The following is a 57,671-nucleotide window of genomic DNA, read 5'->3' as shown; positions in this document are numbered from 1 at the left end:
CGAGGGCCTGCCCGACGGGACGATCGACCTGACGTTCACCGGCTCGGCGGGGCAGTCGTTCGGTGCGTTCGTGCCGCGCGGCATCACCCTGCGGCTGTTCGGCGACGCCAACGACTACGTCGGTAAGGGCCTCTCCGGCGGGCGGATCGTCGTGCGCCCGGCGCCCGAGGCGCCGTTCGTGCCGCAGGAGAACGTCATCGCCGGCAACACGATCCTCTACGGCGCCACCTCGGGCGAGGTCTTCCTCCGCGGCCGGGTCGGCGAGCGGTTCTGCGTCCGGAACTCCGGTGCGACCGCGATCGTCGAGGGCGTCGGCGACCACGGGTGCGAGTACATGACCGGTGGCACGGTCGTGGTGCTCGGCCCGACCGGAAGGAACTTCGCGGCCGGCATGTCCGGCGGCATCGCGTACGTGCTCGACCTGGACCCGGTGCTGGTCAACACCGGGATGGTCGATCTCGAGACGCTCTCGACCGACGACGCCGCGACGCTGCGCGCGCTGATCGGACGGCACCTGGACGAGACCGGGTCGACGGTGGCCGAGGGGCTGCTGTCCGACTGGAACCGGCACGTCCGGTCGTTCACGAAGATCATGCCCCGCGACTACAAGCGGGTCCTGGAAGCGACTCGTCAGGCCCAGGCCGCCGGCCGTCCGGTGGACGAGGCGATCATGGAGGCGGCACGTGGTTGATCCCAGCGGATTCCTCAAGCACGGGCGGGAGTTGCCCGCCCGGCGTCCGGTCGACATCCGGATCCGGGACTGGAAAGAGGTCTACGAGGAGTTCCCCGAGAACAACCTGCGCACGCAGGCTTCCCGGTGCATGGACTGCGGCATCCCGTTCTGCCACAACGGCTGCCCGCTCGGAAACCTCATCCCGGAGTGGAACGACCTGGCCCGCACCGGGCAGTGGTCGCTCGCGATCGACCGGCTGCACGCGACGAACAACTTCCCGGAGTTCACCGGCAAGCTCTGTCCGGCGCCCTGTGAGGCGGCGTGCGTCCTCGGTATCGCCGACGACCCGGTGACGATCAAGCAGATCGAGGTCGAGACGATCCTCACCGCGTTCGATCGGGGCCTGGTCGCGCCGCAGCTGCCGGAGAAGCTGTCCGGCAAGAAGGTCGCGGTGATCGGCTCCGGACCGGCCGGGCTGGCGGCTGCTCAGCAGCTGACCCGGGCCGGGCACGAGGTGACCGTTTACGAGCGCGCCGACAAGATCGGTGGTCTGCTCCGCTACGGGATCCCCGAGTTCAAGATGGAGAAGTGGCACATCGACCGGCGCCTGGAGCAGATGGAGGCGGAGGGCACTCGCTTCGTCACCGGCGTCTCGGTGGGGACCGATCTCTCCGTCGCGGACCTGAAGGCCGAGTTCGACGCGATCGTGCTGGCCACCGGCTCGACGGTGCCGCGTGACCTGCCGGCTACCGGCCGGGAGCTCAAGGGCATCTACGCGGCGATGGAGTACCTGGTGCCGGCCAACCGGGTGGCGCTCGGGGCCTCGCCGGCTGACGTGCCCGGCCACGTCGACGTCCGCGGTAAGCACGTCGTGATCATCGGCGGCGGTGACACGGGGGCGGACTGCCTCGGCACCGCCCACCGGCAAGGCGCGAAGAGCGTCACCCAGCTGGAGATCATGCCGCAGCCGCCGGCGTCGCGGGCCGGCTCGATGCCGTGGCCGACCTACCCGATGCTGTACCGGATCACCTCCGCCCACGAGGAGGGTGGCGACCGCGTCTACGCGGTCAACACCGAGAAGTTCGTCGGGGACGCCGAGGGCAACGTGACGGGGCTCGTCCTGCACGAGGTCGTGTCCGAGGGCGGGCGGTTCGTGCCGGTCGAGGGCAGCACCCGGGAGATCCCGGCCGAGGCCGTGTTCCTCGCGATGGGGTTCGTCGGCGTCGAGAAGGGGCCGCTCTACGACGAGCTCGGCGTCGAGATCGACGAGCGGGGTCGTGTGGTGCGGGACGCGAACTGGAAGACGACGGCGGACGGTGTGTACGTCACCGGCGACGCCGGCCGGGGACAGTCGCTGATCGTCTGGGCGATCGCGGAGGGTCGCGCCGCGGCCGCCGCGGTCGACAAGCACCTGGCCGGAGAGACGTTCCTCCCGGCTCCCATCGCTCCCACCACGATGGCGCTCACCGCACGGTAACTCGCACTACCGCCGAGGGCCGCTCCCGCGAGGGGCGGCCCTTCGCGTGGTCGGCGCGATGGTCCCGGCGTGACCGGTGACCGTAGGCTCTGACCATGGCCGGGTTGTCGTCCTATGTCGTCGGGCTCTGGGATGCGGCGGTCCGCGCACCGATCAAGCCGGTGCAGGCCCGGCCGTGGTGGCCCGGCCACGGCTGGCGTCGCTGGGCACTGATCGCCTTCTGGGTGCTCGCGTCCGTCGGGTTGACCGCCGGGACGATCGCCGAGCTGGTGCTGGCGCTACGGGTGCCTGCGCTGGTCGCACCGTTCCTCGCCCTGGCGCTCGCGCTCCCGGTGGTGGTCGCGCCGCTGCGTCCGCTGCTCGCCTGGCGGATCATGGTCGTCGGAGTCCTGCTGACCCCGCTGGCGGTGGTGCTCGGCCCTCGGTCGGACGCGGTCTGGCCCTGGCCGGTGAACGCCTGCGTGGCGATGCTGCTGACGCTCGTCATGGTCGGGGCGTCGTCGCCGCGCCCGGTCTGGGTGGGCGCCGGTCTGCTCACCACCGGCGCGGTGTTCGCGTTCGGCGCGGTGGCCGGGATGCCGTTCTGGATGGGCTACATCCTCACCGCCGCCGCGTTCGCCGGGCTGCTGTTCGGCGACGCCACCGGCGGCCGTCGCAGCGTCCAGGCCCGCCTGGACGAGCAGCGTGCCCTGCGGCGGCAGGACCTGGCCCGCCAAGCCGTTCTCGAAGAGCGTGGCCGGATCGCCCGTGAGCTGCACGACGTCGTCGCGCACCACATGACGATGATCGCGATCCAGGCCGAAGCCGCGCCGCTGAAGGTGCCCGACGTGCCGCCCGCGGCCGCGGAGATCTTCGCCGCGATCAACCGCGCCGCGCGCGAGGCCCTGACCGAGACCCGCACGGTCGTCGGCCTCCTGCGCTCCGACGACGACACGGCCGAGCGTGCGCCGGCGCCCGGTCTGGAGCTGCTCGACGACCTGGTGGAGCGGGCTCGTTCCACCGGCCTCACGGTGCGATCCGACGTGGTGGGGGTACCGCGGCCGCTCTCGGCCGCCGTCGACGTCTCCGCCTACCGGATCGTCCAGGAGGCGCTCAGCAACGCCTCGCGCTACGCGCCCGGTAGCGCCGTGCGGGTCGAGGTCCGCTACGGGCCGCAGGCCCTGCACCTCGCCGTCACCAACACCGCGGCGGACGCCCGGCAGCAGGCCGAAGCCCGGAGCGCCGTCGCCGACCGCGCCTCGCTCGGCGGTGGACACGGGCTGGTGGGCATTCGAGAGCGGGCCACGATGCTCGGTGGCCAGATGAGCGCGGGCCCGCTCCCGGACGGCGGGTTCGCGGTGACCGCCGTACTCCCGACCGGGGACACCCCGGTGACGGCGGCCGAGCCGGGCACGGTGGGGTCAGCCGCGGGCTGAGGAACCGGTCAGCGCACCCCCGTCGCGCCTACGGGGTGGGAGGGGCTCGGCGGGCAGCTGCGACCGGGGTGGCTAGGGTTTCGGCCATGACGATCCGGGTGGTGGTCGCCGACGACCAGGTGATGATTCGCGACGGCCTCGCAACCCTGCTCACCGCCGCCGGCGACATCGAGGTGGTGGGCCAGGCCGGCAACGGGCGGGAAGCGGTCGAGCTGGCCCGGAGCCTCGCGCCGGACGTCATCGTCATGGACGTGCGGATGCCGGTGCTCGACGGCATCGCGGCGACCGCCGAGATCCTCGGCGAGAACCCTGCTGACGACGCACCCAAGGTGCTCGTCCTGACCACGTTCGACCTCGACGAGTACGTCTACGACGCGCTCTCCGCCGGGGCCAGCGGCTTCCTCCTCAAGGACGCTCCCGGCGCCGACCTGGTCGCCGCGGTCCGGATCGTCGCCCGGGGGGACGCGCTGCTCGCGCCGTCCATCACCCGGCGGCTGATCGGCGATTTCGCCCGCCGCAAGAAGCGTGACCTGCCCGGCGGAGCGGTCACCGAGCTGACGCCGCGCGAGCGGGAGGTGCTCGGGCTGATCGCTCGTGGCCTGTCCAATGCGGAGATCGCGGCGGAGCTGTTCCTCGCCGAACAGACCATCAAGACGCACGTGGGGCACATCCTCACGAAACTCAACCTGCGCGACCGCACCCAGGCCGTCGTCTTCGCCTACCAGCGCGGTCTGGTGAGCTGAGCCCGGCTCGGGGGCCGCTTCCGGGTGTTCCCCGAGGTCGCAGGTATCGGCGTCGGCTCACGCGACCGATACCTGAGAGGGAGCCGTAGTCGACTCCGTAGCGTGACGATTCGGACGGCGGAAATTCCTACCGTCTGAGGCTATGAAGGCCAGCATCGTCATGCTTCTCAGCGGATTGATCCTCGTCGGGTCGGTGGCGGCCACCGGGTGGTGGGCGACCGACCATTCGAGCGCGCAGGCACCGGAGCCGCTGGGTCTCCACGCCTGGACCAGGATCGTCGCCACGATCGCCCCCGAACTCGACACGGCAGACGTGCCGAATCCGGCCACCGCCTCGCCCGCGGAGGTGGCGACGTTCGTCGGTCGCCTGACGCCGGGCCAGCGGGCTGACCTGGTGCGGCTCGCGCCGACCACGATCGGCAACCTCGACGGGGTTCCGCTCACTCTGCGTTACCAGGCGAACGAGAGTGTGCTCGCGGCGGCGACCACTCCGACCGTCGAGGCCGCGCTCGCCATGGACGACGGCACGGCGGCCCGCGCCGCTTCCGCGGCTGACGCGGGTTCCGTGGCCGACCCCGCCCCCGCGCGGGGCGTCCGCGCGGCCGATGTGGCGGCGACCAGCGTCCGGACCGACACGACCGCGGGAGGAGGCGGCAGCACGCCGCAATCCCGCCCAGGCCGCACCCTGGCGTACGACCCGCGCGGCGACGGCCGCGTGGTCCAGGTCATCGGCGATCTGGAGCGGGCGGAGCACATCGCGGTGCTGGTCCCCGGCAGCAGCTGGCGGCTCGACAACGTGCTGCGCTGGCCGTCCGGCAGACGGGTCTCGCCGCTGGTCAACGCGGTCCGCTTACGCGAGGTGGTCGGTGCGGACGTCGCCGTTGTCGTCTGGCTGGGCTACGACGCGCCGGAGCGGGTCGATCTGGCCGCGGTGGGCTCGGCCCGGGCGATCGCCGGTGCCGTCGCGCTGCGGCGGTTCCTGCACAGCCTCCCCCCGGCCCACGTCAGCCTGCTCTGCCACAGCTACGGCACGGTGGTGTGCGGACGGGCGGTGCCGGGCTCCCCGGTCGACGAGGTGGTCGCGCTCGCGTCCCCCGGAATGGACGTCGACCGGGCCTCCGACCTGCGCACCACCGCACGCGTCTGGGCGGCACGTACGGCGGACGACCCGATCCGGATCACCCCACCGGTCCGCGTGTTCGGGCTGGGACACAGCACCTCGCCGGTCGACCCGGCGTTCGGTGCGCAGATATTCCGCACCGGCACCGCGAAGGGCCACGATCAGTACTACACCGACGGCACGGAGTCGCTGGCGAACCTCGCCCGCATCGTCCTCGGCCGCGCGGCGGAGGTGACGCTGCGATGACGCTGGCCACTCGGATCGAGGCCGCGACACCGGCCGACCGGGACCGCGCGCTCGACGGTCTCCGTGCACTCGCCGTGATCGGCGTCGTAATCGGTCACTACCTGGTGATGGCGCTGGTCCCGGACGCGGAAGGCGCGCTCCGGGTCCGGAGCCCGCTCACCGCGCTGCCGGACTTCGCGCCGCTCAGCTGGGTGTTCCAGCTACTCGCGCTGTTCTTCCTGGTCGGTGGCTACTCCGCGGCGCAGGGCCTGGGCACGCGGGAGTACGGTCGGTGGATCCGTCGCCGCCTGATCCGGCTGACCCGCCCGGTCGTTGCGGTGACCGCCGTCCTCGCGTTGACGTTCCCGCTGCTCGCCGCCGCCGGGGTACCGGCCGGGACGCTGCGCACGACGACCGCCCTGGTCGTGCAGCCGCTCTGGTTCATCGCGGTCTACGGGGTCGTCACCGCGCTCACGCCGGTGGTGGTCGCGCTGGTCCGCCGTCTGGGGGCGTGGGCGGCGTTGCCGCTCGTCGTCACGGTCGCGGTCGTCGACGCGCTGCGGTACGGGCCGTGGGCCGACGGCGTCCCGGGCTGGGTCGGCCTGGTGAACGTCCTGCCGGGGTGGGCGTTCGCATACGTGCTCGGCGTCGCCTGGGCACAGGGGCGGCTGCCGCGCCGGGCAGCGGCGGCGGTGGCCGCCGTCGGTGCGGTGCTGCTGGTGTCGCTGGTGCTGTGGTTCGAGTACCCGGCCAGCGTCGTCGGGGTGCCGGGAGCCGGGCGGGTGAACTCGCACCCGCCGTCGTTGCTGGTCGTGGCGCTGGCGATGGCGCAGTGCGGCCTCGCGGTGCTCGGGCGGGACCGGCTCGCCGCCGCACTGCGGGTGCCGGGCCGGTGGGCGGCGGTGGCGATGCTCAACCTCGTCGCGATGACCGTGTTCTGCTGGCACCAGATCGCGCTGGTGCTGCTCACCGTGGGAACGCTGCCTGCCGATCTGCCCGGGCTGCACCAGCTGCCGGACGGGCTCGGCTGGGCCGGGTGGCGGCTGGTCTGGCTGCCGGTGCACTGCGTGGTGCTCGCGGCCCTGGTCTGGGGCGCGCGCCGGTTCGAGGCGCCGTGGAGCGGGACGTTGCGCCGGGTCGGCCCGGCGGCGGTGGTCGCTGCGATCGGCTTCGGTGGGTACGCCGTGGCGGTGCTCTGATCCGACGACGTGCGACGCCCGCCCGCGGCGCTCTGACTCGGCGGGGTGCCGCGCCCGCCTGCGGTGACCGACCGCCGGGCAGGCGTCGCGGTCAGGCGGGGGTGGGGCGCACGTCGCGCGCGGTGACTGGCACGCCGCACGTCCCGCAGGCCAGCGTGGGCGAGAGCGGGCCGGCGCAGTCCAGGTGGGTCAGCCGCAGCGGCGGACCGCTGCCGTCGTCCATCCAGCGGTCGCCCCAGCTCATCAGCGACACGATCACCGGATACAGATCAAGGCCCTTCGCGGTGAGGCGGTACTCGTACCGGTCCGGCTTCTCGGCGTACCGATGCCGGCCCAACACCTCGTCGGCGGTGAGGTGCCGGAGCCGATCGGCCAGCACCGGACGGGACGCCCCGGTCCGCTGCTGGAAGTCCTCGAACCGCCGCACGCCGAGGAACGCCTCGCGCAGCACGAGCATCGTCCAGCGCTCCCCGATCACGGACAGCGTGCGGGCGACCGAGCACCGCTCGGCGCCGATCTCCGACCACCTCATGTTCCGGGATCCTACTCGAACTGGCGGTTCTGCCTGCTACGTTCTGAAACAGAACTTACTTCGAGCAGGGGAGAGACCGTGACGACGACCGAGCCATCGCCGCCCCGCCCGGGCCAGGCGGACCCGTCCGCGCTGCACGGCCTGGCCGGCTACTCCGGGCTCGAGCTGATCCGGGCGATCAGCGACCGCAAGGCCCCGCCGCCGAACATCGCCACCCTGCTCGGCATGAACCTCACCGAGGTCGACGAAGGCCGGGTGGTCTTCACCCTCGACGCGAAGCCCGAGTTCTCCAACCCGCTCGGCACCGTGCACGGCGGCATCCACGCCACGCTGCTCGACTCGGCGATGGGCTGCGCGGTGCACACCACGCTGCCCGCCGGCGTCGGCTACACCACGCTGGAGTTGAAGGTGAACTACGTGCGCGCGGTGAGCCTGGACGCCGGGACGCTGACCTGCGTCGGCGAGGTGATCCACGTCGGCGGCCGGGTGGCCACGGCGGAAGGCCGGGTCACCGACGCGGCCGGGCGGCTGCTGGCCCACGCAACCACCACCTGCATGCTTTTTCGTTGAGGGCGGCCCGCCCAGAACGACGCTGACCGGCGAGCGCGCCTCATGGCGGAAACCCTGAGGCCACGGCGTCGGCGCGCTCGACTGCCAGCGCCGCTCTGGACGGGCTCCAGGTCAACACAGCGGGTGCGCTCGGTCAGTTGATACACATCGGGTTCTTCACGGCGTCTCAGCTCGGCGTCAGGTTCGCCGTCGATCGTCGGGCGCGTGCTGGAGACAACTACCGACCGAGTTCCTCGCCCGCCGTCGGCCACGGCGGCACCGGTCCGGCGCCGGATCGTCCGCGGACGTACTGACGACCCTGCCTGGGTCCGGCCGGTGCTCGTCCTCGTCCTGGCGGCCTCCGCGGTCCTCTACCTCTCCGACCTCGGTGCCTCGGGCTGGGCCAACGACTTCTACGCCGCCGCGGTCCAGTCCGGGACGAAGAGCTGGACCGCGTTCTTCTTCGGCTCGTCCGAGTGGGGCAACGTCATCACGGTCGACAAGCCGCCGGCCGCGCTCTGGGTGATGGCGCTCTCCGGGCGGATCTTCGGCTTCTCCAGCTGGAGCATGCTGGCGCCGCAGGCACTGATGGGCGTGGCGTCGGTCTGGTTGCTCTACGCGGCCGTCCGCCGCTGGTCGGGCCCGGCGGCGGGCCTCGCCGCGGCGGCCCTGCTCGCGGTCACGCCGGTCGCCGTCCTGATGTTCCGGTTCAACAACCCGGACGCCCTGCTCGTGTTGCTGATGATCGCCGCGGCGTACTGCGTGGTCCGAGCGCTGGACGCCGCGGCGAGCAGGGCGGGTACCGGGTGGCTGGCGCTGGCCGGCGTCGCGCTGGGGTTCGCGTTCCTCACCAAGACACTCCAGTCGTTCCTCGTGCTCCCGGCGCTCGCCCTGGTCTACCTGGTGTGCGCGCCGACCGGCGTCCGGCGGAGGATCGGTCAGCTGCTGGTGGGCGGTCTCGCGCTGGTGATCTCCGCCGGCTGGTACATCGTCGCCACGATGCTCTGGCCGGCGGACAGCCGTCCGTACATCGGTGGGTCCGGTGACAACACCGAGCTCGGGCTCGCGTTCGGCTACAACGGCCTCGACCGGGTCGTCTCCGGCGGAGGCAACGGTCCCGGTGTAGGCATGGGCGGTGGTGGCTTCGGCGGTGAGGCAGGCCTCACCCGGTTGTTCAACGACCAGATGGGGACGCAGATCGCTTGGTTCCTCCCGGCGGCCCTGATCGCGCTGGTCGCGGGCGTCTGGATCACTCGACGCGCGCCGCGGACCGACCGCACCCGGGCGGCGCTGATCCTCTGGGGCGGCTGGCTGCTGGTGACCGCGGGCGTCTTCAGCTACATGGAAGGCATCTTCCACTCGTACTACAACGTCGCGTTGGCGCCGGGCGTGGCCGCGGTGCTGGCGGTCGGCGGGCGGGAGCTCTGGCGCGTCCGGGATCAGCTCGTGGCGCGGGTGGTTCTGGCGGGGCTGGTGACCGTGACCGCCGCGGTGGCGTGGAACCTGCTCGGCCGCGCGGCCGACTGGAACGCGTGGCTGCGGTGGGCCGTGCTGGGCGCGGCCGCGCTGTCGGTGCTCGTCCTCCTCGTCGGCGTGCGGCTGACGCGGCGGGTCGCGGTGGTCGGGGCCGCGGTCGGTGCGGTCGCGGTACTGGCCGGACCGGCGGCCTACGCGGCGTCGACGGCGGGTACGCCGCACAACGGCTCCACCCCGACCGCGGGGCCGGCGGGCAGCAGCGGATTCGGCGGTCCGGGTGGTGGGTTCCTGCGGCGTGGCGAGGGCTCCTTCCCCGGAGGCGCCGCGCCCGGCGGAACCCAGGCGCCCGGCGGAACCCAGGCGCCCGGCGGAACCCAGGCGCCCGGCGGAACCCAGGCGCCCGGCGGAACCCAGGCGCCCGGCAGGGCGCCGCAAGCCCCGGGAGGAGCGACGCAGCAGCCCGGTCAGGGCAGCGGCCCGACGTTCACCCGGCAGGGCGGCGGCACGAACGCCGCGCTGGTGGCGCTGCTCGCGAAGACCACGACGAAGTGGGCCGCGGCCGCGAACGGCTCGCAGAGCGCGGCCGGCCTCCAGTTGGAGAGCGACCGGGCGGTCATCCCGATCGGCGGGTTCAGCGGCGGCGACCCGGCGCCGACGCTCGCCCAGTTCACGGAGTGGGTCGAGCAGGGCAAGATCCACTACTTCATCGGCGGCGGCACGGGCGACCAGGGCGGTCCTGGCGGCAACCGACGGGGCGGGAGCGAGATCAGCGCCTGGGTCGCGGAGCACTTCACCGCGACCACGGTGGGGAACCAGACGGTCTACGACCTGACGAACCCCAAGGCGTGACCGGGGCGCAAGGACGTGATTGTCGCGCTGTCGGGGTGGCGCGTGCGGTGGTTGTCGCGCTGTCGGGGTGGCGCTGGGATTGGTTGTCGCGCTGTCCGTGTCATGGCACGGCAGGCACGACAACCATCTCGGCGGTCACCCGAAACGGCGACAACCATTCATGCCAGCAGCGGCGGTGCAGTGCGCGCGCTAGCCGCAGCAGCCGCCGCCGCAGCAGCCCCCACCGGCCGGGGCGGAGGCTGCCGGAAGGGCGGTGGAGCCGCCGACGCCGGTCACCGCGACGGCCGAGAACACCCGGCTCGTGTCGAGATGCCCGCTCGGACAGGGCACGGCGGACGGGGCGCTCTCGTGCATCGAGCGCCGGACCTCGAAGACGGTCTGGCACTCGCGACACCGGTACTCGTAGGCGGCCACGGGCTCAGGATATCCGCCACCCGGCCATGCGGCCCGGCCCCGGCCGGCCCGCCCACGCCGGCTCGCCGCTCGCGCTCGGAACTGCCCCGACTTCCCACGTGCCGATCGGGAGAAAACCGGGCATCACTAGAAGGATGACCCTAAACCGGTTCACAAGCGCGGCGTAAAGCTATAGCACCGTAGCTGCCACCCCTCGTCCACGGGAGGGATGTGAATCGGTTCACTACGAGGGCTAGGTTGACCTCATGACGCGTCGAGCCAAAATTGTTTGCACCATCGGACCGGCGACAGCGTCGGCGGAGCGCCTCCGGGCGCTGGTCGACGCCGGTATGAATGTCGCCAGGCTGAACTTCAGTCACGGCGACCACGCCGACCACGAAGGGGTTTATCAGCGGGTCCGCGAGGCCGCTGAGGAGACCGGCCGGGCCATCGGCATTCTCGCTGACCTGCAGGGCCCCAAGATCCGTCTGGGACGGTTCGCCGAGGACTCCACCGAGTGGAAGACCGGCGAGGTCGTCTCGATCACCACCGACGAGATCGTCGGCGACCACGACCGGGTCTCCACCACGTACCGCAAGCTGGCCGCCGAGGTCTCGGTCGGCGACCGGCTGCTGATCGACGACGGCAAGCTGGCGCTGGAGGTCACCGGCGTCGAGGGCAACGACATCCGGTGTCTGGTCCTCGAAGGCGGCCCGGTCAGCAACAACAAGGGCCTCTCGCTGCCCAACGTCAAGATCAGCGTCCCGGCGCTCTCCGAGAAGGACGCCGAGGACCTGCGCTTCGCGCTCCGGCTCGGCGTCGACCTGGTAGCGCTGTCGTTCGTCCGCTCGCCGGACGACATCAAGCTCGTACACGCGATCATGGACGAGGAGGGCCGGCGGGTGCCGGTCGTCGCCAAGATCGAGAAGCCGGAGGCGGTCGACCACCTCGAGCAGATCGTGCTGGCGTTCGACGGGCTGATGGTCGCCCGCGGTGACCTCGGCGTCGAGCTGCCGCTCGAGCAGGTTCCCCTGGTCCAGAAGCGGGCCGTGCAGATGGCCCGGGAGAACGCGAAGCCGGTCATCGTCGCCACCCAGATGCTCGACTCGATGATCGAGAACTCCCGGCCGACCCGCGCGGAAGCGTCGGACGTCGCGAACGCGGTTCTCGACGGTGCGGACGCCGTGATGCTCTCCGGCGAGACCAGCGTCGGCCGCTACCCGGTGCTGACCGTGCGCACGATGGCCAAGATCATCGAGACGGTCGAGGAGTCCAAGACCCCGGTGCCTGCTCTGCAGCACGCGCCGAAGACGCAGGGCGGTGCGATCGCCGCGGCGGCCCGGCAGATCGGCGAGGTGATCGAGGCGAAGGCGCTGGTCGCGTTCACGCTGACCGGTGACACCGTCCGCCGGGTGGCCCGGCTGCACACCGCGCTACCGCTGCTCGCGTTCACCCCGCTGCCGAGCGTGCGGAACCAGCTCGCGCTGTCCTGGGGCGTCGAGACGTTTCTCTCACCGTCGGTCGAGCACACCGACGACATGGTCGAGCAGGTCGACTCGCTGCTGCAGGAAGCGGCGTGGGCCCACCCGGGCGACAGCGTCGTGATCGTGGCGGGCACGCCGCCGAACACCGCAGGCGCCACGAACACCGTTCGGGTCCACCGCATCGGTTCGCCGGCCTGACGCCGCCGACGCGGGCGAAAGCCACGTGGCCTGGTCGCACGAGCGACCAGGCCACTGGTGTGTCGGTGCCGGGAGCGGGATTCGAACCCGCACGCCCTTTCGGGCAGACGCTTTTGAGGCGTCCGAGTCTGCCATTCCTCCATCCCGGCGCTTCCGGGGAATGAGTTACCACCGGTAGCGCGCTTTCGGCAACTGACACACGCTGACCAGGGCAGCCGGAAGTACCGGCGACCGTTCAGGTGGACCCGCATACGAAAGCCCTGACAGCTTAGCCCGGTACGCTGCTCGCCAGCAGGCACCATCAGCCGTAGGTATTCGTCGCACGGTCCCAGACCGTGTTCGCACGCGCGCCCGGCTCCACGTCAACCCAAGGGAGGCCCCATGGCTGAGTCTCCAGCGTCTGACCCGGCTGCGGCCGAAGCCGCTGCCCCGACGCGACGCGTCCTCATCGCCGAGGACGAGGCACTGATTCGCCTCGATCTGAAGGAGATGTTGATCGAAGAGGGTTACGAGGTGGTCGGCGAGGCAGGCGACGGTCAGAAGGCCATCGAGCTGGCCGAGGAACTCCGTCCCGACCTGGTGATCCTGGACGTCAAGATGCCGGTGCTCGACGGCCTGGCCGCCGCGGAGCGAATCGCCGGCGACCGGATCGCCCCGGTGGTGATTCTCACCGCGTTCAGCCAGCGTGACCTGGTCGAGCGGGCTCGCAGCGCCGGCGCGATGGCGTACCTGGTCAAGCCGTTCCAGAAGAAGGACCTGCTGCCGACCATCGAGATGGCGGTCTCCCGGTTCGCGGAGATCACCGCGCTCGAGCAGGAGGTCACCGACCTCACCGAGCGGCTGGCCACCCGGAAGGTCATCGAGCGCGCCAAGGGCCTGCTCCAGGAGCAGGGCATGACCGAGCCGGAGGCGTTCCGGTGGATCCAGCGGACCGCGATGGACCGCCGGACGACGATGAAGCTCGTCGCCGAGACGATCGTCGAGACGCAGACCCAGCGCGCCAACGGCTAGCGAAGCATCGCCGTCCGGGGTCCGGAACGCCGGACCTCGGACGTCCCGATACGGTAACGACGGGACGGTTACTCAGGGCCACGATCTACGCTCTGAGGTGCGAGAAGGGGCAGTTCGCCCCCCTCCGTAGGTTTCTTCGGGTCACTTTGGTGTTACGACGCCCGGCAAGGCTGGTCTCAGGCATCGCGGCACTCCTATAGTCCCTCCCACACAGGGGGATGCGGATCCGTGCCAGCAGCGGTGGCGGATCGCGTGCCCACGTTTAGGTGGAGGTTTACCCGTGCGTCTTCGCAACCTCGCGCGCGTTGCGGCGGTCAGCGCCGCTATCGCGCTCGCCGCAACCGGCTGCAGCAGCGGCGGTGATGACGATGGCGACGCGACCGCCAGCGGCGACAAGGCCTGCGGCCTGACGGTCGCGTTCGTGGGCCCGCAGACCGGCGACAACGCCGCGCTCGGCATCAACATTTCGAACGGTGCGCAGCTGGCCGTCGACCAGTACAACGAAGAGAACGCGGACTGCAAGGTCACGCTGAAGAAGTACGACTCCGAGGGCAAGCCGGAGAAGGCCTCGACGGTCGTCCCGGAGATCGTCCAGGACGAGAAGATCATCGGCGTCATCGGCCCGGCGTTCTCGGGCGAGACGAAGGCCACCGGCCCGACGTTCGAAGAGGCCGGCCTCCCGATCGTCTCCGCCTCGGCGACCAACCCGCTGCTGTCGGAGAACGGCTGGAAGACCTTCCACCGCGTTCTGGGCAACGACAACGCCCAGGGCCCGCAGGCCGTCAAGTACATCAAGGAAGACCTGAAGGCGCAGAAGGTCTACGTCGTCGACGACGCCTCCGAGTACGGCAAGGGCCTCTCGGACATCGTCAAGAAGGACCTCGGCAGCGTCGTGGTCGGGTCGGACACGGTCCAGGACGGCCAGACCGACTTCTCCGCGGTCGTCACGAAGATCAAGTCGTCCGGTGCCACCGCGCTCTACTACGGCGGTTACTACGACGAGGCCGGTCTGCTCCGCAAGCAGCTGACCCAGGCCGGTGGCCAGGCCATCACGATGATCTCCGGTGACGGCACCAAGGACGTCAAGTTCGTCGACAGCGCCGGTACCGCCGCTGCCGAGGGCACGATCGTGACCTGCCCGTGCCTCCCGCCGGAGAAGGCCCCGGGCACGTTCTTCGAGGACTACAAGAAGAAGTTCAACGCGGACCCGTCGACCTACTCGGCCGAGGCGTTCGACGCGGCGACGATCTTCCTCGACGGCATCAAGGACGGTAAGGCGACCCGCGCGGACATGCTCGCGTTCGTGGCGGCCTACGACAAGCCGGGCATCACGAAGCAGCTCAAGTTCGACGACAAGGGTGAGGTCGCCGACAAGGGCGTCTGGGCCTACAAGTTCGAGGGCGGCAAGATCGTCGCGCTGAAGGAGATCAAGTAAGACTCGGTGGACGGTCCGCTGAGACCGTCCCCATGAGCTCCTCCTGATCAAACGACGAGGCCGGGTGCCGGCACCTCCGGCACCCGGCCTTCGTCGTGCGAGTCCGACCGCCGCCGCCACGAACGGCGGCGTCGCCCCGTCCCCGAACCCACCGGTTGGAACTCTGGCAGATGAACTTCTCTGCACTGATCGATAATTTCGGTGAACTCACAGTCACCGGCTTCACCCAGGGAGCGATCTATGCGCTCGTTGCCCTGGGGTACACCCTTGTCTACGGCGTTCTGCGCCTGATCAACTTCGCGCACTCCGAGGTGTTCGTCACCGGCACCTTCGCGGCGATCCTCACCTTTCGACTGGTGGGTGTCGGCGCGGACGAGGCGGTGCCGAGCGCTGCGATCGTCATAGCGGCGATCGCCGCGGCGACCGTGGCCGCCATGGCCGCATCCGGCGCCACCGCGCTCGTCGTCGAGCGCGTCGCCTATCGGCCGCTGCGCAAGCGGAACGCACCGCCGCTGGTCTTCCTGATCAGCGCGATCGGCGCGTCGATCGCGATCTCGGAGGCGTTCGGCGTCTTCTACAGCCGCGACAACGTCCCGGTCGGCAACCTGATCGATCCGTCGACGCAGTTCGAGATCTTCGGTGCGTCGATCACGAACCTGCAGATCCTGATCGTGGTCGTGGCATTCGGCATGATGATCCTGCTCGACACGATCATCAATCGGACCCGGCTCGGCCGCGGCATCCGCGCCGTCGCGCAGGACCCGGACGCCGCCGCGCTGATGGGTGTGAACAAGGACCGCGTCATCGCGTGGACGTTCGTACTCGGTGGCCTGATGGCCGGCGTCGCCGCGGTGCTCTACGACCTGCGGTTCGGCGCCACGAAGTTCAACGCCGGGTTCCTGCTCGGGCTCAAGGCCTTCACGGCCGCCGTGCTCGGCGGTATCGGTAACCTGCGCGGCGCGCTGCTCGGTGGGCTGCTGCTCGGCTTGATCGAGAACTGGGGCCAGGCGGTGATCGGCTCGAGCTGGCGTGACGTCATCGCGTTCGTCTTCCTCATCCTGGTGCTGATGTTCCGTCCGACCGGTCTGCTCGGCGAGTCGCTGGGGAGGGCACGGGCATGACTCAGGACACCCTCACGACGACGACGGCGCCCCGCCCCGGGTCGCCGTTGCTCCGGGTCGCCGACGGCATCGCCGGTCGGCGCGAAGCGGCGATGGGAGCGTTCCGCCGCGGCTGGGGCGGGCTTCCGCAGCCGGCCCGGTACGTACCGCCCGCGCTGCTGCTGCTCGTGTTGATCTTCCTGCCGGTCTTGGACACGAACCTGCGGGAGTCGACCGGCTCCGGTATTCCGGTGATCGGCACGCCGAACACCAGCTTCTCCGGCGTGTTGTTCCTGGTCGGCGTGTACGCGCTGTGCGCGATCGGGCTGAACGTGGTGGTCGGGTTCGCAGGCCTGCTCGACCTCGGGTACGTCGGATTCTTCGCGATCGGGGCGTACACGGTCGCGGTCTTCGGCTCGCCGTCCAGCGACCTTGCTACCGCGTATCCGTGGCTGATCTGTGTGCCGATCGGTATCGCGCTCACGATGGTCGCCGGCGTGATCCTCGGCGGTCCGACGCTGCGTCTGCGCGGCGACTACCTGGCGATCGTGACGCTCGGCTTCGGTGAGATCGTCCGATTGACGATCGTGAACTCGGGCCCGCTCGGCAACCGGTCGGGAGTCTCGAACATCCCGAAGCCGCCGGGGGAGAGGGCCGACGGCTCGAAGCTGTTCGGCGTCGTCGACATCACGCCGTTCTACTGGCTGATCCTCGCGGTCATCATCCTCGTCCTGCTGCTCGTCTCGAACCTCGAGCGCAGCCGGGTGGGCCGGGCCTGGCTCGCGATCCGGGAGGACGAGGACGCGGCCGAGCTGATGGGCGTTCCGACGTTCCGCTTCAAGCTCTGGGCGTTCGCGATCGGTGCCGCGGTCGGCGGATTGTCCGGCGGCATCTTCGCCAGCCGGCAGGGCTTCGTGAACCCGGACACGTTCGACGTCCTGACGTCGATCTTGTTCTTGGCTGCGGTCGTCATCGGCGGGTCGGGTAACAAGTTCGGCGTCATCCTCGGCGCGGTGATCGTGGTCTACGTGCCCGAGCGCCTGCGTGGCTTCGACGAGTCGCTGTTCGGTGCCTGGTTCGTCGTGCTGGTGATCGCGCTGGCCGTCACATTGATCTCGCGTCGCCGGACGCTGTTCGCCACCAGCCTCCGGGCCGCGGCGACGTTCGGCGGCGGCGTCCTCGGGCTCGCCGTCGCGATCGGCGTCGGCACGCAGCTGCACTCGATCGTGACCGACGTCGGTAGCGAGAACCCGACGCGGCTCCTGGTCGGCTCGGTGGTCGTCGTCCTGATCGTGGGGATCGTGCTGATCCGCCTCATCGGTACGGCGCAGGCCGAGGGGGCCCGCGTGGCGGGGATCTTCGTCGGTGCGCTCCTCACCGTGCTGGTCGGAGCGATCGCTCCGTACGTGTTCGACGAGATCGGGGATGGCATCCAGGCGCTGCGGTACTTCGCGTTCGGCATCGCCTTGATCGTCATGAGCGTGTTCCGTCCGCAGGGCCTGCTGCCCAGCCGACGCCGCGCGACCGAGCTTGCTGACCGGAAGAAGGAGGTGGCCGTCGGTGTCAACGCCTGACCACCCCGAGCTGACGCCCGACGCCGCGGAGGCGCCCGACGGGATCCTGCCGGACGCCCCGCCCCCGGCCATCGACGAGAGTGTCGATCTGCCGGAGCCGGAGGCGCACGTCAGCGTCGGTGAGAAGCTCCTCGAGATGCGGAACGTCACGCTGCGGTTCGGCGGTGTCACCGCGCTCGACGGCGTCGACTTCGCGATCAACCGGGGCGAGATCCTCGGTCTGATCGGGCCGAACGGTGCCGGGAAGACCACGTGCTTCAACGTGATGACCGGCGTCTACCAGCCCACCGACGGGACGGTCTGGTTCGACGGGAAGAAGCTCGGCCGGCGGAAGAAGTACCAGATCACCCGGCTCGGCATCGCCCGGACGTTCCAGAACATCCGGCTGTTCCCGGAGATGAGCGCGCTGGAGAACGTCATGGTGGGCGCGGACGCCCGCCACAAGACGAGCGTTCCCGGTGCGATCTTCCGGCTCAGCCCTCGGCACTTCCGCGAGGAGCGGGACGGCCGGGAGCGGGCGATGGAGTTGCTGCGGTTCGTCGGCATCGCCGACCTGGCGCACGCCGCGGCCCGGAACCTGCCGTACGGGTACCAGCGTCGACTGGAGATCGCCCGGGCGCTGGCCACCGAGCCGACGCTGCTCTGCCTGGACGAGCCGGCCGCCGGCTTCAACCCGGCGGAGAAGGCCGAGCTGATGGACCTGATCCGGGCCATCCGCGACCAGGGCTACACGGTCCTGCTGATCGAGCACGACATGCGCCTGGTGATGGGCGTGACCGACCGGATCGTCGTCCTCGAGTTCGGCAAGAAGATCGCCGAGGGGACCCCGGCCGAGGTCCGGGACAACCCAGCGGTCATCGCCGCCTACCTCGGGGTGCCGGAAGGAGAGCCGACCGATGTTGCTTGAGATCGACGACCTCGCGGTCGCCTACGGCCGGATCGAGGCGCTGCACGGCATCAGCATCCAGGTCGACGACGGCGAGATCGTGACGCTGATCGGCGCCAACGGCGCCGGTAAGAGCACGACGATGCGGGCGATCTCCGGTCTCCGGCCGGCCAGCCGCGGCCGGATCACCTTCGACGGCGAGGACATCACCAACCTGCGCGCGGACCTCCGCGTGACCCGGGGCATCTCGCAGGCGCCCGAGGGCCGGGGGATCTTCCCCGGAATGTCGGTGATGGAGAACCTGGACATGGGCACGTACGCGCGCAAGGACCGGCGCAGCCCTGCCAGGGACGCCGACCTGGAGCGGGTGTTCACGCTGTTCCCCCGGCTGAAGGAACGGCGGACGCAGACCGCGGGAACGATGTCCGGCGGTGAGCAGCAGATGCTGACGATCGGCCGGGCTCTGATGGCCCGGCCGCGACTGCTGCTGCTCGACGAACCGTCGATGGGTCTGGCTCCGATGCTGATCCAGCAGATCTTCTCGATCATCAAGGAGATCAACGCGCAGGGCACCACGGTGTTGGTCGTGGAGCAGAACGCGCAGCAGGCGCTCTCGATCGCCGACCGCGCGTACATCCTCGAGACCGGCTCGATCGTCAAGTCCGGGCGCGGTCGTGAGATGCTCGGCGACCCGGCGATCAAGGCCGCCTATCTCGGCGTGGCTTAGCAACACCGCAGTACCCCGCGGGCCGGCTCAGTGCCGAGGCCGGCTCGCGGGCCGCACGATCACCAGTCACCGCAGCTGGTGGCAGTAGGACCGTCGGCCTCTCGGTCGGCGGCGGTTCCGTCGGTTCCCCTGACCCGGCGGCAGTTCCCCTCCGGGAGGTAACACCAATGCGCTCGCTCCCCGTCGGTCGTGGCCGTCGAATGTTCGCCACCGTCGCCGTGCTCGCCGCCGTCGCGGCCGGTCTAGCCGGCTGTGGTGACGACCCCAGTGACACGGCTGAATCCTCGCCGGCACCGACCGCCTCGGCGGACACGGACCTGGCCGCGAAGGTGCCGGACGCGATCAAGGCGGACGGCAAGATCCTGGTCGGAACGGACTCGTCGTACGCACCCAGTGAGTTCCTCGCCGAGGACGGCAAGACGATCCAGGGCTTCGACGTCGACCTGTTCACCGCGGTCGCCCAGAAGCTCGGTCTGAAGGCGGAGTTCCAGACCGCCGACTTCGACGCGATCATCCCCGGCATCGGCTCGGGCAAGTACGAGATCGGTGTCTCGTCGTTCACGATCAACGACGAGCGCAAGCAGGCCGCCGACATGATCAGCTACTTCAACGCCGGGACCCAGTGGGCGACCAAGAAGGGCAACCCGGAGAAGCTCACGATCGACAACGCCTGCGGCAAGAAGATCGCGGTGCAGCAGGGCACCGTCCAGGTCGACGACATCACCGCCCGGTCGAAGAAGTGCACCGACGCGGGCAAGCCGGCGATCTCGATCAACCAGTACGAAGGCCAGGACGAGGCCACCGCGGCCGTCGTGTCCGGTAAGAACGCCGCGACCCTCGCCGACTCCCCGGTCGCCGCGTACGCGGTCGAGCAGACCAACGGCCAGCTGGAGCTGCTCGGCGACATCTACGAGGCGGCGCCGTACGGCTTCGTGGTCAAGAAGGGCCAGGACGAGTTCAGCCAGGCGCTGGCGGACGCCGTCAAGGCGCTGATCGCCGACGGTAGCTACAAGACGATCCTGGAGAAGTGGGGCGTCGAGGCCGGCGCGATCACCGACCCGGCTGTCAACCCCTGATCCGGCCGTGACGTCCCCGAAGGAGAGCTCCTCGGCGGACGACACCTCGGCGGGCGCCACGACGGCGTCCGCCGAGCGGGTCCGTCCGGAGCCGATCAAGGCGGTACCCGTCCGGCATCCCGGACGCTGGGTCGCGGTCGCGGTGATCGTGGTGCTGGCCGCGATGTTCGTCAACATGTTGCTGACGAACCCGGCATTCAACTGGTCTTTCATGTTCGACCACATGTTCCGGGACCCGATCCTCGAGGGTGCCTGGACGTCGATCAAGATGACCGTCCTCGCGATGATCGTCGGTGTCGGGCTCGGCATCGTGGCCGCGGTGATGCGCCTCTCGGCGAACCCGGTGCTCTCCACGGTGGCGTGGCTCTACACCTGGTTCTTCCGCGCGATTCCCCGGTTCGTGCTGCTGATCCTCTGCGGCAACCTCGGCATCCTGTACGCGCAGTTCGAGATCGGGCTGCCGTTCGACCGGCAGATCGGGGACCTGCTCGGCATCGACCTGAACGGCCGGATCTTCGGTGTCGACGCCAACGACTTCCTCACCGCCTTCGTCGCCGGCCTGATCGGGCTGGCGCTCTCCGAGGGTGCCTACATGGCCGAGATCGTGCGGGCGGGCATCCAGTCCGTCGACCCGGGCCAGGCGGAGGCCGCGCAGGCTCTGGGCATGTCCCGGGGGCGCGCCATGCGGCGGATCGTCCTGCCGCAAGCGATGCGAGTGATCGTTCCGCCGACCGGCAACGAGACGATCGCGATGTTGAAGGACACCTCGCTGCTGGCGGCCATCCCGTTGGCTGAGTTGTTCTTCCAGCTCCGAGCGGTGGGAACCCGGACGTTCCAGGTGTTCCCGATGCTCGTCTCCGCCTGTCTCTGGTACCTCGCGCTGTCCAGCGTGCTGATGATCGGTCAGTACTTCCTCGAGCGTTACTTCGGCCGCGGATTCGGTACGGCAACCCGGACCCGGGTGCGGACGATGGGGATCAACGCCAGCCAGAGCAAAGGGAGTGCGGCGGCCGGATGAGCACTGACACCGCAACCAAGACCCCGATGGTCCTGGCGGACAACGTCCACAAGTCGTTCGGCCACTTGGAAGTGCTCAAGGGGATCGACCTGCGGGTCGACCCCGGTGAGGTGATGTGCATCCTCGGCCCGTCCGGCTCCGGCAAGTCGACGTTCCTCCGCTGCATCAACCATCTGGAGAAGATCAGCGCGGGCAAGCTCTGGGTCGACGGCGCACTGGTGGGTTACCAGGAGCGCGGCGGCAAACTTCACGAGCTGTCCGAGAAGCGCATCGCGGCGCAGCGACGCGACATCGGCATGGTGTTCCAGCGCTTCAACCTGTTCCCGCACAAGACCGTCCTCGCCAACGTGATCGAAGCGCCGGTGCAGGTGAAGCGGGAGAAGAAGTCGGAGGCACGGGAACGGGCCAGGACGCTGCTCGACCGGGTCGGGCTCGCCGACAAGATGGACAATTACCCGAGCCAGCTCTCCGGTGGCCAGCAGCAGCGGGTGGCGATCGCCCGGGCGCTGGCGATGCGTCCGAAGCTCATGCTGTTCGACGAGCCGACCTCCGCGCTCGACCCCGAACTGGTCGGCGAGGTGCTCGACGTCATGCGTGGGCTGGCCCAGGACGGCATGACGATGGTCGTCGTCACCCACGAGATCGGGTTCGCCCGCGAGGTGGGCGACAGCCTGGTGTTCATGGACGACGGGGTGGTCGTCGAGGCCGGCCCGCCGCGCGACGTCATCAACAGTCCGCAGCACGCGCGCACCAAGGCGTTCCTCTCGAAGGTGCTGTAAGGGGCGATCGGGCACACCGTTAACCTGCCGGGGTGGCACCCGCGGGTTATGCGCTCGGCATCGATTTCGGAACTTCGAACACGGTGGCGGTCCTGCGCCACCCCGATGGCCGGGTGGAGTCCCTGCTGTTCGACGGATCGCCGCTGCTGGCGTCCGCGGTGTTCGCCGACCCGGACGGCCCGCTGCTGACCGGCCGGGACGCGCTGCACTCGGCGCGGACCCGGCCGGAGTGTCTGGAACCGAACCCGAAGCGCCGGATCGACGACGGCACGGTGCTGCTCGGCACCCGGGAGATCCCGGTCGCGGAGCTGCTCGCCGCGGTGCTGAGTCGGGTCGTCGCGGAGGCCGTGCGCGTTGCCGGCCGGGTGCCCGCGGACGTCGTCCTCACCCACCCGGTGTCGTGGGGACCGCGCCGGCTGGACCTGCTGCACCGCGCGGTGATCACCGCAGGGCTGGGTGAGCCCGCACTCGTGCCGGAGCCGGTCGCCGCCGCCCAGGGCTTCCTCACGCTGCCCGACGTCCGGCTCGCGACGGGGGAGACCGCGGTCGTCTACGACCTCGGGGGTGGCACGTTCGACGCGAGCGTCGTCCGCCGGACCGACAGTGGGTTCGAGGTGCTGGCCGCCGAGGGACTCTCCGATCTGGGCGGGCTCGACATCGACGCGGCGATCTTCGCCCACCTCGGTGCGGCGTTCCGTAGCCGGGACCGGATCGCGTGGGGCCGATTGGAGTCGCCGGTCACCGCGGGCGACCGGCGGGCCTCCCGGCTGCTGTGGGACGACATCCGCACCGCCAAGGAGATGCTCTCCCGGTCGTCGACGGCGGATCTGCACGTGCCCCTGCTCGGCGACGAGTTGCCGCTCGGTCGCGAGCAGCTCGACGACCTGGCTCGGCCACTGCTCGACCAGACGGTGGACGCTACCCGGGCGGCACTCCGGGCCGCCCGGGTCACCGAGATCGCCGGGCTGTTCCTGGTGGGCGGATCGAGCCGGATCCCGCTGGCGTCGACGCTGCTGTTCCGGCGTCTCGGGGTCGCGCCGACCGTCGTGGAGAGCCCGGAACTCGTCGTCGCCCGCGGGGCCCTGCTCGCCGCGGCCGAGCCGTCCGCACCGCCCGCGCACTCGGCGGCCGCGTCTCCGACGTCGCCGCCGTCGGAGACCGGCGTACCGGAGCCGCGGACCCGCACCGGTCACCGGCGGTGGTGGGCGGTCGCCGCCGTAGTGGCGGCGCTCGCGGTCGTGGCCGGTGCCGTTCTGACGAACCGGACCGACGAGTCCGAGTCGGTCGACGCGGCCGGAACGACGGCCCCCTCGGAGAGCACCCCCACCGCGGCCGCGCAGGCGGCGCCCGGCCGATCGCCGTCCGGGACCCCGGCCGGCGCCTCGCCGACGGCCGGCCCGGCGTGCGGTCGGAAACTGGCTGTTCTCGGCCCGAAAACCGGCGCCGCCTACGCCCGTGGCGTCCCGCTCTTCAACGGCGCCGAGCTCGCCGTCAACGCCTACAACGCCGAGCACCCGGAGTGCCCGGTGACGCTGGCCGAGTTCGACTCGCAGGGGAACCGCGACCTGGCCGCGAAGGAGGCGGGGAAGATCATCGCCGACCCGTCGATCGTCGGTCTGATCGGACCGGCGTACTCCGCCGAGGCGGTGGGCGCCGGCTCGATGTTCGAGAAGGCGGGCCTTCCGCTGGTGAGCTCCTCGGCGACCTCCTCGACGCTCTCGAGGAGAGGGTGGCGAACGTTCCACCGGGTTCTCGGCGAGGACACCCAGCAGGTAGCGCCGACCGCCCGGTACCTCGCCGCCGAAGGGCTGACGCGGATCCATCTGGTCCAGGAGAACTCCGAGTACGGCAACGTGATGGCGAACGCGATGCGCGCCGAGCTGGGGAAAGCGGTGATCGGCACCGGCACCGTCAAGGGCGGCCAGACCGACTTCGCCGCGGTGACCAAGGCGATCCTCGCGGCGAAGGCTCAGGCGGTGTACTACGCGGGCTACTCCGTCGAGGCCGGCCTGCTGCGCAAGAAGCTCACCGAGGCCGGAGGTAGCGCGATTCCGTTGGTGGGCAGCGGGGCGATGCTGGCCGACACCTTTCCTCGCGCCGCCGGGACCAGCGGGACCGGAACGGTCGTCACCTGCGGCTGCCTGCCGGTGTCCGAGCTGCCGAAGAGCGTCCGCTCGGCGTACGTGGAGGCGTTCGCTGCCGAACCCGAGCCCTACACCGCCGAGGCGTACGACGCCGCGAACGTACTGCTCGCCGCCGTGGGCGCCGGCCGCTCCACGCGCGCCGACGTCCTGGCGTTCGTGGACGCCTACTCCGATCAGGGCCTGACCAAGCCGCTCTCGTTCGACGCCCGCGGCGAGGTGGAGAGCGACATCGTCTGGGCGTACCGGATGGACGGCGGGAAGTTCGTTCCACTGCGCCGGCTCGACTGAGCTCGAAGCGCGCCAGTCCGCAATGGTACCGTCTGGTACCGACACGTGCGGGAGGCGACCATGGTGACCAGCGTCGAGATGCCCACCGGCCGGACCCGGTCGGGCACCAGCGTCCGGATCGGGCCGGTGATCGAGCAGCGCGAGCGGCGTCGCGCCACCACCCGGAACGGGTTATCGCTCCCGCCCGGGCCGGGGTTCTCGCTCGACCGGCTGGCCGGGTTCCGCCGGGAGCAGCTGCCGTGGATGATGCGCGCGACCGCCCGGCGCTGGCCGGGCGTCGCGTACCTCGGGGTACTCGGACGCCACCTGTACCTGGTCTCCGATCCGGAGTTGGTCCGCCAGGTGCTGGTGACCGACGGCCGGAAGGTCGACAAGGGCGAGGCGCTACGCGCCGCGAACATCGTGCTCGGCGAGGGCCTGATCACCGCGCGGCGGCAGCTCCACCTGCCGCGGCGTCGGCTGGTGAACCCGGCGTTCGCGCACGCACGGATGGCGGGGTACTCCACCGGCATGGTGGACGCCGCCCGCGCGGCCGACGCGCGCTGGCGGGACGGCGAACACGTCGACCTGGCGCGGGAGATGTCCCGGCTCACGCTCGACATCATCGGCCGCACGGTGCTGGGGTCCGATCTGGACGCTCAGTGGCAGCACGTCGGCAAGGAGCTGACGCTCGCGCTGCGCGGCTGGGAAGCGATGATGGTGCCGGGCGGCGCCTGGTACCTCAAGCTGCCGCTGGAAGCGCCGCAGCGGTTCTGGGCAGCGGCCGACAACCTGCACGCGGTCGTCCGGCGCATCCTGGCCGTGGACACCGGCGGGGAGAGCGTCGTCGACGAGATGCGCCGGGCTCGCGACAACGGTGCGGCGCTGGACGACGCCGCGCTGCACGACGAGACGATGAACCTGCTGCTCGCCGGGCACGAGACCACGGCCCTGGCGCTCACCTGGGCGTTCTGGCTGCTCTCGAAGCACCCGGGAGAGGCCGCCGCGCTCCGGGAGTCGCTCGCGGACGCGCTCGGCGACCGCGACGCGGGCTACGGCGACCTGCGCGAACTCCACCGGGCCTACGCGGTCGTCGCCGAGACCCTGCGGCTGTTCCCGCCGGCGTGGATCCTGGAGCGGGAGGCCGAGCAGGACCTCACGCTGGGTGAGTGGGTCGCGCCTGCCGGGTCGACGGTGCTGGCCTCGCAGTTCGTTCTGCACCGCGACCCGCGGTTCTGGCCGGAGCCGGACGCGTTCCGGCCCGAGCGGTGGCTCGACGCCGACGGTCGGTTCAGCGAGGAGAACCCCGGGGTGCCGCGCGGTGTCTGGTACCCGTTCGGTGCGGGCACCCGCATCTGCATCGGTGAGTCGTTCGCGTGGACCGAGGCCGTGCTGGCACTCGCCGTCCTCGCGCGTCGCTGGGAGATCCAGGTGGACCCGGGACACCGGATGGCGCTGCACGCGGCGATCACGCTGCGGCCGGCCCGCGGCCTCCCGGGAGTCCTCAGGCTTTCGGACTGACGTACTGGCAGGTGAGCCGAGCGGTGCAGACCCGGCGGCCGGTCTCGTCGGTGATGTCGATCGCGTACGTCGCGGTGGTGCGGCCCTGGTGCAGCGGAGTGCAGACGCCGGTGACGACGCCGGAGCGCGCCGACCGGTGGTGGGTGGCGTTCAGGTCGACGCCGACCGGCACCCGACCGTCGGGGGCGTTCAGACTCGCGGCGTAGGAGCCGAGCGACTCGGCGAGTACCGCCGAGGCGCCCCCGTGCAGCAGGCCGAACGGCTGGCGGTTGCCCTCCACCGGCATCGTCGCGACCAGCCGCTCCGGCCGAGCCTCGACCATCCGGATACCGAGCTTCGTGGCGAGCTCGCCGGCGTGGGTGTTGAGGCTCTCCACGACCGCGGCCTGCTGGGCCGGATCGGCGAGATCCGGGCGGGGCCGGGTCGGGTCGAGTGGCGCGGCGGCCTGCTGGGTGTCGGACACGGGTACTCCCTTCCGACCGGCGGTGGACCGGCCGCGGTCCGACGATAACCGTCCGGAATTCGGCGGGTGGGGGTGGGATCGGTGCGCCACGACGACAGCCCCGTGTGCCGGGCGATTGAGTGCCGGGCGGGGAAATGTCGGGGGTCACGACTAGGCTCGGGGCCGTGAGCCAGACCGCCTCCCGCCTGCTCCTACTCGACGGCCACTCGCTGGCGTACCGCGCGTTCTTCGCGCTGCCGGTGGAGAACTTCTCCACGACCACCGGCCAGCCGACGAACGCGGTGTACGGCTTCACGTCGATGCTGATCAACGTGTTGCGCGACGAGAAGCCGACGCACCTCGCCGTCGCGTTCGACGTCTCGCGCACGTCGTTCCGCACCGAGGCCTACGCCGAGTACAAGGCGGGCCGGTCGGAGACACCGTCGGACTTCAAGGGTCAGGTCAGCCTGATCCAGGAGATCCTCGACGCGCTCCAGATCCCCTTCCTCAGCGTGGAGGGGTACGAGGCCGACGACATCCTCGCGACGCTGGCCACCGAGGCCAACGCCGCCGGGGCCGACGTGCTCATCTGCACCGGCGACCGCGACGCCTTCCAACTGGTCAACGACCAGACGACGGTGCTCTACCCGCGCAAGGGCGTCTCCGACCTGGCCCGGATCGACCCGGCCGAGGTCGTCGCCCGCTACGGCGTGCCGCCGACGCTCTACCGGCACCTGGCCGCGCTGGTCGGTGAGTCGAGCGACAACCTGCCCGGCGTCCCGAAGGTCGGGCCGAAGACGGCCGCGAAGTGGCTCACCCAGTACGGCTCGCTGGACGGCCTCGTCGAGCACGTCGACGAGGTCAAGGGCATGGCGGGGGAGAACCTGCGCACCCACCTCGCCGACGTGCTGCGCAACTACCAGATCAACGCGCTGCTGACCGATCTGGAGCTGCCGCTGCGCCTTCCCGACCTGGAGCGTCGCTCGTGGGACCGGGAGAAGGTGCACCAGGTCTTCGACACACTGCAGTTCCGGGTGTTGCGTGACCGGCTCTACGCGACGCTGGAAGCCGCGGAGCCCGAGGCCGACTCGACGATCGAGGTGGCCGGCGAAGTACTCGGCCCGGACGCGGTCGCGCCCTGGCTGGCATCGCACGCACCGGCCGGCGTCCGTACCGGGGTCGCGTTCGAGGGCTCGTGGGCGCGGGGCACCGGGGAGATCCGGGCGATCGGTATCGCGGGCGCCGACGGTGCCGCGGCCTGGTTCGACCCGACGCAGCTGACCGCCGCCGACGAGGTCGCGGTCGCCGCCTGGCTCGCCGACGAAGCGCGGCCCAAGGTGGTGCACGACGTCAAGGGGCCGCTGCTGGCGGTGTCCGCCCGCGGTTGGACGCTGAACGGCGTCACCGCCGATACCGCGCTGATCGCGTATCTGGTCAAGCCCGACAACCGCACGTACGACCTGACCGATCTCACGCTGCGCTACCTCCGCCGCGAGCTGCGGGCCGAGGGGCCGAGCGATGGGCAGCTCTCGCTCGACGGCCTGGACGAGGGCTCGGCGAAGAACCACCTGATGGAGCGGGCCCAGGCCACTCGTGAGCTGGCCGACGCGCTCGAGGCCGAGCTGGGGCAGCGCGGCGGCACCGCCCTGCTCACCGGCGTCGAGCTGCCGCTGGTGAAGGTGCTGGCCGAGATGGAGCGGGTGGGCATCGCCGCGGACACCACGCACCTGGCCGACCTGGAAGCCCACTTCGCGGCCGAGGTCAAGGCCGCCGCTCAGGCCGCGTACGGCGTCGTCGGGCGCGAGTTCAACCTCGGGTCGCCGAAGCAGCTGCAGGTGATCCTGTTCGACGAGCTCGGCTTGCCGAAGACGAAGCGGATCAAGACCGGGTACACCACCGACGCCGATTCGCTGCAGTGGCTCTACGCCCAGACCGAGCACCCGCTGCTGGAGCACCTGCTGCGCCACCGCGACGTGGCGAAGCTGAAGACCACCGTGGACGGTCTGCTGAAGACGGTGGCGGACGACGGCCGGATCCACACCACGTACAACCAGACGATCGCGGCCACCGGGCGGCTCTCGTCCACCGATCCCAACCTGCAGAACATCCCGGTGCGCACCGAGGAGGGGCGGCGGATCCGGCGGGCGTTCATCGTGGGAGAGGGGTACGAGACCCTGCTCACGGCCGACTACAGCCAGATCGAGATGCGGATCATGTCGCACCTCTCGGCCGATCCGACGCTGATCGAGGCGTTCACGTCCGGGCACGACTTCCACGCGGCGACCGCGGCGAGCGTGTTCGGCGTCGAGCCGACCGCGGTCAGCGGCGAGCAGCGCAGCAAGATCAAGGCGATGAACTACGGGCTGGCGTACGGGCTGTCCGCCTACGGGCTCTCCCAGCAGCTCGGCATCACGACCGAAGAGGCCCGCGCGCTGATGACCGACTACTTCGAGCAGTTCGGCGGCGTGCGCGACTACCTGTCCGAAGTGGTCGCCCGGGCGCGGCAAGAGGGTTACACCGAGACCATGATGGGGCGGCGGCGGTACCTGCCCGACCTGACCAGCGACAACCGCCAGCGGCGCGAGATGGCCGAGCGGATGGCGCTCAACGCACCGATCCAGGGATCGGCGGCCGACATCATCAAGGTGGCGATGCTCGCGGTCGACCGGCGGCTCCGCGAGGAGGGGCTGCGGTCGCGGCTGCTGCTGCAGGTGCACGACGAGTTGGTGTTCGAGACCGCGGCGGGTGAGCGGGAGACGCTGGAGACGCTGGTGCGCGACGCGATGGGCGCGGCGTTCCCCCTCGACCTGCCGCTCGACGTGTCGGTGGGTTCCGGCCGAACCTGGGACGACGCCGCCCACTAGTGGGCGGCCCGTCCAGGACGACGCTGACAGACGAGCGGGCCTCCTTGTGACGGCCCACCTGATGTCACGGCGTCGGCCCGCTCGACTGCCAGCGCCGCCCTGGACGGGCTCCAGGTTCAAGCAACGGCAACGCGCCTAGCGCCGCAGCCCGCATCCCTAGCGCGTCGCGGAGAGCGCGGTGGCTACCCGCGGAAGCGGCGTCAGCGCAGGCCTTCCAGCAGGCGGCTGGCTTCGCTGTGGCGGGCGCTGGAGACCAGGACGTCGTAGCGGCCGGCCGCTAGGGAACTGCGGGACGCGAAGTCCCGCTGGCCTCCGGTGAGCGAGTGCGCCACCAAGCCGAAGATCGCGCCCCAGATCGCGCCGATCAACACGGCCGTCAGGATCAGCGCGATCCATCCGCCGAAGCTGTTGTCGGTGAAGATGCCGAGCAGCAGCCCGAAGAACAGCCCGAACCACGCACCGGACCCGGCGCCGGCCGCGGCGGCTTTGCCGAACGTCATCCGGCCGATCACCTGCTCCACGAGGCGGAGATCGGTGCCGATGATCGCGGTGTGCTCCACCGGGAACTTCTGGTCGGAGAGGTAGTCGACCGCACGCTGTGCGGAGAGGTAGTCGCCGTAGCTGGCGAGCAGCGTCCGGTCGATGTCGTTCGCGCTCGCGGGCGTGCCGGCCGACGGTCCGACGGGGATGGTCATTGCGTACTCCCGGACAGGACGGGCAGACGCGGCGGACACCGCGCCTCGCGCCCCACATACCCCGCCCCCGGCGAGGGAATCGTGTGTTACCCCTCTGTGATGCCGGACGAGCCACCTCGGTACCGGCGGCACGAGAAGGAACGTCATGCCACACTCACCGCCATGTCCTTACTCGCGCGTAAAGCAGCCAGCCGACCGCTGCCGCGCATCATCGCGCTCAGCTGTGTGATCACGCTGATTCTGGCGGTGTCCGGATGCACCGCCGCCGGCGACGAGGACCCGACGGCTCCCCGGTCGTTCCGTGACTGCGAGGAGATCGCCTGCAGCGGCGAGATCGAGGGCGTCCGGTACCAGATCCGGTTACCGCAGGTCTGGAACGGGACGCTGCTGCTCTACTCCCACGAGTTCCGCTCGGCCGACCCGTTCCCGCCCGCGTTCGCGGAGCCGCGGACCGACGCGCCGGTGGCCGGCGACAACGGCGCGGCGAACCGGCTGCTGGAGGCCGGCTACGCGCTGGCGGGCTCGTCCTGGTCGAAGAACGGGTACGCGATCCGCGAGGGCGTACAGGCCGGGCAGCAGCTCTATGACTTCTTCCGGCGGACGGTCGGCGCCCCCACCCGCACGTACGTCTGGGGCGAGTCGATGGGGGGCGTCGTCACCGAGCTGCTCGCCGAGCGCGAGGACTGGGTCGACGGCGCGCTCCCGATGTGCGCGACGCTCGCCGGCACGAACCCGAACTTCGACCTCGCGCTGGACATCGCGTTCGCGTTCAAGACGTTGCTCTACCCGGAGATGAAGCTGACCGGCTTCACCAGTTACGCCGACGCCAAGGCGACCTGGACGGAGATGCGGAGCCGCGCCACCACGGCACTGTCCAGTGGGCCCGACACGCTCGGGCGCTTGATGCTGGTCAGCGCGTTGGGTAACCAGGTGTGGAAGTCCCGCAAGCACGACGACGCGACGATCGAGTCGCGCATCCAGGCCGGAATGGACATCCTCTTCGAGGTCATGGGCTACGCCACGGTCGTCCGGTACGACCTGGAGCAGCGGGTCGGGGGCAACCCGTCGACCAACGTCACCGCGAAGTACGGGCAGCGCGTCTCGGCGAAGGAGAAGGAGGAGATGAACTTCATCAACCCGGGCGGGCTGCCGGGTCACCTCGCCGAGTTGGAGCAGGCGTCGCGGATCGCCGCCGACCCCGCGGCCCGCAAGGCGGCGGACGCGCTGGGGGACCCGACCGGCAAGCTGCGGGTGCCGACGCTCACCGTGCACACCGGGTACGACGCGACCGCGATCGTCCAGAACGAGACCGTGTTCGGCAACCGGGCACTGCGGACGACCGGCCGCACCGGTGACCTGATGCAGATCTATACGACGCCGCCGCCCAAGTACACCGGCAAGGGAGCGCCGTACGGCGCCGGCCACTGCAACTTCACGACCGACGAACGGGTCGGGGCGGTGAGCAACCTCGACCGTTGGGTGCGCACCGGTACCCGGCCGACGCTGGTCGACCTGGGCATCGCGATGCGCGGCACGTCCAAGGCCACCGGGTTCGACCCGGTGTTCATCCCGGGCCAGTGGCCCGCCGAGCGCGAAGTCCAGTAAGGCCGGCGGTTCCGCGGATTTACGCCGAATCCGCTTCCACGGCGGTCGTGGAGGCGGATTCGGCGTAACTGGGCGCGCGACCGTCAGGTGGGTAGGACGCTGGCGGGCTCGGGCGCCGGACGAGGGCTCGACGAGCCGGAACGCAGCAGCAGGACCGCGACCAGCACACTGCCCATCGCGGTCACCAGCGCGATCACCGCGGTGTGGGTGAGGGAGTACGGACGCCAGGCCAGCACCGCGACCGCCTCGAAGGCCGCCGCCGCCCAGAGCGGCGCCGCCACCCACCGGGAACCGGCCGCGATCCGCGCGGTGAGGAACAGGTTGACCAGGGCCCACCCGGCCCCCGCCGCGGCGAACAGCCACACGTCGTCTGCCAGGCCCGCGTACTCGCCCTTGCCCGCGACCCGGACCGCCAGGTCACCCGCCACGACGGTCGCCAGTACGCCGATCAGGCCGGCCGCTCCCACCACCACCGTGCTGACCAGCAAGGCGCGCCGCTGCCCCTGTGCCAGCCGGGGCAGCGCGACCACCGCCACGACCTGCGGGGCCCAGTACGCCGCGTTGGTGAGGATCGCGCCCACCGCGTACTCACCGCTGACCTCGGCCGGCAGCACCGCCCTGGCCAGCAGCAGGTCCGCGTTGACCAGCGCGAGCATCGCCAGCATCGCGCTGCACGCACCGAGCACCTCGCCGATCCGCGGAGCACCCGCCCCCGGGCCCAGCCGCACTGGCCGGGAGAGTGCGTACGCGCCCACCAGCGCCAGCGCGCCGCCGATCGCCACGCCGAGCAGCGTCGTGAACGCACTGCGCCCGACCACCAGCCCGATGAGTCCGCCGCCCGAGCGTCCGACCGCCACGACGGCGGTGAGCACCGCGAGTCGGCCGAACCGCTCGGCACCCTGCAGCAGCCCCAGGTGGATGCCTGCCGCGTTGAGCGGCCCCACCGCGGCGGCGAGCGCCACCGCGGGCCAGACACTCGGCAGGTGCAGCACGGCGGCGATCAGCGGAGAGGCCAGCACCAGCACGGCGGACGTCCCCACCGACAATCGGACACCGGTCGCCACCAGGCGGGTGGGGTCGCTGGTCCCGCGCGCGGTGCGAACCGCGGCCACCGTCTGGGTACCGACCTGGAGCACGGTCGCGACCGTCAGCAGCGCGATCAGCGCGCCGAGGGCCCCGTTCTCGTCGGTCTCCAGCAGCCAGTTCCCGCCGAGCCGCAGCCCGTAGGCGAGCACGTTGGCCGCCATCGCGGAGACCGCGACCAGCGTGGCCCCGGCGGCGAAGCGTGCTGCGGCGATGCTGGCCGGTTGCGGCTCGGACATGTGCCTCCTCGCACTTGTCGTGCCCCGGATACCGTGACACTCCGGTATCCGGAAAGTGCCCCAGCCTAACTACTCGCGGGTAGGTTACGGGCCGGTCGGCGGCAGATCGACAACGCGGAGGGCACGTGACTCGACGCGCGGCAGAGTATGCGCTTGCGGCGGTCCTCGTGCTCCTCATGCTCGGCCCGGCGCTGGGCCCCGGATACGTGCTGGCCTACGACATGGTCGCCACCCCGCGCGTCCCGTTCTCGGCGGCGTCGCTGGGCTGGGGCGACGGGTTGCCGCGCGCCGTGCCCCAGGACGCCGTTCTCGCCCTGCTCACCACCGTGGTGCCGGGCTGGCTGGTGCAGCACGCCGTGCTGGTCGCGATCGTCTGGCTCGCGGTGGTCGGTGCGGCGCGGCTGGTGCCGAGCGAGCGACTTCTCGTCCGGCTGGTCGCCGGGGCGGCGTACGGGTGGAACGCGTTCGTCGCCGAGCGTCTCCTGATCGGACACTGGGGGTTGTTGCTCGGCTACGCTGCGTTGCCGTGGATCGTCCGGGCCGCTCGGGCGGCCCGCTCCGGCGCGCACCCGGCACCCGTCGTGGGGTGGTGCGCGCTGGCCGCGCTCACCCCGACCGGTGGGCTGGTCGCCGCGGTCACCGCGTCCGTGGTGCTCTGCTGGCCGTTCCGGCGTGCAGCGGACGCCCAACCCGCGGACGCCCAACCCGCGGACGCCCAGCCGGCGGACGCCCAGCCGGCGGACGCCCAGCCGGCGGACGCCCAACCCGCGGACGCCCAGCCGGCGGACGCCGAGCCCTCGGACGCCGAGCCCAAGGACGCCGCGCCGGCGGACGCCGCGCGCCCGGTCACCGGGCCGCGGCCGGGGTGGGCGCTGGCGGTGCTGGCTCTCAACGCCCCCTGGGTGGTCGCCGGAGCGGTGGCGCGGGTGAGCGCCGTATCGGACCCGGACGGCGTCGCGGCGTTCGCGGCCCGTGCGGAGAACTGGTCGGGGACGCTCGGCGCGCTGCTGGGGCTCGGCGGGATCTGGAATGCCGAGGTGGTCCCGGCGAGCCGTACGACCGTCGTCGCGCCCCTGTTCACGCTGTTGGTGCTCGCGGTCGCCGTAGCGGGATTCCGCCCGCTGGTGCGCGCCTGGGGGCGCGGACCGGCCGTCGCACTCGCCGTCGTCGCGGCGGGGGCGCTGGGAATCGCCGCGGCCGGTGCGCTGCCCGGCGGCGGGCAGGTGCTGGGCTTCCTCGTCGCGCACGTGCCCGGCGCCGGCCTGCTGCGGGACGGGCAGAAGTTCCTGGCGCCCTTCGCGCTGGTGCTCGCGGTGTGCTTCGCGCTCGGCGTCGAGAGGCTGGCGGACGCCATGCGGACGCGGAACGCCGGGCCGATCGCGGTCGGCGCGCTGCTCGCGGCGTTGGTCTACCCGGTGGTCGCGCTACCGGACCTGGCCTGGGGTGGCGTCGGGCGGCTGGAGGGCGTGCGGTACCCGGACGACTGGGACCGGGTCGCCGAGACGCTGGCCGCCGATCCCCACGGCGAGGTGGCCGTGCTGCCGTTCTCGACGTTCCGGGCGTTCGGCTGGAACGGGAACCGCACGGTGCTCGACCCGGCGCCGCGGTATCTCCCACTCGACGTGGTGGTCGAGGACGCGTTGCCCGTGGACATCGGCCGCGGCGACGGGGTGGTGGGCGGCGAGAGCGGCCGGGCCGCCGACGTCCGGGCCGCGCTGGCGGCGGGACGGTCGCTGACCACCGCCGACATCCGCTGGGTCCTGGTGGAGCGCGGGACGCCCGGACCGGTGCCGACGACCGCACTGGCCGGTTACCGGGTCGTCTGGAGCGGTCCGGAGCTGGTGCTCTACCGGGCCGAGTCAGCGGTCGAACCGCCGCGCGGCTCTGAAACGGTACGGGTAGCGGCGGTCGCGGGTGGGTACGCCGTTGCCGTTGGCGTTCTGCTCGGAGCCTTGGCATCATGGGCCCTCATCAGATCGCGGAGGTTTTCCACCGTGGGCGGAGGGCGGCGCGACTAGGCACTGACCTGAGCAGCGAACTGAATTTGGAGTTCAGGCTGCGCAATCAGGTCAAGACTTCCCGCGCAGACCTACTGCTTGGTAACGTCACCACCGCTTCATATGTGGAGGGAGCCATAATGAGCTCGTTTCTCTCGATCATCGTCGCTGCCGTGATCGGCGTCGTACTGGCGGTCGCGACCACCATCGGGATTGTGAGCATCAGCAAGCAGTCGCCCGAGAACACGCCGGCGGTGAGCAAGCCGCTGGTGCAGTACGGGCACCGCTGAGGTCACAAACTGGTCGCCTTGCTGCTCACAGTGAGCAGCTGACCAGTGGTTTTGCCGGGTAAGGGTCGGCGCTGCTGCAGTTGATCAACTGCGGTGCGTCGGCCTTTTTCCATCGGTGCGCGCGTCCGGCTGACCGTCCGTGCCGTCCGACTCGCGCCACGGATCGCCGTGGGCGCCACCGTCCGGACCCGCTGGGGTCCAAATCCTGTTTGTCGGGGATGTGTCCTCGCACGGAATCGCTCGCGACGATTTCTTCGCTCGTCGATAACAATTCGGTCGCGACAAATTGGCTGGCGGCTTAGTGCCCGCTCGGGGCGAGTTGCCCATTCTTCGCAGACCGGTCCCGAAATGCATGCGGTACTTAGCGGATAACAGCGCGTAATCGTCCGCTGGACGCTGGTGCCGCGCGGTCCCGTTGTCCCGCGCGGCTCCCGCTCTGGTCTCGCTTGGGCGGTACGTCAGCCGGTGATCTCGTCGACCAGCGCCGCAAATCGCTTGCCGGTCTCGTCCCAGGTGAAACGGCTCGCGTGGGCACGCGCGGCCTCGCCCATCGACGTCCGTAAGCCGTCGTCCTTGACCAAGCGGGCGCAGTGCTCGATGAACTCGTCCTCGTCGTCGGCGAGGAAGCCGGTCTCACCGTCGACGACCGACTCCGCAACGCCGCCGGCGTTGCGGAACGCGATCGCGGGCGTCCCGTGCGCGGCGGCCTCGATCACCGAGAGGCCCCAGCCCTCCTTGAGCGAGGGCACCAGCATCGCCCAGGACTCGGCGAGGAGCCGCTGCTTCTCGTCCTCGTCGACGAAACCGGCGAAGCGGACCCGCTCGCTGATCCCGAGCCGGGCGGCCTCCTCGCGTAACGGGTCGAGCCACCAGCCCTGCCCCGCGACCACCAGGCGGACGTCCGGATGTTCGGCCGCCAGCCGCTGAACGGCGCGTAACGCCACCTCGACCCGCTTGTGCGGGACCAGTCGCCCGAGGACGAGCAAGGTCGGCGCGGACGCGCGAGCCCGCGGCCGGGGGTCGGGCGGCGGCGTTCCGTTGTGGATGATCGTGATCCGGTCGGCGTCCACCCCGAGTTCGGTCAGCTCGCCCCGCGTCGACTCGGAGACCGCTACGTAGCGACACGTCCGGTGAACTCGAGGTGATAACCAGGACTCCACCCACCAGCCGAACCGGGCCGCGACCGGGCCGAGCACGACCCGCCACTGCTCGCGGTGGACGTGGTGCACGAGCAGTACGACCGGTGTCCGCGCGTAGAGCCGGGAGAGGAACGGCAGTCCGTTCTGGACGTCGACCACCATGGCCGGCCGCCCCAAGCGACCGCGCAAGTACTCCCAGGCAGCTCTCGCGTACACGGTGTGACGGCCGCCGCGGCGCACGATCCGGACGCCGTCCGGAGTGACCTCCTCCGGCTTGCCGTGCTCGTGCGCCGCGCACATGATCGTCACCGGGTGGCCCCGCCGGGCCAGTGCCGCGGCGACTTGCTCCGCGTACAGCTCGGAGCCGCCGCCCTCGGGATTGCGAAGATCCCGCCAGTTCAGAATGAGTACGGCGGGTAGAGCAGCGGTTTCCACCACGCGTCTCCCTACCAATCAGTAACCTTGCCGCGACACCGTACGACACTTGGCCCGTCCGGAGGGACGAATCGCGTTGATCGACGTTTCAGGGAGCTCGACCGGCATCGCAGCCGACGGGCGCCAGCTGGTCGTACCGCCGCACGGAACGCTCCGCCGCTCGCTCGCGCTGTTCCGCGCGTTCCGGGTCGAGCAGACCGACCCGGACTACTTCTACGGGATGCTCGCGGCCGACTCGGCCCGCCAGGTCGCCCGGTACGCCGACCTGGACGGCAAGACCGTGCTGGACGTCGGTGGTGGCCCCGGCTACTTCGCGGACGCGTTCCGCCGCATCGGCGCCCGCTACGTGGGCATCGACGCCGACGCCGGTGAGCTGGCGGCCCGCACCGAGCCGGGGCCGGGCACACTGCTCGGCAGCGGGATGGCGCTGCCGATCCAGACCGGCGCGATCGACGTCTGCTACTCGTCGAACGTGCTCGAGCACGTCGACAAGCCGGAGCTGATGGCGGACGAGATGGTCCGGGTGACCAAGCCGGGCGGCGTCGTGTTCCTCTCGTACATGCTCTGGTGGGGCCCGCACGGCGGCCACGAGACCTCTCCGTGGCATTACCTCGGCGGCCGCTACGCCGCTCGCAGGTACAGCCGGAAGCAGGGACACCCCCCGAAGAACGTGTTCGGCGAGAGCCTCTTCCGGATCACGGCGGGAGAGATGATCCGCTGGGCCAAACAACGCCGCGCCGACGGTAGGGTCGAGATCCTCGATATCGTGCCGCGCTATCACCCCGATGGCTTCAAGTGGGTGGTCCACGTGCCTGGTGTACGGGAGATCGTGACCTGGAACCTCGTGCTCGTGCTGAGGGTTCGGTGACCGCCACCGCGGTCACCGGTCCTGACGACGAAATCTCCGAAGAGCGCGCGGCGGATCGCGCGCCCCGTCGGGCTGCGCCGCCCACCTCGCCGACCGTCCGTCGGGTCCGGCTGATCGGGGTGGCGCTCGCGCTCGTCGTCCTGGCTTTCCTGCAGAAGCCGGGCGACATCGCGGCCGACACCAAGCTCGACCTGGTCGTCGACCCGGTCGGTTTCCTCGGCCGGGCGCTCGGACTGTGGGACCCCACCGGCTACGCCGGTCAGCTGCAGAACCAGGCCTACGGCTACCTGTTCCCGATGGGCCCGTTCTTCGTGCTCGGCGACGTCCTGCAGATCGACGCCTGGATGGTGCAGCGGCTCTGGTTCGCCGCGCTGCTCGTCGGCGCGTGGGGCGGTACCTACCGGCTGCTGAACGCGCTGCGGATCGGTACGCCGACGGTTCGGGTGATCGCCGCGCTGACGTACGCGCTGGCACCCCGCATGCTCACCGAGCTCGGCGGAGTCTCGTCCGAGGTCATTCCGTTCGCGGTCGCACCCTGGGTGCTCGCTCCGCTGGTGTTGGGTGCCCGCCGTGGCTCGCCACGGCGGGCCGCCGCCGCGTCCGGGGTCGCGTTCCTGTTCGCCGGCGGGATCAACGCCGCCGCCGCGCTCGCGATCCTGCCGTTGCCCGCCTGGTGGCTGCTGACGCGCGCCAAGGGACCGCGGAAGAACGCGTTGATCCGCTGGTGGGTGCTGGCGATCGGGCTGGCATCGCTCTGGTGGGTCGTGCCCCTGCTCGTGCTCGGCCGGTACAGCCCGCCGTTCCTGGACTGGATCGAGTCGAGCGCGTTCACCACGTCGGCCACCTCGCTGCTGGACTCGTGGCGCGGCACCACCCAGTGGGTGGCACGCATCTCCGGCCCGGACGGCCCCGAGTGGACGGCCGGCTGGGTGCTGCTCACCGCCCCCGCCGCGATCATCGCCACGGTGCTGGTGGCGGTCGTCGGGCTGGTCGGCGCGGTGCAGCGCAGCAACCCCCACCGGCTGTTCCTCGGCGGTGGGCTGGTGATCGGCCTGGCGCTGATCACGTTCGGCCACACCGGTGCGCTCACCCCGCCGTGGGCACCGTTCGCGCAGGACCTGCTCGACGGGCCGCTGAGCCCGTTCCGCAACATCCACAAGTTCGACCCGGTCATCCGGCTGGTCCTCGCGGTGGGCCTGGCGCACCTGCTGGCCGCGATCCACCCGCTCCGCGGCCTGCGGATGCGCGACCTGCCGGTCGCCGCGCTCGTCCGGGTCGCGGTCGCAGCGACTCTGCTGGTGAGCGCGGTGCCCGCGTTCAGCGGCGACCTGGTCAACCGGTCTCGCCCGACCGAGTACCCGACCTACTGGGCGGACGCCGCGGACTGGCTGGCCGACAACGCGGGCGAGAGCCGCGGCCTGGTCGTCCCCGGTGCGCCGTTCGGCCTCTACTACTGGGGCCGCACGAACGACGACGTACTCCAGCCACTGGCGGAGAGCGGCTGGCTGGTCCGGGACGGCGTTCCGCTCAGCTCGGCAGGCAACATCCGGCTGCTCGACGCGTTCGACCAGTTGCTCGCGGACGGGCAGCCCTCGGCCGGGCTCGCCACCGCCCTCGCCGGAGCGGGCATCGGCTACGTCGTCGTCCGCAACGACCTGGACTGGCGTCGCGGGCGGGCCACCCGGCCGGAGCTGGTCCACGAGGCGCTCGACGGCTCACCGGGCCTGGAGCGGGTGAAGACGTTCGGACCGGAGCTGACGGCAGCGGGCGACCTGGTCGACCGCAAGCTCTACGACCCGAAGATGGCCTCGTACCCCGCGGTCGAGGTCTACAAGGTGACCGACGAACCGGCGACCGTCCGCAGCGTTCCGCTCGACAACGTCCTTCGCATGGCCGGCGGCCCGGAGGCGACGCTCTCGCTGGCCGAACAGGGGCTCCAGGTGGGTCGGCCCACGGTGCTGGCCGGCGACGACCGGCTACTCGGCGACACGGTCGGGACGCCGGTCGTCACCGACACGCTGAGACGCCGGGAGGTCAACTTCGGCGAGGTCCGGCACAACATGTCGGCGACGCTGACCGAGGACGAGCCGTTCGTGGCCGATCGATCTGCCCACGACTACCTCAACAGCGACGACCCGTCGCTGCTCACCGTCGCGCGGTACACCGGGGTCACCGGGTTCAGCGCATCCTCGTCCGGTTCGGACGTCGACGCGGCGATCTCCCACGACGCGGCCCACGCGCCGTGGTTCGCGGTGGACGGCGACCCGAACACGACCTGGGCCACCGGCAGGCCCGGTGCGGTCGGGCAGTGGCTGGAGCTGGAGTTCGATCACGACGTCAACCTGAGCGCGATCACGCTCCAGTTCGACGACAAGCTCAAGCTCGGACCCAAGCCGACGAAGCTCGACGTCACGACCGACCGCGGTACCCGCTCGGTAACGGTGACCCCGGACAGCAAGCCGCAGCGGGTGGCCACGCCGAGCGGCACCACCCGGAAGCTGCGCCTGACCGTGCGCGCGGTGGACGGCGACCCGGCCCGGGCCGGCGGCGTCGCGATCGCGGAAGTCACCGTGCCCGGCGTGAAGGCCAGCCGGACGCTGGTCACGCCGGACGTCGGCGGAACCGACCCGGCGATCGTCGTGTTCCGGGCCGCCACCAGCGGGCACGGTGACTGCCTGACGTTCGCCGACCGCCCGGTCTGCCTTCCGGACGTGTCCACGCCGGCGGAGGAGCCGACCGGCATCGACCGCACGTTCACCCTGCCGGCGGCGGCCGCCTACGCGGTGACGATCTCGGCGCTGCCGATCTCCGGCACCGCGCTCGACGCGCTGCTCGCCCCAGGGCCCGACGGCGCGGTGGCGACCAGCGCGGACACCGGGTACAACGATCCGCGGACCCGGCCCCAGGCGGTCTTCGACTCCGACCCGGACACGGTCTGGATCGCCGAGCCCGGCGTCCAGGCTCCGGTGATCTCGGTCGAGCTGCCGGAGGAGCGGAAGGTCACCGGCCTCACGATGCGGCTGGACGGAACCGCGACCGCGGCGCCGCCGAAGACGGTGCAGGTCACCACCGACACCGGCCGGACCCAGATCGGGGCGGTGCTGCCCAGCGGGTCGACGAACGTCGTCCGGTTCGCCAAGCCGCTGACCGGGACGAAGTTCGACATCCGGATCGTGGAGACGTCCGCGGCGGTCACCACGAACGCGGCGAACGGGTACCAGGAGCTGTTGCCTCCGGGCATCGCGGAGCTCCGCCTCGTGGGTGCGGAGGACACGGTCGAGGCGGTCGACCCGGAGACCGTCGTCCAGCTGGGCTGCGGTCAGGGCCCGACGCTGCGGATCGACGGCCGGACCGTGCAGACCCGCGTCGTCGGCCCGGCCACCAGCACGACCGCCGACAGCGCCGCCGCAGAGGGGCAGTCCACGCCTAGTGAGCTGACCGTCGGCGACCTGCTGGAGGAGCGGCCGGTGAAGGTCGAGCCGTGCGCGGCCGCCGGCGCGGAGCCGGTCGACAGCGATCGGCCGGTCGCCGACCTGGAGCTCGCCGCCGGCGAGCACCGCATGCAGCTGATCGGCACCGAGAACCTGCGGCCGGTGTCGGTGATGCTCGCTCCGCTGGGCGCCACCGGTATCCGGTCCACCCAGCGGACCGCCGACGTCCGCGACTGGGGGTCGACCTCGCGGAGCGTCGACCTGGGGCCGTCCGACCAGCCGAGCGTGCTGGTCGTGCCGGAGAACCACAACGAGGGCTGGAAGGCGTCGCTGGCCGGGCAGGATCTGGTGCCGATCCGGATCGACGGTTGGCAGCAGGCGTGGATCGTGCCGGCCGGCGACGGCGGCACCGTGCAGCTCAGCTACCGGCCCAAGTGGATTTACTGGGGCGGCCTGTTCCTGGGCTTTATCGCCGTGCTCCTGTTGCTGGTATTGGCCCGGTTGGGCCGGCCGATCGGCCGGACGACGCCCTCGACCGCCGAGCCCGGGACACCGGAGGCGCTCGCACCGGTCGAGGCCGGCCGGACGCCGCTCGCCCGCCGGTTGCCGCTGTTCCTCCCCGCCGTGATCGGGGGTCTGCCGGGGCTGGTGGGCACCGTCCTGCTCTGGCTGCTGGTCCGCAAGACCAAGTGGGGGAACACGCTGGTGCGCTGGCTTCCGCTGGTGGGCGCCACCGCGCTGCTGGCCGCCGGCATCGCGGGTGCTTACCGGCCGTACGCGAAATCCGAGGAGCCCTGGGCCGGCACCTGGCCGGTGCAGGCGCTCTGCCTCGCCGCGGTCGTCGTGGTGGCGGTCGTGGCGGTGCACCCGCCCTCGTCGGAGGACGCGACCGAACTGACCGAGGACGACTAGGCCTCACCGGTCAGGCACGCAGATCGGTCCCCGGGTGGCGCGCCACCCGGGGACCGATTCGTTCGGGCCTGTTCTGCCTGGGATCCGTGCGAAGTCGGATCCGTGTCGGAGTCTCAGTCGGCGGGGCGCCGTGGTGCCGGGGGAGTCGCCGGCCAGCTGGGCGGCGAACCGACGGGCGGCGGACCGACCGGCGGGACGCCTACCGACGGCAGGTCGAGCGGCACCGAGTCCTGCGGCGGCGGCGGAAGGTGCGGGATCGGCTCGGTGGTGCGCTCGTTCTCCGGCTCGGGTGCACCCGGCTGCTGCGGCACCCAGGGACCGAGCTGCACGGGATGCTGGTAGTCCCACCGCACGGTCGGCTCCGGGGGCTGCGGCAGCGCTGGCTGCTCCTCCGGGTCCGGGAGCGCTTCCGGTGCCGGCTCCGAGTCGACGGCCACCGGCGTCACCGGGGCGACGGCCGGGGCCGCGTCGCGGGCCTGGATGTCTGCCGCACCGTGGCGGGTGCGGCGACGGATGTAGTTCTGCGCCGGTCGCTCGAGCAGTCGGTAGCTGAGCGCCGCCGCGACCACCGCGGCCAGCACGGTCAGCGGGAAAAGCGTGCTGTACCCACCCCGGAACAGCTCCAGGTTGAGCGCGTCCACCAGCACGAACATGATCACGAGGTGGAACAGGAAGACGCCGTAGCTGATCTCGCCGAGCCAGCGGACCCGCCGGTCGACGAGCGCGGCGCGCAGCGGGTGCGTCCGCCCCCCGGCCGGAGCCGGCGACACCAGCGGCAGCAGCATGAAGAACGCGGTGGCGCCGTAGAGCAGGTGCTTCGCGATCCACTGCGACGTCGTGGCGGGCGCCAGCGTGTACGGGCCGGCGACCGGCGTCATCGACAGCGCGAACAGGATCCCGGCGATGATCCAGCAGGTGCCGGGCGCCGTCGCCAGGTCCTCGGCGAGCTTGCGCAGCCGGGGCCACGCCCCTACGGACGCCGCCGAGGGCAGGCAGGCCAGGATCATCCCGAGCGCGAACCAGTCGAGGTAGCCGGGCAGCCACTGCAGCGCCAGCCAGTCGTCCCGCATCGTCGGGATCTGGTGGATGACCAGGCCCCACAGCGGGCCGATCGCGAACAGGACGGCGAGCGCGATCGTCTGCCTGCGCATGATCCGGCGGGGGCGACGGCCCTTCAGTGACACCGCGGCGATCAGCGGCAGCGCGAGGTAGAAGGACATCTCCACGACCAGGCTCCAGATGTGGGTGAGCGCCTGGTGCGGGTTGTCGCCGAAGTAGATGTGGGTGAGCGTCGCGTACTCGATCCAGTCGATCCAGGTGGTCTTCTGGATCGTGAACCCGACCGGGTGCTCCCACGGACGGACCAGCATCGTGACCGCGAGTAACGCCCAGTACGCGGGGAAGATCCGGGCGAACCGCCGTAACAAGAACGCCTTGCTCTCCGGCCGGGGCCGGAGGTCCATCGCGGCCTCGACGAACGGCCGGTAGAGCAGGAAGCCGGAGAGCAGGAAGAACAGCGTCACGCCGAAGTCGAGCCGGGCCAGGAAGGGCGCGAAGAAGCCGTCCACCGCCCGTCCGGTCTGGAACCCGACGTGGGTGCCGACGACCGCGAATGCGGCGAGCGCCCGCACCCCGTCGAGTACGTCCAGATGTCCGCCCGCGCGCGTGACGACGCGGGGTGCCGACGCGGTCACAGCGTCGGCTCCGGACGTCCGGCCTTCGCGGCGAGGCAGACGATCGCGTCCGGATCGGTGGTGCTGACCACGACCCGGTCGTACGCCTTGTTCGGCGTGCCGAGCATCAGGGACGAGTACTTGCCGGTGTTCAGCGTCGGCTCGGCGAAGCGCCGGGGCGCGAACGTACGCGCCCCGTCGGCGAGTCGGACGGTGACCGTGGTGGGTGTCTGCGACAGGTAGTCCAGCCGGAGATACGAGTCGGGGTGGGGCATCCGTTTGTTGAGCCTCACGGTCACCGACCCGACGCCGCGTAACGGATGCGCGCAGAACACGCCTGGCTGATCGGCACTGGTGGCCTCCTCCACGAAGCGGGCCCGGAGCAGGTGGCCTCCCTGGTCGAACATGTACATGGGTCCGGATGCATCGTCCCATCGCACGGCGTCCGGTAGGTGCCGTTCGACCGGACGGAAGACGTCGGAGGTGCGACGGTTGGTGCTGATGAAGTTCGCGACCGTGCCCGCCACGAAGGTGTCGTAGATGGCTATCGGGCCTTTCGCGGTGTTCGTTTCGAGATCGCGGAGCGCGGTCGTCATGTAATCCCGGATCGGGTTGTCCACCCAGCGCTTCTCGAAGGAGCCGACCGTCGTGCCGTAGCTCAGCGCGTACGCGACGACGGCGATCACGAGGCCGATTCCGACCGGCCGGGTGACCCCGCCGCCCGAGGGCTCCGGCGCGCTGCCGTCCGCAGGGGCGTCCCCGGCCGGCTGCTCGTCGCGCCCGGTCGCAGTCGGGTCGGGCTCCTGCGGCCAGATGCCGAACCGGCCTCTGTCGGCGACCGCCACCGGGTCGGGGACGACGAGCAGCATCACCGCGGCGAGCACGAGCGGGATGGTGAGCTCGGAGAAGTAGTGGAAGTTGCGGGCCAGGATCACGCCGACGTACTCGAACCGACCGGCGGCGAGCAGGACCGAGGTTCCGACCAGCACGGTCGCGGGCAGGAGCCACGCGCGCAGCGCCCACCAGCCGTTCCGCCGGACACCCAGGGCGGACAGCACCACCGCGGCGAGTTGCCCGGCGATGATCGCGACCGCGCCGGGTGAGGACGCGCTGTAGTAGACGACGTCGAGGGAGAACCAGGTCCACGGGCCGCCGACGAGCGACGGGGCGAGCGACCCCACCCACGCGTCCGAGAAGAGCTCCCAGGTGTCGCCGATCGACGGGGTCTTACCGGACGACGCGTAGTCGCCGGTCAGGAAGACGACGAAGAACGCGACGATCGGAAGCGCGTAGATCAGCCAGGCGAGCCACGACCGGAACAGCGCGCGGATCCGTGCCCGGATGCCGCCCCGGCTCAGGTAGAGCAGCGTGAGCAGCGGGGCCAGCGCCACGCTGAGCACAGCTTTCTCCCAGAAGCACACCGCGAGCAGGACGCCGAGCGCGCCGATCGCCGCGTACCCCAGCGCCCGGGTGGCCTCGTACCGGATGTGCATCACCAGCAGCAGCAGGATGCCGATGTGCGTGGGCACCAGGTTGACGCCGCTGGACAGCGAGAGCAGCGACGGCACCAACAGCGGCGAGAACGCGTAGAGGCCGAGCGCGAGCAGCGCCGGCCGGCCGGGGCCCAGCAGCTGGGCGAGCAGATACGCCATCAGCAGCGTCGCCACCGTCTGGAGCAGCAGCCGGACCACGACCGTCGAGTCGTTGTCGTAGGGCGCGAAGTACGCGCTGATCCAGTAGAAGGTGCGCAGGCCCGGCGTCAGGTGGTCGTTGAGCGGGAGCGTGATGTAGTCCCACCCGAACGGGTGCTTTCCCGCCTCGGCGGTCATGTCGATGTCGTCGAGGTAGAAGTAGCCGGCGACCCCCATCGCCCCGATGACGACGCCATGGACCGCCGCGATCACGGCTGCCACGAGTGCGTACGGGTGGAGCCCTCTGGTTCCACCGATGCGCCGCCTCGGCTCACCGCGCGGTGGTGCCGTCGGCACGTACGTCGTCATGTCCTCACACCGTCCTCGTCGCCGGGTTCGGTCGGTCGCTTCCGCACGTTCGCTACCGGCGAGTAGTCAACTCGTGCCGGACCGTGTAAGCCAGCCACGACCTGCGGAGATATCCCACGGAAAACTGCTTCAGGGAACCATGCGAATGCGCCCCCGGTGAGTTTACTCACTGGTAACCTCTCCGGGATCGCTCGGGGAAAACAGCGTTGAAGTGCAGGTCTCCTGGGAGGAACCTCATGCGTCGTGTCGTGGGTGCCGTGGTTTTGGCACTCGGAACTTTTTTGGTGGTAGCGGCTGTTTTGCTGCCCACCTACGTGGCATCGAACTTGGTGAAAACACCACTCGATCAGTACACGATCAGTGTCGCCACGTCCGACAGCGCAACCGTATTCGACGTCTCGACGCTGACCGTGCAGCAGAACGTCCCGGTTGAAGCGACCCGCACCGTGCGGGCGAATCCAGAGGAGAGCACCGACGACGTCGTCGTGTTCGACGCGTTCCTCGTTGTCGAGGACGCTCGGAACGACAAGCAGATCACCTTCTCCAGCGACCACGTCGGTCTGGACCGGCGCAGCGCTGAGGCCCAGAAGGGCTTCGACGCCACGGTCGACGACGAGCCGACGGACCACGAGGGCCTGATCTACAAGTGGCCGTTCGGCGCGGAGAAGAAGACGTACAAGTACTTCGACACCACGACCCGCAAGGCCTACGACGCGGAGTACGTGAGCACCGAGGACATCAACGGCCTCGAGGCGTACAAGTACGAGATGGAGATCCCGGCCACCAAGATCGGTGAGCTGGCGGTGCCGGGCGAGCTGGTCGGCAGCACCGAGCCGGACGTGACCGCGGACCGGTACTACACCAACGTCCGCACGGTCTGGGTGGAGCCGAAGAGCGGCGTCGTGCTCAAGGGTCAGGAGCAGCAGAAGCAGACGCTGCGGGACGCCTCGGGCGCCGACAAGCTGACGCTGTTCGAGGCCACGCTCACGTTCGACGAGCAGACGATCAACGAGGCGGTCGACACCGCCGAGGACGCGATCTCGCAGATCACCCTGGTGCGCACCGTGGCGCCGTTGGTGATCGGTGTGCTCGGCGTGATCCTGATCGTCGTCGGTCTGTTCCTCGCGCTCCGTGGCGGCGGTCGGAACGAATCGTCGTACCGCCCGGCGAAGTCGTAACCGGTCGCTTACACCAGCGCCCGACGGGGTCGTTTTCCGTCCGATTAGGTACCGGAAGGTACCTCGACCCCGGACAAGATTGACAAAACAGTGCCGGCCTCCCCCTCAATAGGGACACAGGAGGCCGGCACTGTGCTGTTTCCACCCGAATTCGGCGGCCGGCGCCGTCAATCCCGGCGGCAGACGTAGATCGCGGTGCCGGGCACCAACGCTCCGCGCAGCGGACTCCACTGGCCCCACACCTCCTGGTGCCCCTCCGGCCATTCCGGCTCCACCAGGTCGACGAGCGTGAACCCGGCGGCGACGAGCTCACGCACCCGGTCGCCGAGCGTCCGGTGGTGCTCGACGTAGGTCGCCCGGCCGTCGTCGTCGAACTCGGCGTACGGCGTGCGGTCGAAGTACGAGTGGTAGACGGTCAGACCCTCCGGGCCCGGATCGTCGGGGAAGGCCCAGCGGAGCGGGTGGGTAGTGGCGAACACCCAGCGGGCGCCGGGCCGCAACACCCGGTGGACCTCACGCATCACGGCCGCCGAGTCGGCCACGAACGGCACCGCGCCGAACGCGGAGCAGGCGAGGTCGAAGCTCTCGTCCGGGAACGGCAGCGCTCCCGCGTCCGCGAGTACCAGGGGAACGTCGACCCCGGACCGGTCGTTCGCCTCCCGGGCGTGCCGCAGCATTCCGGCGGAGAGGTCCAGCGCGATCGGCCGCGCGCCCTGGACGGCCAGCCAGCGCGAGCAGGACGCCGCGCCGCAGCCGACCTCGAGCACGTTCCGGCCGGCGACCGGCCCGAGCAGTTCCGCGCCCTCCTCGGTCAGCCCTTCCGGGCACCACCGGAATTGCACGTCGCCGAGGAAATCGCCGTGGGCGGCCTGGTAGTCGTCGGCGTCGGCGTCCCACCAGAGCCGGCTCGCCGACCGGCTCTCCGCCGGGCCGACGGGGCGGTGCGTGATGCCGGTCGTACCGAGTGCCTCGACGGCGCTGACGTGCTCGCTGAACCCGGTGGTGCCGTCGTCCGTGTCCGTAGTGTTTTGCACGTGCCCAGTGAACCCGTTTCGACGGGGGACCGCTGCGGTCGCCCGACCCCGAAGACCGATCTCCCGCCGGCCGCGGCGACGCGCTCGTACCGGTGGACACGAGTCGCCGGCGGTAGCGGCGTTCGCACATGCCCGGAATTCCGGTTTCGGAGCCGGAATTGCGGCGGCGGATTCGACGTTGAGGCGGTATCTACCCGCAGGTAGAGGTCGAGCGCGGCTCGCGTTGGACCTTAAGGCCGCCTGCACGGTAGGCTTGAGAACGCGTTATGGGCTGACCGTGCCTCAGTAGGGAGCAGGCTCGCAGCCGTATGCGTGATCGGGTCTGAGTGCGCCCGAGTCGCGCCCGTTGGCACCGGGGTGTGACTGGAGTGTTTCGACCCGCGTCCGCGGCGGGCCCGTGACGCACGGCACGACTCATTGTCCCAATCCGGAGCAACCGCCCACATGACGAGCAGCACCGAGGCCCAGCCGACCACCCCGCAGGTAGCGGTCAACGACATCGGTTCGGAAGAGGCCTTCCTCGCCGCGATCGACGAGACCATCAAGTACTTCAACGACGGCGACATCGTCGAGGGCACGATCGTCAAGGTCGACCGTGACGAGGTCCTGCTCGACATCGGCTACAAGACCGAGGGCGTCATTCCCTCGCGCGAGTTGTCGATCAAGCACGATGTCGATCCGGCAGAGGTCGTCTCCGTGGGTGACCACGTCGAGGCCCTCGTCCTCCAGAAGGAGGACAAAGAAGGCCGACTGATCCTCTCCAAGAAGCGCGCTCAGTACGAGCGGGCCTGGGGGACGATCGAGAAGATCAAGGACGAGGACGGCGTCGTCACCGGCACCGTCATCGAGGTCGTCAAGGGTGGTCTCATCCTCGACATCGGCCTCCGTGGCTTCCTCCCCGCCTCGCTGGTGGAGATGCGCCGGGTCCGCGATCTGCAGCCGTACGTCGGCCGCGAGCTCGAAGCGAAGATCATCGAGCTCGACAAGAACCGCAACAACGTCGTCCTCTCCCGCCGTCAGTGGCTGGAGCAGACGCAGTCCGAGGTCCGCAGCGAGTTCCTCAACAAGCTGCAGAAGGGCCAGGTCCGCAAGGGCGTCGTCTCGTCGATCGTCAACTTCGGTGCTTTCGTCGACCTGGGCGGCGTCGACGGTCTGGTGCACGTTTCCGAGCTCTCCTGGAAGCACATCGACCACCCGTCCGAGGTCGTCGAGGTCGGCCAGGAGGTCGAGGTCGAGGTTCTCGACGTCGACCTGGACCGCGAGCGCGTTTCGCTGTCGCTGAAGGCGACCCAGGAAGACCCGTGGCGTCAGTTCGCCCGCACGCACCAGATCGGCCAGGTCGTCCCCGGCCGGGTCACCAAGCTGGTGCCGTTCGGTGCGTTCGTCCGCGTGGACGAGGGCATCGAGGGTCTGGTCCACATCTCCGAGCTGGCCGAGCGCCACGTGGAGATCCCGGAGCAGGTCGTCAACGTCGGCGACGAGATCATGGTCAAGGTCATCGACATCGACCTCGAGCGTCGTCGCATCTCGCTGTCGCTGAAGCAGGCCAACGAGGGTGTCATCGACGCCGACTCGTTCGACCCGACTCAGTACGGCATGGCCGCGACCTACGACGAGCAGGGCAACTACGTCTACCCCGAGGGCTTCGACCCGGAGACGAACGACTGGCTGCCCGGCTACGAGAAGCAGCGTGAGGAGTGGGAGCGCCAGTACCAGGAGGCGCAGTCCCGCTTCGAGGCCCACCAGAAGCAGATCGCGGAGGCCCGTGCGGCCGAGGCGACCGCTGCCGAGGAGACCTCGTACTCGTCCGACTCCGCCGCCACCGGCGGTGGGGCGACGAGCACCGGCAGCAGCAGCACCAGCACCCGCGACGACTCGGCCGCGACCGGCACGCTCGCGACCGACGAGGCGCTGGCCGCACTGCGTGAGAAGCTGGCCGGCGGCCGCAGCTGATCAGGGGGCGAGCGTCCCAACGCTCGCCCGGTAGTTCCATGGGGATGCCCCGAACGCGCACACGTTCGGGGCATCCCCGTTTTTTCGGCTGGCGCGTCGTGCTCCTCGGCGTGGCCTGGGTGGCGCTGGCGGCGACCGGGCTCTCGGTCGTGCTCGCGTCGCCACTGCCGGACCGGCATCCGGACGAGGCGGTCCTCGACGGACGCGTGACCGCCGGCCTGATCGGCTGGGTCGTTGCGGCGCAGGCCGACGCGGTCACGATGGAGCGGGTCACCGGCGTCGACGGTCCGCGCCGAGTCGACGCCGCGGTGGATCTCCGCCGGGCCGGCAACAGCGGCGCCTGGGCGTTCCTCCTGGCCGGGCTGGCGCAGCCGGAAGAGTTCTTCGAGATCGGGCGCTCGTACCGGATGCAGCTCTACGTCCGTGACCTCCACGCGTCCGGGCGCCCGGTGACCCTCCGGATCACCGACGGTGCCGCGGATCGGGGCCCGACCGACGAGTCGGTGACCGCCGGTTTCACCGATCGCTCCTGGCACCTGTTGACGCGGACGTTCGTCGCCACTCGGGACGCGTTTCCGGACACGGCGCTCTACGTGGCGCTGCCTCCGGACGGACCGCTGCACTGGCAGGCGACGCTGGCGAGCGTCCGACGCCTACCGTCCCCCTGATCCTCCGGCGCGTTCCGGTGCGCGTTTTCGGGAAGAGCACCTCTGCTGCCGCCGCGGAGACGTTGTCTTCCGGGAAATGCGGCCTGGTGCTGCGGTCGGGCAGGATGGTGCCGTGCTGAGGATTGGGTTGACGGGTGGCATCGGGGCGGGGAAGAGCGCAGCGGCGGCGGCCTTCGCCGAACACGGCGCGGTGGTGATCGACGCCGATCGACTCGCCCGTGAGGTCGTCGAGCCGGGGAAGCCGGGCCTGGCGGCCGTCGTCGAGGCGTTCGGTGCCGACGTGCTCGCCCCGGACGGCTCGCTGGATCGGCCGAAGCTGGGCCGGGTCGTGTTCGGCGACGACGCCGCCCGCGCCCGCCTCAACGCGATCGTGCACCCGCTCATCGGGGCGTTGACCGCCGAACGGCTCGCGTCCGCGCCGGAGGACGGCGTGGTCCTGCACGACATCCCGTTGATCGTCGAGGGCAACTCGGGCGCGGGATTCCACCTGGTCGTCGTCGTGACCGCGCCGCTGGAGACCAGACTGGCCCGGCTCACCGGTATCCGCGGCATGTCCGAAGAGGATGCCCGCGCCCGGATCGCCGTCCAGGCGACCGACGAGCAGCGGATCGCCGCGGCCGACGTCCTGCTCGACAACGCCGGCCCGCTCGACCGGCTGCAGACCGCGATCGCCGAGCTCTGGGAGCACCGGCTGGTGCCCTACGCGGCGGGGCTGGCCAAGGGAATCCCCGCGCCGCTGCCGACCCGGCCGGTCCTGCCGGACCCGACCTGGCCGGTCCAGCACGCCCGCTCCGCGGCCCGGCTGCGGAGCTGGCTGCACCGGCCGGACCTGCCGGTCGACCACGTCGGCCCGACCGCGGCACCGGCTCCCGGCGTCGCGGTACCCGACGTGCTGGACCTGCGGGCCACCCTCCCGGACGCCGACGCGGTGCGATCCGCTGCCGCGGCGCTGACCGGATCCGGCTGGATCGTCGGCGCCGAGCCGTACTCGGACGGCGCGGTCGCGCACTCCGCCGACCCGGGCCGCCCGGCGCGGCTCTTCCTGACCGCCGACGCCTGAGCGGCCTGACCCCCGACGTCGGACGGTCGGGTCAGCCGATGTCGCGGCGGCGGAACCCGGCCAACCCGACGCCGGCCAGCACGGCGGCGAGCGCCAGCAGCCAGGCGTAGGGGGCGAACGCGGAAGCCCCGTCCGGTAGCGCACCGGGCAGCGTCGGCACGTGCGTGAACGGGGAGAGGTTCATCAGCCAGCCGGGGAGCTGGAGGAACTCGCCGAACTGGCCGATCACGATGGCGACCAGCAGCACGGCCCAGCTGACCGCGGCCAGCCGGGGGAGCAGCCCGAACAGCGCGACCGCGACCGCGGCCAGCACCAGGACGGCGGGCAACTGGCCGAGCGCCGCACCGATCTGCCGGACGGCCTCCGACCCGACTGCGTCGGTGCGGATCCCGTGCGCAACGCCGGTCGCGAGACCGGCGGAGACCAGTACGACCGCCGATCCGACGGTGACCCAGAGTACGTGCGCGCCGGCCCACGCGACCCGGCTCACCGCGCCCGCCAGGACCGGCTCGGCGCGGAGGGACTCCTCCTCGGTGCGGGTCCGGAGCACCGCACCGACCGCGTAACCGGCCACGATCATGCCCATGATCAGGTAGATCATCGACAGGTAGACGTCGGCGAGGCTGCCACCGGCACCGGTGTACTCCCGCAGCAGTTCGGCGGTCTCCGGGTCGTTGGACGCGGCGGTCACCATGTCCTGGGCGAGGGCTCCGAACGCCGCACCGCCGATCGCGGCGCCGACCGCCCAGCCGATGATGCTGCCCCGCTGGAGACGCCAGGCTAGGCCGAACGGCCCACTCAGCGAGCGGGGCGCCACCGCCGGCCCCAGACCGGGGCGGAAGATCCCGGCGCCGGCGTCGCGACGCATCCGCAGCGCGACGACGGCCGTGAGCAGAAGCAGGACCGTCACGGCCGGGATCAGCAGCACCCACCAGCGGTTCCCGGCGAACGGACGGACCGCCTCGGCCCAGCCGATCGGGGAGAGCCAGGACATCCAGCTGCCGGAGGAGCCGCTGACCGCGGCGGAGTCGCCGGCGGCACGCAGCAGGAACGCGGCGCCGAGCACGGCTCCGGCGATGCTGCTCGCCGTACGGGCGTGCTCGGTCAGCTGAGCGGTGAGAGCGCCGACCGTGGCGAAGACCAGTCCCACCGACACACAGCCGGCCATCAGCGCCAGTGCTCCGGCGAACGGAATGCCGCCGACCGTGAGCAGCGCGGCGACGCTGAGGACCAGGATCAGGAGGTTGAGCAGACCGACGAAGAGGAGCGCGGCGGTGAGCCGGGCGTACCGGCCGACCGGTCCGGCGTCGACCAGGTCGGATCGGCCTGCCTCCTCCTCGGCCCGGGTGTGCCGGACGACCAGGAGGTAGCTCATCAGGCCGAGGAGTACCGCGGCGAACGTCAGGACCTGCCAGGCCGTGGCGCCGCCGTAGGTGTTCAGCGCACGCGGCGGGCCGGTCAGCGCGACCAGGCCGGGGTTCACGTCGCTGCTGTACGCGCCGGCGAAGCGGTCGAGATCGGCTTGGGTCGGGTACAGCCCTTTCATCGGCGCGGCCTGGCTGTAAACGAACAGCACGATGCCGAGCGTCCACGCCGAGGCGCGGACCCGGTCGCGGCGCAGGGCCAGGCGGAACAGCGTGCCGGTACCGCTGAGCCCGCCGGTGCCGCGGCCGGAGCGGGTGGGGGCGTCGGCCGGGCGTGGTGGGCTGGCGACGGCGGTCATGACCGCGCGCCGTTCAGCGCGGGCTCGTCGCTGTAGTGCCGCAGGAACAGCTCCTCCAACGTGGGCGGCTGGCTGACCAGGCTGCGGATGCCGAACTGTTCGAGCCGGCCGAGCAGCGTGCCCAGCGCCTCGGCGTCCACCTGACACGTGAAGCGCGTGCCGGTCACCGTCACGTCGTGCAGGCCGGGCAGGTCGGTGAGGCCGTCCGGAGCGCGGCCGAGTTCCGCCTCGATCGAGGTCCTGGTCAGGTGGCGCAGGTCCGTGAGAGTGCCGGTCTCGACGACCCGGCCGCCGCGGATGATGCTCACCCGATCGCAGAGCTTCTCGGCCTCGGCCAGGATGTGGCTGGAGAGCAGCACGGTTCGTCCGTGCGTCCGCTCCTCCCGGATGCACTGCTGGAAAACGGCCTCCATGAGCGGATCGAGGCCGGACGTCGGCTCGTCGAGGATCAGTAGCTCGACGTCGGACGCCAGGGCTGCGACCAGGGCGACTTTCTGCCGGTTGCCCTTGGAGTAGGTCTTGGCCTTCTTCCGGGGATCGAGTTCGAACCGCTCCAGCAGGTCGGCCCTGCGCCGTGGGTCCAAGCCACCACGGACCCGGCCGAGCAGGTCGATCACCTCGCCGCCGGACAGGTTCGGCCAGAGGTTGACGTCCCCCGGCACGTAGGCCAGACGCCGGTGCAGAGCGACCGCGTCCCGCCACGGGTCGCCGCCGAGCAGCCGGGCCTGCCCGCTGTCGGCGTGGAGCAGCCCGAGGAGAACTCGGATGGTGGTGGTCTTACCCGCCCCGTTGGGACCGAGGAAGCCGTGGACCTCGCCGGAGCGGACCGTGAGATCGAGCCCGTCCAGCGCGCGGACCGGCCCGAAGCTCTTCACGACCTCGGCGAGTTCGATCGCCGGAGCAGCGTCGTTGGTTGCCATAGTTCTGACGGTATCGAGTCTTCACAAATTTGTGAAGATTGGCGAGACTGATAGGGACCAGGCAGGATCGGAGCAGTCGGATCGGTGGAGGGAGAGCTGGTGGCGAGACCGGAGAGCGGCAACGGCGCGGTGGGCGCCGAGGCTGGCACGGAGCTGATCCCCCCACCGGCCGCAGACGCGACCGACGTCGGCGAGGTCGACGCTCGGGCGGGCGACGCTCCCGAGATCTCCGCGGTGGACGAGGCGGTGCGGGCCGAGTACCGCGAACGGTTCGCACTGGTGATGACGAACTGGGGCCTTCAACGGATGGTCGCCAGGGTCTGGGCTGCGCTGATCGTGACCGATTCGCCGACGATGACGATGCCGGAGTTGGGCGAGACCCTCCAGGCCAGCGCGGGAGCGATCTCCGGGGCGGTCAAGACGTTGACCTCGATCGGCCTGGTCGAGCGGGTTCCCGCCCCAGGCAGTCGCCGCGACCACTACCGGATCGCCGACAACGGCTGGTACACGGCGATGCTGGAGAAGAATCAGCAGCTCATCCAGGGCATGATCGATCTGTCCGGAGACGGCGTCGAGAAGGTGGGAAGGGACTCGGTGGCCGGCCATCGGTTGGCCGAGATGCACGACTTCTACTCGTTCATCAGCGCCGAGGTGCCGACCCTCCTCAGTCATTGGGAGAAGGCCCGGGACGCCCGACGCGCGGCCCGGGAGGAGACCGCGTAGCGGGGTGTTCGGGCCGGGAGAGTGAACGCGGCGCGTTCTGTCGGACCCTCGACGTACCGTTGTTCTCATGAGTCCGTCAGCCCGTCCCGCCGCCGGTCCGAACGCGCCCGAAGGCCTGCGTGACGACGACATCGCCCACGGCGAGACCTCGGCGATCGTGCGGCGCCCCGGCCGGTTCCAGGTGGTCAGCGACTACGAGCCCGCCGGTGACCAGCCGGCCGCGATCGACGAACTCGAACGGCGCATCCGCGCGGGCGAGAACGACGTCGTGCTGCTCGGGGCCACCGGTACCGGCAAGTCGGCGACGACGGCCTGGCTGATCGAGCGCGTCCAGCGCCCCACCCTCGTCATCGCACCGAACAAGACGCTCGCCGCCCAGCTGGCGAACGAGTTCCGCGAGCTGCTGCCGAACAACGCGGTCGAGTACTTCGTCTCGTACTACGACTACTACCAGCCCGAGGCGTACGTCCCGCAGACCGATACGTACATCGAGAAGGACTCCTCGGTCAACGAGGAGGTGGAGCGGCTCCGGCACTCGGCGACGATGTCGCTGCTCACCCGGCGGGACGTCATCGTGGTCGCCACCGTCTCGTGTATCTACGGCCTCGGTACGCCGCAGGAGTACATCGACCGGTCGATCCCGCTGACGGTCGGCCAGGAGATCGAGCGTGAGAAGCTGCTCCGTTGGCTCGTCGACGTGCAGTACACGCGTAACGACCTGAACTTCACCCGAGGCACGTTCCGGGTCCGCGGCGACACGGTCGAGGTCATCCCGGCCTACGACGAGCTCGCCGTCCGCATCGAGATGTTCGGCGACGAGATCGAGCGGCTGTACCACCTCAACCCGCTCACCGGCGAGGTCGTCAACGAGGAGACCGAGCTACACGTCTTCCCTGCGACCCACTACGTGGCCGGTGCGGAGCGAATGGAGCGGGCGATCCGCGGCATCGAGGCCGAGTTGGAGTCCCGCCTGGCCGAGCTGGAGCGGCAGGGCAAGCTGCTGGAAGCGCAGCGGCTGCGGATGCGCACCAGCTACGACATCGAGATGATGCGCCAGGTCGGGTTCTGCTCCGGCATCGAGAACTACTCCCGGCACATGGACGGCCGCGAGCCCGGCTCGCCCGGCTTCTGCCTGATCGACTACTTCCCGGACGACTTCCTGCTGGTCATCGACGAGTCGCACGGCACCGTCCCGCAGATCGGCGGCATGTACGAGGGCGACATGTCGCGGAAGCGGACGCTCGTCGAGTTCGGCTTCCGGCTGCCGAGTGCGATGGACAACCGCCCGCTGAAGTGGGAGGAGTTCCAGGACCGGGTCGGCCAGACCGTCTACCTCTCCGCGACGCCGGGCAAGTACGAGCTCGAGCGCGCCAAGGGCGAGTTCGTCGAGCAGATCATTCGGCCGACCGGTCTGATCGACCCGGAGGTGCTGGTCAAGCCCACCAAGGGCCAGATCGACGACCTGGTGCACGAGATCCGGGTCCGGGCCGAGCGCGACGAGCGCGTCCTGGTCACCACGCTGACCAAGAAGATGGCCGAGGACCTCACCGACTACCTGCTGGAACTCGGGATCCGGGTGCGGTACTTGCACTCCGAGGTCGACACGCTGCGCCGGGTCGAACTGCTGCGCGAGCTGCGCAAGGGTGACTACGACGTGCTGGTCGGCATCAACCTGCTCCGGGAAGGGCTTGACCTGCCCGAGGTCAGCCTGGTGTCCATTCTCGATGCGGACAAGGAAGGCTTCCTGCGCAGCGAGACCTCGCTGGTGCAGACGATCGGCCGGGCGGCTCGGAACGTCTCCGGTGAGGTCCACATGTACGCGGACCAGATCACGCCCTCGATGCGGCGCGCGATCGACGAGACCAACCGGCGCCGCGAGAAGCAGATCGCCTACAACACCGAGCGGGGCGTCGACCCCCAGCCGCTGCGGAAGAAGATCGTCGACATCCTCGACGACATCTACCGCGAGGCCGCCGAGAACGAGAGCGGCGAGCTGATCGGTGGGTCGGGGCGGCAGCAGTCCCGCGGCAAGTCGCCGGTTCCCGGGCTGAAGTCGAAGGCCACCGTCGGGGTCGGCGCGCACCGCGAGGGCATGGCCCGCGCCGAGCTCGCCGATCTGATCCAGCAGCTCAACGATCAGATGCTGGCTGCCGCCCGAGAGCTCCAGTTCGAACTCGCGGCCCGGCTGCGGGACGAGATCGGCGAGCTGAAGAAGGAGCTCCGCGGCATGGACGCCGCAGGCGTGAAGTAGCACCCGCTCCGGAGCCGCGCGCCCGGGGCGTCGCAGGGGAGGGGTGCGTGCGGGGTGTGGCGGGAGGCGCGTGTGCCTGCGCTCCCGTGCGGCTCCCGGACGACACTCTCCGGCACACCGTCCGCTTCCGATGAGACCTCCGTCAGAACACGGATTGTTCTCCCGGAGGATTAAAGACGATGGACCGTCGTAAGTTGCTCGGCGCCGCTGCGATCGCCGTCCCCGCCATCGCCGGCGCCGCCCTGCTCAGCGACCTCGACCTGGGCAGCGACGCCCGGCCGGCCGCGGAGGGCCTCGCCTCTCCGGTCGAGGGGGTCTCCGGCGACGCCGCCGTCGCCCAGAACGCCGCGCCGCCGGTGATCGGCGTCCAGTTCCACGGCACCTGGGACATGTACTGGAACAGCCTGACCCCGAACGCGATGTTCCACAAGCACCTCGACACGCTCGCCGCCCAGGGCGTCCAGGTGATCCGCCTCGACGTCGGCTGGTCCTCCGGGCAGCCCACGAACGTCGCTCCGAGCGCGAGCCAGTGGTACCACCAGCGCGTCGGCATGGTGATCGACGCCGTCCGAGCGCGGGGCATGCAGATCTTCGTCACCGTGCACCAGTCGCCGGCG

General features: G+C 70.8%; 44 protein-coding genes and 1 tRNA gene (1 of these 45 running past the window's edge). 33 read left to right on the top strand and 12 right to left on the bottom strand.

Features of this window, described 5'->3' with window-relative positions; genetic code table 11:
* The 6 genes from gltB to ABEB28_RS20785 all read left to right on the top strand — a co-directional run.
* On the top strand, positions 1–691 hold the 3' end of the coding sequence (gltB, locus tag ABEB28_RS20810; protein WP_345729828.1) for a glutamate synthase large subunit. Its footprint begins 3,875 nt before the window's first position; 691 of the gene's 4,566 nt are visible here — the last part of the coding sequence; its start codon lies beyond the left edge, outside the window; the stop codon is at positions 689–691.
* Positions 684–2,150 (top strand): glutamate synthase subunit beta, encoded by a 1,467-nt coding sequence (locus ABEB28_RS20805; protein WP_345729827.1) that lies wholly within the window; start codon positions 684–686, stop codon positions 2,148–2,150. Before gltB ends, ABEB28_RS20805 begins: the two co-directional genes overlap by 8 nt.
* 95 nt (positions 2,151–2,245) lie before the next feature.
* Entirely contained in the window at positions 2,246–3,565 is a 1,320-nt protein-coding gene (locus tag ABEB28_RS20800; protein WP_345729826.1) for a sensor histidine kinase, read from the top strand.
* 86 nt (positions 3,566–3,651) lie between these two features.
* Positions 3,652–4,308, top strand: a complete 657-nt coding sequence (locus tag ABEB28_RS20795) for a response regulator (RefSeq protein ID WP_345729825.1) — start codon at positions 3,652–3,654, stop codon at positions 4,306–4,308.
* Between the two features lie 142 nt (positions 4,309–4,450).
* Positions 4,451–5,674 carry an alpha/beta hydrolase gene (locus ABEB28_RS20790; RefSeq protein WP_345729824.1) on the top strand — a complete coding sequence of 408 codons (1,224 nt, stop codon included), beginning with the start codon at positions 4,451–4,453 and terminating at the stop codon, positions 5,672–5,674.
* Entirely contained in the window at positions 5,671–6,852 is a 1,182-nt protein-coding gene (locus tag ABEB28_RS20785) for an acyltransferase family protein (RefSeq protein WP_345729823.1), read from the top strand. Before ABEB28_RS20790 ends, ABEB28_RS20785 begins: the two co-directional genes overlap by 4 nt.
* A 91-nt stretch (positions 6,853–6,943) precedes the next feature.
* On the opposite strand, the gene ABEB28_RS20780 is transcribed toward ABEB28_RS20785, so the two are convergent.
* A complete protein-coding gene (locus ABEB28_RS20780; RefSeq protein ID WP_345729822.1) occupies positions 6,944–7,384 on the bottom strand; it encodes a winged helix-turn-helix transcriptional regulator in 441 nt (146 codons plus the stop codon).
* Positions 7,385–7,462: 78 nt separating this feature from the next.
* Between ABEB28_RS20780 and ABEB28_RS20775 the strand changes: the two genes are divergently transcribed.
* Together ABEB28_RS20775 and ABEB28_RS20770 are read left to right on the top strand one after the other, a co-directional pair.
* Positions 7,463–7,954: a PaaI family thioesterase gene (locus tag ABEB28_RS20775; RefSeq protein WP_376981135.1), complete on the top strand. Its 492-nt coding sequence runs from the start codon at positions 7,463–7,465 to the stop codon at positions 7,952–7,954.
* Between the two features lie 204 nt (positions 7,955–8,158).
* Positions 8,159–10,258: an ArnT family glycosyltransferase gene (locus tag ABEB28_RS20770; protein WP_345729821.1), complete on the top strand. Its 2,100-nt coding sequence runs from the start codon at positions 8,159–8,161 to the stop codon at positions 10,256–10,258.
* 189 nt (positions 10,259–10,447) lie between these two features.
* Here ABEB28_RS20770 and ABEB28_RS20765 read toward each other — a convergent pair whose 3' ends face one another.
* A complete protein-coding gene (locus ABEB28_RS20765) occupies positions 10,448–10,672 on the bottom strand; it encodes an FmdB family zinc ribbon protein (protein WP_345729820.1) in 225 nt (74 codons plus the stop codon).
* A 245-nt stretch (positions 10,673–10,917) separates the two neighbouring features.
* Here ABEB28_RS20765 and pyk point away from each other — a divergent pair, with 245 nt between their 5' ends.
* Positions 10,918–12,333: a pyruvate kinase gene (gene pyk, locus ABEB28_RS20760; protein ID WP_345729819.1), complete on the top strand. Its 1,416-nt coding sequence runs from the start codon at positions 10,918–10,920 to the stop codon at positions 12,331–12,333.
* A gap of 66 nt (positions 12,334–12,399) precedes the next feature.
* On the opposite strand, the gene ABEB28_RS20755 is transcribed toward pyk, so the two are convergent.
* A tRNA-Leu gene (locus ABEB28_RS20755) sits at positions 12,400–12,482 on the bottom strand.
* A 232-nt stretch (positions 12,483–12,714) separates the two neighbouring features.
* Between ABEB28_RS20755 and ABEB28_RS20750 the strand changes: the two genes are divergently transcribed.
* The 11 genes from ABEB28_RS20750 to ABEB28_RS20700 all read left to right on the top strand — a co-directional run bounded on the left by ABEB28_RS20750 (position 12,715) and on the right by ABEB28_RS20700 (position 25,871).
* Positions 12,715–13,344 carry an ANTAR domain-containing response regulator gene (locus ABEB28_RS20750; protein ID WP_345729818.1) on the top strand — a complete coding sequence of 210 codons (630 nt, stop codon included), beginning with the start codon at positions 12,715–12,717 and terminating at the stop codon, positions 13,342–13,344.
* A 280-nt stretch (positions 13,345–13,624) separates the two neighbouring features.
* Positions 13,625–14,779, top strand: coding sequence for a branched-chain amino acid ABC transporter substrate-binding protein (locus tag ABEB28_RS20745; RefSeq protein WP_345729817.1), 1,155 nt, complete (start codon positions 13,625–13,627; stop codon positions 14,777–14,779).
* Between the two features lie 170 nt (positions 14,780–14,949).
* Positions 14,950–15,900: a branched-chain amino acid ABC transporter permease gene (locus tag ABEB28_RS20740; RefSeq protein WP_345729816.1), complete on the top strand. Its 951-nt coding sequence runs from the start codon at positions 14,950–14,952 to the stop codon at positions 15,898–15,900.
* A complete protein-coding gene (locus ABEB28_RS43185) occupies positions 15,897–17,453 on the top strand; it encodes a branched-chain amino acid ABC transporter permease (protein WP_376981131.1) in 1,557 nt (518 codons plus the stop codon). The genes ABEB28_RS20740 and ABEB28_RS43185 overlap by 4 nt, the downstream gene beginning before the upstream one ends.
* 70 nt (positions 17,454–17,523) lie before the next feature.
* On the top strand, positions 17,524–18,360 hold the full coding sequence (locus ABEB28_RS20730) for an ABC transporter ATP-binding protein (RefSeq protein WP_345729924.1): 837 nt from the start codon (positions 17,524–17,526) through the stop codon (positions 18,358–18,360).
* A complete protein-coding gene (locus ABEB28_RS20725) occupies positions 18,350–19,066 on the top strand; it encodes an ABC transporter ATP-binding protein (protein ID WP_345729815.1) in 717 nt (238 codons plus the stop codon). The genes ABEB28_RS20730 and ABEB28_RS20725 overlap by 11 nt, the downstream gene beginning before the upstream one ends.
* A 167-nt stretch (positions 19,067–19,233) precedes the next feature.
* Positions 19,234–20,142 (top strand): ABC transporter substrate-binding protein, encoded by a 909-nt coding sequence (locus tag ABEB28_RS20720; protein ID WP_345729814.1) that lies wholly within the window; start codon positions 19,234–19,236, stop codon positions 20,140–20,142.
* A 7-nt stretch (positions 20,143–20,149) separates the two neighbouring features.
* Positions 20,150–21,160 carry an amino acid ABC transporter permease gene (locus ABEB28_RS20715; protein ID WP_376981129.1) on the top strand — a complete coding sequence of 337 codons (1,011 nt, stop codon included), beginning with the start codon at positions 20,150–20,152 and terminating at the stop codon, positions 21,158–21,160.
* Positions 21,157–21,939, top strand: a complete 783-nt coding sequence (locus tag ABEB28_RS20710; RefSeq protein WP_345729813.1) for an amino acid ABC transporter ATP-binding protein — start codon at positions 21,157–21,159, stop codon at positions 21,937–21,939. The genes ABEB28_RS20715 and ABEB28_RS20710 overlap by 4 nt, the downstream gene beginning before the upstream one ends.
* A 32-nt stretch (positions 21,940–21,971) precedes the next feature.
* On the top strand, positions 21,972–24,371 hold the full coding sequence (locus ABEB28_RS20705) for an ABC transporter substrate-binding protein (protein ID WP_345729812.1): 2,400 nt from the start codon (positions 21,972–21,974) through the stop codon (positions 24,369–24,371).
* Positions 24,372–24,416: 45 nt separating this feature from the next.
* Entirely contained in the window at positions 24,417–25,871 is a 1,455-nt protein-coding gene (locus ABEB28_RS20700) for a cytochrome P450 (protein ID WP_345729811.1), read from the top strand.
* Here the strand turns inward: ABEB28_RS20700 and ABEB28_RS20695 are convergent.
* Positions 25,855–26,334, bottom strand: coding sequence for a hotdog fold thioesterase (locus tag ABEB28_RS20695; protein ID WP_345729810.1), 480 nt, complete (start codon positions 26,332–26,334; stop codon positions 25,855–25,857). The two genes, ABEB28_RS20700 and ABEB28_RS20695, sit on opposite strands and share 17 nt — an antisense overlap.
* Positions 26,335–26,468: 134 nt before the next feature.
* Here ABEB28_RS20695 and polA point away from each other — a divergent pair, with 134 nt between their 5' ends.
* Positions 26,469–29,177 (top strand): DNA polymerase I, encoded by a 2,709-nt coding sequence (gene polA, locus ABEB28_RS20690; RefSeq protein ID WP_376981125.1) that lies wholly within the window; start codon positions 26,469–26,471, stop codon positions 29,175–29,177.
* 200 nt (positions 29,178–29,377) lie between these two features.
* Here polA and ABEB28_RS20685 read toward each other — a convergent pair whose 3' ends face one another.
* Positions 29,378–29,872 carry a YflT domain-containing protein gene (locus ABEB28_RS20685; protein ID WP_345729808.1) on the bottom strand — a complete coding sequence of 165 codons (495 nt, stop codon included), beginning with the start codon at positions 29,870–29,872 and terminating at the stop codon, positions 29,378–29,380.
* A gap of 162 nt (positions 29,873–30,034) precedes the next feature.
* On the opposite strand from ABEB28_RS20685, the gene ABEB28_RS20680 reads away from it, so the two are divergent.
* A complete protein-coding gene (locus tag ABEB28_RS20680; protein WP_345729807.1) occupies positions 30,035–31,477 on the top strand; it encodes a hypothetical protein in 1,443 nt (480 codons plus the stop codon).
* An 83-nt stretch (positions 31,478–31,560) separates the two neighbouring features.
* On the opposite strand, the gene ABEB28_RS20675 is transcribed toward ABEB28_RS20680, so the two are convergent.
* A complete protein-coding gene (locus ABEB28_RS20675; RefSeq protein ID WP_345729806.1) occupies positions 31,561–32,799 on the bottom strand; it encodes a polysaccharide biosynthesis protein in 1,239 nt (412 codons plus the stop codon).
* 125 nt (positions 32,800–32,924) lie between these two features.
* Here ABEB28_RS20675 and ABEB28_RS20670 point away from each other — a divergent pair, with 125 nt between their 5' ends.
* Entirely contained in the window at positions 32,925–34,817 is a 1,893-nt protein-coding gene (locus ABEB28_RS20670; protein WP_345729805.1) for an MmpA family trehalose lipid delivery protein, read from the top strand.
* A 119-nt stretch (positions 34,818–34,936) separates the two neighbouring features.
* Entirely contained in the window at positions 34,937–35,086 is a 150-nt protein-coding gene (locus tag ABEB28_RS20665) for a DUF2613 family protein (RefSeq protein ID WP_345729804.1), read from the top strand.
* A 458-nt stretch (positions 35,087–35,544) separates the two neighbouring features.
* On the opposite strand, the gene ABEB28_RS20660 is transcribed toward ABEB28_RS20665, so the two are convergent.
* Complete coding sequence (locus ABEB28_RS20660) at positions 35,545–36,663, bottom strand: glycosyltransferase family 4 protein (protein WP_345729803.1); 1,119 nt, start codon at positions 36,661–36,663, stop codon at positions 35,545–35,547.
* A gap of 46 nt (positions 36,664–36,709) precedes the next feature.
* Between ABEB28_RS20660 and ABEB28_RS20655 the strand changes: the two genes are divergently transcribed.
* Complete coding sequence (locus ABEB28_RS20655) at positions 36,710–37,528, top strand: class I SAM-dependent methyltransferase (protein WP_345729802.1); 819 nt, start codon at positions 36,710–36,712, stop codon at positions 37,526–37,528.
* Complete coding sequence (locus ABEB28_RS20650) at positions 37,525–41,871, top strand: alpha-(1->3)-arabinofuranosyltransferase domain-containing protein (protein ID WP_345729801.1); 4,347 nt, start codon at positions 37,525–37,527, stop codon at positions 41,869–41,871. The genes ABEB28_RS20655 and ABEB28_RS20650 overlap by 4 nt, the downstream gene beginning before the upstream one ends.
* A gap of 113 nt (positions 41,872–41,984) precedes the next feature.
* Here ABEB28_RS20650 and ABEB28_RS20645 read toward each other — a convergent pair whose 3' ends face one another.
* On the bottom strand, positions 41,985–43,565 hold the full coding sequence (locus ABEB28_RS20645; protein ID WP_345729800.1) for an acyltransferase family protein: 1,581 nt from the start codon (positions 43,563–43,565) through the stop codon (positions 41,985–41,987).
* Positions 43,562–45,544: a hypothetical protein gene (locus ABEB28_RS20640; RefSeq protein WP_345729799.1), complete on the bottom strand. Its 1,983-nt coding sequence runs from the start codon at positions 45,542–45,544 to the stop codon at positions 43,562–43,564. Before ABEB28_RS20640 ends, ABEB28_RS20645 begins: the two co-directional genes overlap by 4 nt.
* Before the next feature lie 236 nt (positions 45,545–45,780).
* On the opposite strand from ABEB28_RS20640, the gene pgfA reads away from it, so the two are divergent.
* The gene (gene pgfA / locus ABEB28_RS20635) at positions 45,781–46,722 is read left to right on the top strand and encodes a cell envelope lipid trafficking protein PgfA (RefSeq protein WP_345729798.1); all 942 of its coding nucleotides are present in this window, start codon (positions 45,781–45,783) and stop codon (positions 46,720–46,722) included.
* A gap of 167 nt (positions 46,723–46,889) precedes the next feature.
* On the opposite strand, the gene ABEB28_RS20630 is transcribed toward pgfA, so the two are convergent.
* On the bottom strand, positions 46,890–47,756 hold the full coding sequence (locus ABEB28_RS20630) for a class I SAM-dependent methyltransferase (RefSeq protein ID WP_376981121.1): 867 nt from the start codon (positions 47,754–47,756) through the stop codon (positions 46,890–46,892).
* 444 nt (positions 47,757–48,200) lie between these two features.
* Between ABEB28_RS20630 and rpsA the strand changes: the two genes are divergently transcribed.
* The 3 genes from rpsA (at position 48,201) to coaE (ending at position 51,437) form a co-directional block, all read left to right on the top strand.
* Positions 48,201–49,709: a 30S ribosomal protein S1 gene (gene rpsA, locus ABEB28_RS20625; RefSeq protein ID WP_345729797.1), complete on the top strand. Its 1,509-nt coding sequence runs from the start codon at positions 48,201–48,203 to the stop codon at positions 49,707–49,709.
* A 98-nt stretch (positions 49,710–49,807) separates the two neighbouring features.
* Complete coding sequence (locus ABEB28_RS20620) at positions 49,808–50,377, top strand: hypothetical protein (protein ID WP_345729796.1); 570 nt, start codon at positions 49,808–49,810, stop codon at positions 50,375–50,377.
* A gap of 112 nt (positions 50,378–50,489) precedes the next feature.
* Positions 50,490–51,437, top strand: a complete 948-nt coding sequence (gene coaE / locus ABEB28_RS20615) for a dephospho-CoA kinase (RefSeq protein ID WP_345729795.1) — start codon at positions 50,490–50,492, stop codon at positions 51,435–51,437.
* A 31-nt stretch (positions 51,438–51,468) separates the two neighbouring features.
* On the opposite strand, the gene ABEB28_RS20610 is transcribed toward coaE, so the two are convergent.
* Positions 51,469–53,160 (bottom strand): ABC transporter permease, encoded by a 1,692-nt coding sequence (locus tag ABEB28_RS20610; RefSeq protein WP_345729794.1) that lies wholly within the window; start codon positions 53,158–53,160, stop codon positions 51,469–51,471.
* Complete coding sequence (locus ABEB28_RS20605) at positions 53,157–54,080, bottom strand: ABC transporter ATP-binding protein (protein ID WP_345729793.1); 924 nt, start codon at positions 54,078–54,080, stop codon at positions 53,157–53,159. The genes ABEB28_RS20610 and ABEB28_RS20605 overlap by 4 nt, the downstream gene beginning before the upstream one ends.
* Before the next feature lie 282 nt (positions 54,081–54,362).
* On the opposite strand from ABEB28_RS20605, the gene ABEB28_RS20600 reads away from it, so the two are divergent.
* The 3 genes from ABEB28_RS20600 to ABEB28_RS20590 all read left to right on the top strand — a co-directional run.
* Positions 54,363–54,803, top strand: coding sequence for a GbsR/MarR family transcriptional regulator (locus tag ABEB28_RS20600; RefSeq protein WP_345729921.1), 441 nt, complete (start codon positions 54,363–54,365; stop codon positions 54,801–54,803).
* Between the two features lie 67 nt (positions 54,804–54,870).
* The gene (uvrB, locus tag ABEB28_RS20595; RefSeq protein ID WP_345729792.1) at positions 54,871–57,054 is read left to right on the top strand and encodes an excinuclease ABC subunit UvrB; all 2,184 of its coding nucleotides are present in this window, start codon (positions 54,871–54,873) and stop codon (positions 57,052–57,054) included.
* Positions 57,055–57,233: 179 nt separating this feature from the next.
* A partial coding sequence (locus ABEB28_RS20590; RefSeq protein ID WP_345729791.1) for a cellulase family glycosylhydrolase occupies positions 57,234–57,671 on the top strand: 438 nt, incomplete at its 3' end.

Source organism: Cryptosporangium minutisporangium, assembly GCF_039536245.1.
GTDB lineage: Bacteria > Actinomycetota > Actinomycetes > Mycobacteriales > Cryptosporangiaceae > Cryptosporangium > Cryptosporangium minutisporangium.
This window is presented reverse-complemented; position numbering and strand designations above follow the sequence as displayed.

Coding starts and splice junctions, on each gene's coding strand:
- ABEB28_RS20710 (WP_345729813.1), top strand. CDS start 21,157: ATGAGCACTGACACCGCAACCAAGACCCCGATGGTCCTGGCGGACAAC.
- pgfA (WP_345729798.1), top strand. CDS start 45,781: ATGCGTCGTGTCGTGGGTGCCGTGGTTTTGGCACTCGGAACTTTTTTG.
- ABEB28_RS20780 (WP_345729822.1), bottom strand. CDS start 7,384: ATGAGGTGGTCGGAGATCGGCGCCGAGCGGTGCTCGGTCGCCCGCACG.
- ABEB28_RS20685 (WP_345729808.1), bottom strand. CDS start 29,872: ATGACCATCCCCGTCGGACCGTCGGCCGGCACGCCCGCGAGCGCGAAC.
- ABEB28_RS20610 (WP_345729794.1), bottom strand. CDS start 53,160: ATGACCGCCGTCGCCAGCCCACCACGCCCGGCCGACGCCCCCACCCGC.
- pyk (WP_345729819.1), top strand. CDS start 10,918: ATGACGCGTCGAGCCAAAATTGTTTGCACCATCGGACCGGCGACAGCG.
- ABEB28_RS43185 (WP_376981131.1), top strand. CDS start 15,897: ATGACTCAGGACACCCTCACGACGACGACGGCGCCCCGCCCCGGGTCG.
- ABEB28_RS20665 (WP_345729804.1), top strand. CDS start 34,937: ATGAGCTCGTTTCTCTCGATCATCGTCGCTGCCGTGATCGGCGTCGTA.
- polA (WP_376981125.1), top strand. CDS start 26,469: ATGTCGGGGGTCACGACTAGGCTCGGGGCCGTGAGCCAGACCGCCTCC.
- ABEB28_RS20790 (WP_345729824.1), top strand. CDS start 4,451: ATGAAGGCCAGCATCGTCATGCTTCTCAGCGGATTGATCCTCGTCGGG.
- ABEB28_RS20800 (WP_345729826.1), top strand. CDS start 2,246: ATGGCCGGGTTGTCGTCCTATGTCGTCGGGCTCTGGGATGCGGCGGTC.
- ABEB28_RS20680 (WP_345729807.1), top strand. CDS start 30,035: ATGTCCTTACTCGCGCGTAAAGCAGCCAGCCGACCGCTGCCGCGCATC.
- ABEB28_RS20640 (WP_345729799.1), bottom strand. CDS start 45,544: ATGACGACGTACGTGCCGACGGCACCACCGCGCGGTGAGCCGAGGCGG.
- ABEB28_RS20605 (WP_345729793.1), bottom strand. CDS start 54,080: ATGGCAACCAACGACGCTGCTCCGGCGATCGAACTCGCCGAGGTCGTG.
- ABEB28_RS20785 (WP_345729823.1), top strand. CDS start 5,671: ATGACGCTGGCCACTCGGATCGAGGCCGCGACACCGGCCGACCGGGAC.
- ABEB28_RS20740 (WP_345729816.1), top strand. CDS start 14,950: ATGAACTTCTCTGCACTGATCGATAATTTCGGTGAACTCACAGTCACC.
- ABEB28_RS20720 (WP_345729814.1), top strand. CDS start 19,234: ATGCGCTCGCTCCCCGTCGGTCGTGGCCGTCGAATGTTCGCCACCGTC.
- rpsA (WP_345729797.1), top strand. CDS start 48,201: ATGACGAGCAGCACCGAGGCCCAGCCGACCACCCCGCAGGTAGCGGTC.
- uvrB (WP_345729792.1), top strand. CDS start 54,871: ATGAGTCCGTCAGCCCGTCCCGCCGCCGGTCCGAACGCGCCCGAAGGC.
- ABEB28_RS20725 (WP_345729815.1), top strand. CDS start 18,350: ATGTTGCTTGAGATCGACGACCTCGCGGTCGCCTACGGCCGGATCGAG.
- ABEB28_RS20750 (WP_345729818.1), top strand. CDS start 12,715: ATGGCTGAGTCTCCAGCGTCTGACCCGGCTGCGGCCGAAGCCGCTGCC.
- ABEB28_RS20675 (WP_345729806.1), bottom strand. CDS start 32,799: ATGTCCGAGCCGCAACCGGCCAGCATCGCCGCAGCACGCTTCGCCGCC.
- ABEB28_RS20600 (WP_345729921.1), top strand. CDS start 54,363: ATGACGAACTGGGGCCTTCAACGGATGGTCGCCAGGGTCTGGGCTGCG.
- ABEB28_RS20795 (WP_345729825.1), top strand. CDS start 3,652: ATGACGATCCGGGTGGTGGTCGCCGACGACCAGGTGATGATTCGCGAC.